Genomic DNA, 57,671 nt, shown 5'->3' with positions numbered 1-57,671 from the left:
GGATGCTCAAAAGGGAACGCCGCCGAAGCTGGAGAGCAAATCCCCGGACAGTGCGGAGATGAAAGATTTCCGCCACGGCTTTGACACGCTGATCGGTCAGATTGACGGCGCGCTTAAACTGGCGAACGAAGGTAAAGTCAAAGAGGCGAAAGCCGTTGCGGAAGACCTGAAAAAAACGCGCAACGAAAACCACAAGAAGTTCCGCTAATCTACTCTATCCGGCCTGCATAACCGTAGGCCGGATAAGACGCTGCGCCCCTGCATCCCATAAGTAAACGCTATCCCCATCACATTTTTTCATTTTTATCGTCCATTCATTGTTCGCATTTCCTTCCATTTTGCTGCTCACTCTTGCGATCTCAATCACATTCTTCCAGTGATTAATCGTGGTCCCGGCCCTTTTTGCGGCACAGATCACTATCGCTGCGCCCCTTTCCACTTCGAAGTGGAAAACAACTCGCTACAAACTTTTAACCCCCGCCGCTAAGTTACCCTCAGAGCCACTAGGGGGTAAGACGAGTGAATAACGGAGCTGTAATGAATGACATGGGGGAATCGGTGGAACTGGCCGACCGCATGCTGGCGCAGGTGTATGCCTTGCTGCGTGAACGCCACATTATTCCCAACGCTGTACAGGAACAGATGCTGACGTCGCATGTTCGCGCCATGGCGCACCGCTCGGTAACGGGTGAACCCTTACCAGAAGTCGATGCCAGCTTGTTTGATGAAATTTCTGCCGAATCAATGGCGCTTGCCCGTGACGTGGTCGCTGAGTTTGGCAATCTTCCTGAGGAAGAGGCCTGGCTGCTGTCGGTGCACTTCGAAGTCGCGAAAGACAACCTTTAAGGAGCAAAAGATGGAACAGATTACCGTAGTGATTGGCGATCGTCTGGGTAAAGGCCAGAAAGTGGCGGCAGGCGTTGAGAAAGCGGGCGGCCGTGCGGTTGTGGTGCCGGGCGTTGCGGCAGATATGAAGCTGGGTGACGTGATGAAAGCGGAAAACGCCACCTTTGGTATCTCGTTTTGCGGCAGTGGCGGCGCGGGTGCGATTACCGCACAGACCAAATACGGCTACAAGGCGAAATACGGCATGCGCTCGGTTGATGAAGGGGTCACTGCCATCAACGAAGGTTGCAACGTGCTGGGGTTCGGTTTTATGGACAAAGAAGAACTCGGTGAGCGCCTGGTACAGGCGTGGCAAAAGAAACACGGCGCTTAAGCATGAAAGAACAATTCACCACCACGGTGAGAGTCACTGGCAAGGGCGAGGCCAAAGCGCGCGCCTTTGCCGATGCTCTGAACCACGTTCAGGCTGCGGTGATGAAAGCGTCGCCGCATATCTTACTGCGTATTGAGCCACAGGATGTGCAGGTTGTTCAAGCGCGTGAATCGGTGCGCAAAGAGGCATTTTTATTCCTCTTTTTGCGCCGGGAAAGACGCACCTTCAGCGTGGAGCTGGACGTGACCGTCAACGTGACTGCCATCAATCTCGACAAGGTGGATTTCGTTACGCAACGCTGATTCTTTATTAAAAGGCATAATTATGTTCCTGATAATATTAATAAAATCGCTCATCATCGGCGGCCTGGTTGGCGTCGGTGTCGGCGCTGGGGCTGCACGCATGTTTCATGCGCCTACCACTCAAGGGATGGGCGCGTTTCGTACTCTGGGAGAACTGAATTCCTGCGAAGGGGATCCGGCTTCTCACTTCTCGTTCGGCCTGGGCTTCTTCTTTAACGCCTGGGCTTCCTCTGTTGCGGCGGGGGCGTTCACTCAGGACGTCGACCATCGCATCATCCCCAACTGGGGCGCTGCTGCGCTGATGGTTAAAAACCGCAACGTCGGTGAAACGCTGCACGATCCCAAGCGCATGGCGATTGCCTGCGGCGTTATCGGGATGATCGTCGTGACCTTCCTGAACCTCACGGCGTCATCCGTACCGGAAGCGTTGCAGGTTACAGCCGTCAAGGTGCTGGTGCCTGCGGCTAACCTGCTGGTTAACACCGTGATGCCGGTGATCTTCTGGCTGGCGGCGATCGATGCCGGTAAAAAATCAGGCTTTTGGGCCACCGTCTTTGGCGGCGCGGCGCAGCTGATTATGGGCAACGCCGTTCCGGGTCTGGTCCTTGGCATTCTGATCGGTAAAGGCGTGGAAGAGAGCGGCTGGAACCACGTCACTAAAGTGATGATGGTGGCTATCGTCGCGCTGTTTGTCCTGAGCGGCTTCTTCCGCGGCTTCGACATGAAGATGATCGAATCCTTCCATCTGACCGTGCCTAACTGGCTCGAACTTATCCACAACTCGCTCAGCGGTAAATAACGGAGGCCATCATGGAACAGAATAAAGGTTTTTGGTTCGCTGACTGGTCGTTCCCGATCTTCGTTGGCCTGCTCTCCTCTGGCGTATTTGCCGGAACGCACATGTACTACCTGTACGGTATTGGCGCATTTAACGAAGTCGCTTTTGTGGCGATGCTGAAGGCGGGAATGGACACCGGCTCCTACGGGGCGGTGGCGGCATTTGGTGCAAGCTTCCTGTTTGCCCGCATCATTGAAGGTTCGCTGGTGGGGATTCTGGATATTGGCGGGGCGATTCAGACCGGGGTCGGGTTAGGTGTTCCGGCGCTGCTGCTGGGCGCAGGTATTATCTTCCCGGTTGCCAACTTCGCAGCGTCGCTGGTTACCGGTCTGGTGATTGGTCTGGCGATTGGCTACATCATTATTCTGGCGCGTAAGTTCACCATCAATCAGAGCGACTCGACCTACGGCGCGGATGTCATGATGGGGGCCGGTAACGCCTCCGGCCGCTTCCTCGGACCATTGATTATCCTCAGCGCGATGACGGCGTCTATCCCTATCGGCATCGGTTCACTGGCGGGCGCGCTGCTGTTTTACCTGTGGCAGAAACCGATCACCGGCGGGGCGATCCTTGGGGCGATGATCCTCGGGTCCATCTTCCCGATTGCCATTAGCTAACTGTTGATTTGTAGGCCGGATGAGGCGGTTGCGCCGCCATCCGGCAAAGGAGAGAGCGATGTTTGATTTACTCCTGCGCCGTGCGCGCCTCGTTGACGATACGGTGAGCGATATTGCGCTCAAAGACGGCAAAATTGCGGCGTTGGGCGACGTTGATGGCCCGGCGCTGAAAACCATCAAACTGGGCGGCGAGTACTACGTCAGCGCAGGTTGGATTGATTCCCACGTTCACTGCTACCCGAAATCCCCGATTTATCACGACCAGCCGGACAGCGTCGGTATAGCTACCGGCGTTACCACGGTGGTGGATGCGGGTAGTACCGGGGCGGATGATATCGATGATTTTTATACCCTGACCCGGGAAGCGACCACCGAAGTGTATGCGCTGCTGAATATTTCCCGCGTTGGGCTTATCGCCCAGAACGAGCTGGCTAATATGGCCAACATTGACGCCGATGCGGTTCGACAGGCGGTGAAGCGCCATCCTGATTTTATCGTCGGCCTGAAGGCGCGCATGAGCAGCAGCGTGGTCGGTGAAAACGGCATTACGCCGCTGGAGCGCGCCAAAACGATGCAAGCGCAGAACGGTGACCTGCCGCTGATGGTGCACATCGGCAACAATCCGCCGAATCTGGATGAGATCGCCGAACGCCTGACCGCGGGCGACATCATTACCCACTGCTACAACGGTAAGCCGAATCGCATTCTGACGCCGCAAGGCGAGCTGCGAGCGTCAGTGACGCGGGCGATTTCACGCGGTGTGCGTCTGGACGTTGGGCATGGCACCGCCAGCCTGAGCTTTGCGGTGGCAAAACGCGCTATTGGTCTGGGCATTTTGCCGCACACCATCAGCTCCGATATTTATTGTCGCAACCGTATCAGCGGCCCGGTGTATTCCCTGGCGAATGTGATGTCGAAATTTCTCGCCATTGGGATGTCGCTACCGCAGGTCATTGAGTGCGTTACTGCCAATGCCGCCGATGGTCTGCGCCTGAAACAGAAAGGGCGACTGCAGGTTGGTCTGGATGCCGATTTAACCCTCTTTACGCTTAAGCGCCAGCCAACCGTGCTGGTAGATGCAGAAAACGACAGCCTGCAGGCTGAACAACTGCTGGTGCCGCTTGCCGCAATACGTGCGGGCAAGGGCTATATGACCGAACAAGGGAGCGCGGAACATGCCTTCGATTTTTGAGAAATACAATTTAAAACAGGTGATTAACACCTCAGGCCGCATGACGGCGCTCGGCGTTTCTACGCCACGACCAGAAGTGGTTCAGGCCGCAATGGCGGGGATGAATCAATATTTTGAGATGAAAGACCTGGTCAATAAGACCGGTGACTACATCGCGAAATTGCTGGAGGTGGAAGGGGCAACCGTCGTCTCCTGCGCTTCGGCCGGAATCGCCCTGTCAGTGGCTGGAGTGCTGGTTAAGGACAGCGACTGGCTGCTGGAGAACCTGCACGTCGCGCCGATCGAGAACAACGAAATCGTGCTGCCCAGAGGCCACAACGTCAACTTTGGCGCTCCGGTTGGCACCATGGTGGCGCTCGGCGGCGGCAAGCTCGTGGAAGCGGGTTATGCCAACGAATGTTCCGCCGCTCAGCTGGCGGCGGCCATTACGCCACGCACGGCGGCCATTCTGTATATCAAATCTCACCACTGCGTCCAGAAAAGTATGCTCAGCGTGGAACAGGCTGCGGTGGTGGCGCGTACGCATAATCTGCCGCTAATCGTGGATGCGGCGGCGGAAGAGGATTTGCAGTGCTACTACCGGGTTGGTGCGGATCTGGTGATTTATAGCGGTGCGAAGGCGATTGAAGGGCCAACCAGCGGCCTGGTGATTGGCAAAACCCAATACGTTGAGTGGGTGAAGCGCCAGACCGCGGGGATTGGTCGGGCGATGAAGGTGGGCAAAGAGGGGATTCTTGGCCTGACCTGCGCCATCGAACTGTATCTGAACGCGCAGAAAGAGAGCGGCGCGGAGATGGTCGAGAAAATGACGCCGTTCATTAATGCGTTAAACCAGCTTCACGGCGTAAGCGCCCGCGTGGTGTGGGACAGCGCAGGGCGCGACATCGCGCGCACGGAAATTAAGTTTGACGAAGCGGCAACCGGCATCGCCACAGGTGAACTGGTCGACGCGCTCAAGCAGGGAGAGTACGCGATTTACTTCCGTGGTTACAAAGCTAACGAAGGCATTATCGAAGCCGATGTGCGCAGCGTGGATCGCGCGCAACTGGAGATTGTGGCCCGTCGAATTAGTGAAGTGATTTCGCAGGAGAAAAAAGCATGAAACTGACCCCTAACTTTTATCGCGACCGCGTCTGCCTGAACGTGCTGGCGGGCTCCAAAGAAAATGCCCGGGATATTTACGCGGCGGCGGAAGGACACGTACTGGTCGGTGTGTTGTCAAAAAATTACCCGGATGTCGCAAGCGCGGTTGCGGATATGCGTGAATACGCAGCGCTTATCGACAATGCCCTCTCCGTGGGGCTGGGGGCGGGCGATCCAAACCAGTCGGCGATGGTCAGTGAAATCTCCCGTCAGGTGCAGCCACAGCATGTTAATCAGGTCTTTACCGGCGTGGCGACCAGTCGCGCGCTGCTGGGTCAGCAGGAGACGGTGGTCAACGGTCTGGTCTCGCCAACTGGCACACCGGGCAGGGTGAAAATCTCCACCGGTCCGCTGAGCAGCCAGACGCCGGACGGCATTGTGCCGGTAGAAACCGCGATTGCGTTGCTCAAAGACATGGGGGGGAGCTCGATTAAATACTTCCCAATGGGCGGCCTGAAGTGCCGTGAGGAATACATTGCAGTTGCCCAGGCCTGCGCCCGCCATGACTTCTGGCTGGAGCCAACTGGCGGTATCGATCTGGATAATTTCACTGAAATTTTGCAGATCGCCCTGGATGCCGGAGTGAGCAAAATCATTCCTCACATCTATAGTTCGATTATTGATAAGGTGAGTGGTAACACCCGACCGGACGACGTGCGCCAGCTGATGGCGATGACCCGGGCCTGCGTAGGCTAACTGACTGATGAGGAAACTGACGTGCGATTCCCCAACCAACGTTTAGCGCAGCTGTTTGGCATGCTGCAAAACGAAGCGCTTCCACAGGACGAGCTGGCGCAGCGGTTGTCGGTTTCCACACGCACCGTACGGGCGGATATCACTGCGCTAAACGCGCTGCTCACCCAGTACGGCGCGCAGTTTGTCCTCAGCCGGGGTAACGGTTATCAACTCAAAATTGACGACCCGGCACGTTATCATGCCCTGCAAACGCAGCGACCAGACGCGTTGCTGCGCATCCCTCGCACCAGCCAGGAGCGGGTGCACTGGCTGGTGGTTCGTTTTCTGACGTCGGCCTTTTCGCTGAAGCTGGAGGATTTGGCTGATGAATGGTTTATCAGCCGCGCGACGCTGCAAAACGATATGGCTGAGGTGCGCGAGCATCTGCAACGTTATCATCTGACGTTGGAAACGCGCCCCCGTCACGGTATGAAACTGTTTGGCAGCGAGATGGCGATCCGCGCCTGTTTGACCGATCTGCTATGGACGCTGGCACAGCAGGATCCACAGCACCCGCTAGTGACGCAAGAGGCACTAAATGCCGGGATCCCTGAACAGCTACAACCTGTTTTGCAGGATATTTTTGCCCGTTTTCACATTCGCCTGACCGATGAGGGTGAGCTGTTTTTGCGGTTGTACTGCGCGGTGGCGGTACGGCGGATTAGCGAAGGGTATCCCCTCCCGGAGTTTGCCGCAGAAGAAGCCGAGCAATCGGTGTGCCTGGCCACGCGGGAAATCGCAGCGGTATTGCACCGACTGGCGGATAAACCGCTTACCGTTTCCGAAGAGAACTGGCTGCAGGTGCATATCGCCGCCCGCCAGGTACAAGAGATCGCCCCCAGCGCCATCAATGCGGATGATGACGAAGCGCTGGTCAATTACATCCTGCGTTTTATCAACAGCCAGTACAACTACAACCTGTTGAATGACAAACAGTTACATGCTGATCTGCTGACGCATATTAAGACGATGATCACCCGGGTGCGTTACCAGATAATGATCCCCAATCCGCTACTGGAAAATATTAAACAGCACTACCCGATGGCGTGGGACATGACGCTGGCCGCCGTCTCGGGATGGGGAAAATATACGCCGTACACCATCAGTGAAAATGAGATTGGCTTCCTTGTGCTGCATATTGGCGTCGGGCTGGAGCGTAGTTACAACATCGGTTACCAGAGGCAGCCGAAAGTTCTGCTGGTATGCGATGCTGGAAATGCGATGGTGCGGATGATTGAGGCGGTGCTGGCGCGTAAGTATCCGCAGATAGAAATCGTCGATACCGTGACGCTACGCGACTACGAACAGCGGGAAAGCATCAGCGAAGATTTCGTCATCTCTACCGCGCGGATTGGTGAAAAAGATAAGCCTGTGGTGATGATTGCACCGTTCCCTACCGATTATCAACTGGAGCAAATGGGCAAACTGGTGCTGGTCGACAGAACCCGTCCGTGGATGTTGAACAAATTCTTCGATGCCGCCCATTTTCGTGTGATCGACGAGCCTATGGATCAACAAACGTTGTTCAACGTTTTATGTCGCCAGTTGCAGGATGAAGGCTTTGTCGATGCGGAGTTTCTTGATTCGGTGGTTGAACGTGAGGCCATCGTCAGCACCATGCTGGGTGACAGCATTGCCCTGCCGCACGCCCTCGGTCTGCTGGCAAAGAAAACGGTGGTCTACACCATCCTCGCCCCGCAGGGTATCGCCTGGGGGGATGAAACGGCGCATGTGATCTTCCTGCTCGCCATCAGCAAAAGCGAATACGAAGAAGCGATGGCGATCTACGATATTTTCGTCACCTTCCTGCGCGAGCGCGCGATGACGCGACTCTGCGCATGCCGGAATTTCAGCGAGTTCAAAACAGTTGCAATGGAGTGTGTGAGCCGTTTTTGAGGGGTGGAAAACAGAACCTCTACTGCTGGAAATTAACGCAAATGATGTACAACCTGATTACTGCTGCCGCGCCAGATTAGCGCCGGGTCTTTAAGATCCTGCACGTATTTGCCATCGACCAGCACGTTGATGAGATCGACAACCTGCATTTGCGCGGCATCGAGTTCATCGAGCTTGTAGCCGGTCCACACCCAGATGTCTTTTCCCGGACACTCAGCGCGAATGCGCTGCACCAGTTGCAGAATATCCGGCACGTTTTGTGGATGCAGCGGATCGCCGCCGGAGAGCGAGATCCCCTGACGGTGAATACGCGTGTCGTTCAGATCGGCAATGATCTTGTCTTCCATCTCTTTGCTAAACGGCTGGCCAGAGTTCAACCGCCAGGTGCTTTTGTTATAGCAACCGGGGCATTCATGCACGCATCCTGAAACAAACAGGGTACAGCGAGTGCCGGGACCGTTAACGATGTCGACAGGGTAATACTGATGGTAATTCATTTTCGCTTCTCATCCGTTTATCAATTCGCGCCATAGCTGCGTTCGTGCGCCCGAGTCACTTACTTATGTAAGCTCCCCGGGACTTACTCATTTGCTGCCTTGCTATGACGTGAATTGCGTTGCGGAAATAATGGCCCGAAAAGCGTCGCATCGCCGGGCAATAAAATCGTCTAAATTAACCGATCTGCCCGTTCCCTAAATGCTTAACGCGGCGCTTCACTTCTTCCTGCTTACCGGCGTTAAACGGACGTGCGTCCGGGCTGCCTAAGTAACCGCAGACGCGGCGGGTGACCGATACGCGCGCGGCGTCGTGGTTACCACATTTCGGGCAGGTAAAGCCTTTGCTGGTGCACTCAAACTCACCAGTAAAGCCGCACTCGTAGCATTCATCGATTGGCGTGTTGGTCCCGTAATAGGGCACGTGCTGATAGCTGTAATCCCAGACGTCTTCCAGCGCTTTCAGGTTGTGCTGAATATTCGGGTATTCGCCGTAGCAAATGAAGCCCCCGCTTGCCAGCGGCGGGTACGGCGCTTCGAAATCGATCTTGTCGTACGGGTTAACCTTCTTCTCCACATCGAGATGGAAGCTGTTGGTGTAGTAGCCTTTGTCGGTCACGCCCGGGACCACGCCAAATTCGGCGGTATCCAGACGGCAGAAACGGTCGCACAGGTTTTCACTTGGCGTGCTGTACAGGCTAAAGCCGTAGCCAGTTTCGTCTTTCCACTGATCGACCGCCTGACGCAGGCGTTCCACAATGGCGATACCTTTGGCGCGCAGCTGCTCGCTGTCATACACATGCTTGTCGCCAAACAGCGCATTGATGGTTTCGTGAATACCGATGTAGCCCAGAGAGATGGATGCACGACCATTTTTAAAGATTTCTGACACATCATCGTCCGCTTTCAGACGCACGCCGCAGGCCCCTTCCATATACAGAATTGGCGCCACGCGGGCCTTCACGCCTTCCAGGCGCGCAATGCGGGTCATCAGCGCTTTACGCGCCAGCACCAGACGATCGTCGAGAAGCTTCCAGAAGGTGGCTTCATCGCCATGCGCTTCCAGCGCGATACGCGGCAGGTTGAGGCTGATAACGCCGAGGTTGTTACGCCCGTCGTGAATCTGTTCGCCGTTCTCGTTTTCCCACACGCCGAGGAAGCTGCGACAGCCCATTGGCGTTTTGAACGAGCCGGTCACTTTGACCACCTGATCGTAGTTCAGGATGTCCGGATACATACGCTTGCTCGCGCACTCTAGTGCCAGCTGCTTGATGTCGTAGTTCGGATCGCCAAACTTGTGGTTCAGACCGTCACGAATCGCGAACACCAGTTTCGGGAACACTGCGGTTTTACGGTTTTTACCCAAGCCGGCAATACGGTTACGCAGAATGGACTGCTGGATCAAACGCGATTCCCAGCTGGTTCCCAAGCCAAAACCAAAGGTCACGAACGGCGTCTGACCGTTGGCGGTATGCAGGGTGTTCACTTCATACTCGAGAGACTGGAATGCGTCGTAGCACTCTTTCTCGGTACGGGAATGGGCATAACCGTCGGCGTCCGGGATCTGCCACTCTTCAGCGGTTTTACGATGTTTATTAAAGCTCTCGGTAACGAACGGCGCGAGAACTTCATCAATACGGTTAATGGTGGTGCCGCCATAAATATGGCTGGCGACCTGCGCGATAATTTGCGCGGTGACGGCGGTCGCGGTAGAGATGGATTTTGGCGGTTCAATCTCCGCGTTACCCATCTTAAAGCCCTGCGTCAGCATGCCTTTCAGGTCGATCAGCATGCAGTTAAACATTGGGAAGAACGGAGAGTAGTCGAGATCGTGATAGTGAATATCACCACGCTCGTGCGCCTGGACGACATCACGCGGCAGTAGGTGCTGACGCGCATAGTGTTTGGCAACGATACCGGCCAGCAGGTCGCGCTGGGTCGGGATCACTTTGCTGTCTTTGTTGGCATTTTCATTCAGCAGAGCAGAGTTGGTTTGCTCAACCAGACCACGAATTTCCTGGTTCAGACGGCCACGTTTTTCACGCTGGATATCACGGTCGTGGCGATATTCGATGTACGCACGGGCGAGTTGTTTGTACGGGCCAGACATTAGCTGGTTTTCTACCGCTGTCTGGATCTCGTTGATATCGACCTTGCTGCGCTCATTCATCTGGCTACTAACGACTTCTGCGACGGTGGCACAGTAATCTGCGTCATCGACTCCCGCTGCTTTAGCTGCACGCAGAATGGCTTCTTTGATGCGCTCTGATTTAAACGGCACTTTACAGCCATCTCGTTTCATCACATGCGGTGTCATGATCACTCCATATTTATAAGAACAGGTTATCCACAGAGGTTGGGGAAGCCATCAGGGCTTTATTCATCTCTATTGCCAATGACTTCCCGCAATCCTGACCCACTTTATCCACAATTCCACCGTGAAGCGGTGCACTGTAGTTGTAGCAATTGTAGTCGATTAATACAACATATTGGGTCGGCGTGCATTTTAAGTTCTATATGTAGTGATTTGCATCAAGGATGTTTACGATTTATTTGATGTAGCGCAAAGTAAAAATCGGAGCGTACAGATGACGGGCACTACAGCCGATTGTAAATTGTGGGCAGAAAATTCTGATTAATTATTCAACAAAAACAGAAAGGTAAGCTGAGCGTAGGCATCAAAGCCCGGCAGCGTTATGCGTACCGGGCCTGAACATAATTGCAAGCTATTTTTGCAACCACCAGACGGCTTCAAAAGGACGCAGCGTCATGTCTGCGGGTTGGCTGGCGACCTCGGCATAGTTGTGCATCAGCACCTGCCAGTTGCCGTCGGTCTGGGTCGGCTGCCAGCTCTGGAAGGTATCGCTCAGATTAGCAATGACCAGCAGCCGCTGTCCTTGCCATTCACGTTGATAGCACCACAGATGCGGGCTGTCCGGTAGCAGATCCTGATAGTCGCCCCAGGTGATAACCGGCTCTGCTTTACGCAATGCGATCAGCTTCTGATAGGTATAGAACACCGAGTCGGTATCGCGCAGCGCTGCCGCCACGTTGATATCCGCTGCGTTGTCGCACAGATTGATCCACGGTTCACCCTGGGTGAAGCCCGCGTGTTTGCTGGCATCCCACTGCATCGGCGTGCGGCTGTTATCGCGCGATTTACTGGCGAGGATCGCCAGCAGCTCTTGCGCATCGCGCCCCTGGCCGTTCAGGGCGGCAAACATGTTATGGCTTTCCACATCGCGATAATCGGTAATCTGGCGGAAGTGCGGATTGGTCATGCCGATCTCTTCACCCTGGTAGATGTAGGGCGTGCCCTGCATACCGTGCAGCACCATCGCCAGCATTTTTGCGGCCGGAACGCGGTATTTACCTTCATCGCCAAAACGCGACACGATGCGTGGCTGGTCGTGGTTACACCAGAACAGCGCGTTCCAGGACTGATTGTGCATGCCTTGCTGCCAGTGGCGGAACAGGGTTTTGAGCGCCACATAGTCGGGTTTGGCTAACGTCCACTTCTCACCGTTGGGGTAATCCACTTTCAGGTGGTGGAAGTTGAAGGTCATCGACAGTTCGCTGCCATCGAGTGCGGCGTACTGCTGGCAGTTTTCCAGCGTGGTGGAAGACATTTCGCCGACCGTCATCAGGCCGCGGGGCGTGAAGACGTCGCGATTCATTTCACGTAAAAATGCATGCGCGCGCGGGCCGTCGGTATAAAAACGCCGCCCATCGCCGTCGGGATCGCTCGGGAAGTCCTGATTTTTAGAGATAAGATTCACCACGTCGAGACGCAGCCCGTCCACGCCGCGATCGGCCCAGAACTCGCACACTTTTTTTAGCTCGGCGCGGACCGCCGGGTTCTCCCAGTTCAGGTCTGCCTGCTCCGGAGCAAAGAGGTGCAGATAGTACTGCTCGCTTTCGGCGTGCCAGCCCCAGGCGCTGCCGCCAAATTTGGAGCGCCAGTTATTCGGGAGACTGTCTGGCGTGCCGTCGCGCCAGAGGTAAAACTGACGATACGGGCTGTCTTTATCCAGCGCCTCGCGAAACCAGGGGTGCTGGGTTGAAGTGTGGTTAAACACCATATCGAGAATAATACGGATGCCGCGCGCTTTCGCCTGCGCCACCAGTTCGTCAAAGTCTGCAAGCGTTCCGTAGGCCGGATCGACAGACATGTAATCCGCGACGTCGTAGCCGTTATCAACCTGCGGCGAAATATAGAACGGCGTTAGCCAGATGGCATCAACCCCCAGCGTTTGCAGATAGCCGAGGCGCTGCGTCACGCCGCGTAAATCGCCGGTGCCGCTACCGGTGGTGTCCTGAAAACTCTTGGGGTAAACCTGATAGATGACGCCGTTTTGCCACCAGTGGGGAATATTCATGGTTGTTTCCTGGAAATACGATGGGGCGCAACTGCGCCCCGAAGAAAAGTTAGACAATTTGTAGTGTGCCCATACGGTGTTTACGCTGATAAACGAATGAGGTCAGTACCATGGGGATAACAATCGCAATGACCATTGCCATGCCAAATACCTGCCAGTAAGTCGGCTGGATGGAGAGGATGCCTGGCAAACCGCCGACGCCAATTCCGTTCGCCAGCACACCGTTCAGGCCGCACAGCAGTCCGGCGAGACCGGAACCGATCATCGCGCACAGCATCGGGAAGCGGTATTTCAGGTTGATCCCGTACATGGCCGGTTCAGTGACCCCGAGATAGGCGGAGATCGCGGCAGGAACGGAGATTTCACGTTCATTGTGTTTGCGACTGGAGATGATGATCCCGACTACCGCAGAGGCCTGAGCGATATTCGACAGTGCGATCAGCGGCCATACCGGCGTACCGCCCATGCTCTGAATCATCTGCATGTCGATAGCCAGCGTGGTCTGATGCACGCCGGTTATCACCAGCGGGGCATACAGGAAGCCGAACAGCGCCGCGCCAATCGGGGCAAAGCTGCCGGTCAGCAGGTGACGGACCGCAAACGCGACACCGTCGCCGATCATGCGGCCAAACGGACCAATAAAGGCGTGCGCGAGGAATACCGCGAGGATCAACGAGCACACCGGGACGATCACCAGATACAGATAATCCGGGACGATGCGTTTCATGCGTGTTTCAATAAACCCGAGCGCCAGACCGGCCAGCAGTGCCGGAATAACCTGTGCCTGATAGCCCACTTTCTCAATGCTGAACAGGCCGAAGTTCCACACTTCCGGTACCTGTTGACCGAGTAGATAGGCGTTCATTAGCTGCGGTGAAACCAGGGTCACGCCCAGCACAATACCGAGGATCGGCGTACCGCCCATTTTCTTCACTGCTGACCAGCAGATCCCGACCGGCAGATAGAAGAAGATCGCTTCGCCAATTAGCCACAGGAAGTCGTAAAGGGTTTTCAGCGAAGGGTGCATCTGCGCCAGCGTCTGCCCGTTGCTCATGGGCAGATCGCCAATCACATTACGGAAACCCAAGATCAAGCCGCCGCTAATCAGCGCTGGCAGCAGCGGGAAGAAGATCTCCGCAAAATGAGAAATCAGCTGTTCGTGCCATTTCATATTCTGCCGCGCGGCTTTTTTCGCCTGCTCTTTGTCGGCGCTGGCCTGGCCGGTTGTCGCCAGCAGCGCTTTGTAGTAATCGCCCACTTCGGTACCAATCACCACCTGAAACTGCCCGGCGTTGGTGAAGCAGCCTTTGACCATCGGCAATTGTTCGATCTCTTTTGGCCTGGCATTCGCAGGCTGATTCAGCACAAAACGCAGGCGAGTAATGCAGTGACTTACCGTGGCGATATTGTCGCGCCCGCCTACCAGCTCAATCAGCCGGTCGATGTCTGCTTGTTTAATTTTGCTCATTATTAAGCCCTATTGTTGACCTGCCGCCAGAGTATATCGTCGATGATTTTTTAAAAATGGGAACGTTCCCGAAACGTAGCGAAGATCACAAATTAACGCTCAGAAAGCGATCAGGAGAGGGTGGAAGGAATAACGATTTGTCGTAGTTCGCTACGGCCGTTGATCTGCTCGATCAGCTGCGAGGCCGCTTGTCGTCCGGCTTCGGCATATCCTGGATCGACGGTGATAATTTCCGGATGGAGGAATTTCATCAGCGGCGTACTGCCCACGCTCGCCAGCTGTAGATTCTCAATTCGCTGCTCTTGCAGATATTTGCTGACACCAAGGGCGAGGGTATCCGTCGCGCAGACTAAGGCAGTGGTTTCCGGGGTGATGACGTTGGCGGCCTGCTCATAACCCTGCTTCATGGCAAGACCCGGTAGCGCGGCTACAGGATGCAGTTTGTGTTTCTTACAGAACGCCAGGTAGGCTTCATGGCGGCGCTTACCGGTGGTCACGTCGCTATGGGGAACGCCAAGAAAGCTGATATGGCGATGCTCGCGATCGTATAAACGCTGCATCAGGGTGCGAATGGCGCCTTCATCGTCATAGCAGACGGAGGCAAAGCCTTTGGCATCTCTTGCCAGCAGCACCAGCGAATCCTGCCAGGAGGCGAGCATGGATTCACTTATGCCGGTAAAACCAAACAGCACCACGCCGTCAATATTGCGGCGTCTGAGCATGCCGAGATGCTCTTCAACCAGTTCGGGCGAGAACTGGCTTTCCATCATGATCGGGTCGTAACCCTGCTCATAAAAGGCGGGCAGCATGGTTTGCACGGCGAGATTTTCCGAAAGCGAGTCCAGACGCGTGACGATGATCGCCACCACCTTGTCACTTTGTCCGCGCATGGCGCGTGCGGAGCGGGAAGGGGAAAAACCGTGCTGATTCATCACCGCTTCAACGCGTTCGCGGGTGCGTTCGCTCACGCCGCTTTCATTGTTAAGCACACGGGAAACGGTTGATTTTCCCACACCGCTTAAGCGGGCGATGTCTTTAATTGTCAGCCGGTTTTGCATCCTGTTTTCCCGTGTTGCGTGTGAAGTTATGCCAAATAGAGAATAACTTTACTCAAGCGCAGCGCAATGGGCAAAGTCTGGTATACGTTTGGTTTAGTTTCCATGGTTTATCATACTGCCATAATTGCCACAAACCTTATGGTTTTCTGCGTATAATCCGCAGCGTAAATCATTCACTTACCGGAGGCTATATGGATCCCGATCCCACCCCTCTCCCGAGATGGAGAAACACCCCTTTCCGGTAAGCCTGTCTTTCACTGTCTTACCGGAGCAGTAAGACAGTGACGTTCTGACGTCCCTGTTGTGATTTTAATATTGCCATCAGGTAAGGCTTTGCCACGCCTGAAGGATTTACTGCGCCTGTTGAGACTGGCGCAGAGGGACTGCCTATGTTCAAAAATATTACTCGCCAGCTATTTGCCCGGCTAAACCGCCATTTACCACATCGTCTGGTGCATCGCGATCCGTTGCCTAATGCCCAGACCGTTGCCAGCACGCCGATCCCACCATCGCTGAGCGAACATTGTCTGAAAATGGCGCTGATGGACGAAGCCGCGCTGTGGAAAACGTTTGGCGCGCACCCGGAAGGATTAAACGCCGCAGAAGTGGAAAACGCTCGCGAATTACATGGTGAGAACCAACTGCCGGCGCAGAAGCCGTCGCCGTGGTGGGTGCATCTGTGGGTCTGCTACCGCAACCCGTTTAATATTTTGTTGACCATCCTCGGTGCGATTTCCTATGCCACCGAAGATCTGTTTGCCGCTGGCGTCATTGCTCTGATGGTCGTCATCTCTACGTTACTGAATTTTGTGCAGGAGGCGCGTTCCACCAAAGCGGCAGATGCGCTGAAAGCGATGGTCAGTAACACCGCTACGGTGCTGCGCGTTATCAACGAGAAAGGAGAGAACGGCTGGGTTGAACTGCCGATCGACCAGTTAGTTCCCGGCGATATCATTAAGCTGGCGGCAGGGGATATGATCCCGGCCGATCTGCGTGTGGTGCAGGCTCGTGACCTGTTCGTGGCCCAGGCTTCGCTGACCGGTGAATCGCTGCCGGTGGAGAAAGTCGCAACCAGCCGCGACCCGCAGCAAAGCAACCCGCTCGAATGCGATACCCTGTGCTTTATGGGCACCAACGTGGTGAGCGGCACGGCGCAGGCCATCGTGATTGAGACCGGAGCCAATACCTGGTTCGGGCAACTGGCGGGCCGCGTCAGCGAGCAGGAAAGCGAGCAGAATGCTTTCCAGAAAGGGATCAGCCGCGTCAGCATGCTGCTGATCCGTTTTATGCTGGTGATGGCGCCGATTGTGCTCATCATCAACGGCTATACCAAAGGCGACTGGTGGGAAGCGGCGCTGTTTGCCCTGTCTGTCGCGGTGGGGCTGACCCCGGAAATGTTGCCGATGATCGTCACCTCGACGCTGGCGCGCGGGGCGGTGAAGCTGTCAAAACAAAAGGTCATCGTCAAACACCTCGACGCCATTCAGAACTTTGGCGCGATGGATATCCTGTGTACCGATAAAACGGGCACCCTGACACAAGACAAAATTGTACTTGAGAATCATACAGATATATCTGGTAAACCCAGTGAGCACGTCCTGCATTCTGCGTGGTTGAACAGTCATTACCAGACCGGGCTGAAGACTCTGCTGGATACGGCAGTGCTGGAAGGCGTGGACGAAGAATCAGCCCGCCAGCTCTCTACCCGCTGGCAGAAAATTGATGAGATCCCGTTTGACTTCGAACGCCGCCGCATGTCGGTGGTGGTCGCTGAAGAAACCGATGTGCATCAGCTGGTGTGCAAAGGCGCGCTGCAGGAGATCCTCAGCGTCTGCACCCAGGTGCGCTACAGCGGTGAGGTTGTCCCGTTAGATGACAACATGCTGCGTCGGGTGAAGCGCGTCACGGATACGCTGAACCGCCAGGGGCTGCGCGTGGTGGCGGTGGCGACGAAGTACCTGCCAGCGCGTGAGGGCGATTACCAGCGTATTGATGAATCAGATCTGATCCTCGAAGGCTATATTGCGTTCCTCGATCCGCCGAAAGAGACCACCGCGCCAGCGCTCAAAGCGCTGAAAGCCAGCGGTATTACGGTGAAAATCCTGACTGGCGATAGCGAGCTGGTGGCGGCGAAAGTGTGTCATGAAGTGGGGCTGGATGCGGGCGATGTGGTTATCGGCAGCAGCATTGAAGGGTTAAGCGACGATGAGCTGGCAACGCTGGCCCAGCGCACCACGCTGTTTGCTCGTCTGACACCGATGCACAAAGAGCGCATTGTCACGCTGCTCAAGCGCGAAGGTCATGTGGTTGGCTTTATGGGGGATGGTATTAACGATGCCCCGGCGCTGCGCGCGGCGGACATTGGTATCTCCGTTGACGGCGCGGTTGATATTGCGCGTGAAGCGGCTGATATCATCCTGCTGGAAAAGAGTCTGATGGTGCTGGAAGAAGGGGTGATCGAAGGACGCCGTACTTTTTCTAACATGCTGAAGTATATCAAAATGACGGCCAGTTCTAACTTCGGTAATGTGTTTAGCGTGCTGGTGGCGAGCGCCTTCTTACCGTTCCTGCCGATGTTGCCGCTGCACTTACTGATTCAGAACCTGCTGTACGATGTATCCCAGGTGGCGATTCCATTTGATAACGTCGACGAAGAGCAGATCAAAAAGCCGCAGCGCTGGAATCCCAGCGAGTTGGGGCGCTTTATGATCTTCTTTGGACCGATCAGCTCGATCTTCGACATTCTGACATTTTGCCTGATGTGGTTCGTCTTCCATGCGAATACGCCAGAACATCAGACGTTGTTCCAGTCTGGCTGGTTCGTGGTAGGCCTGCTGTCGCAAACGCTGATTGTGCATATGATCCGTACCCGCCGCGTGCCGTTCATCCAAAGCCGCGCCGCATGGCCGCTGATGCTGATGACGCTGGTGGTCATGGTGGTAGGCATTGCATTACCGTTCTCGCCGCTGGCCAACTATCTGCAATTGCAGGCGCTGCCGCTGAGCTACTTCCCGTGGCTGATTGCGATTCTGGCGGGCTACATGACGTTAACCCAGCTCGTGAAAGGTTTTTATAGCCGCCGCTACGGCTGGCAGTAAGCACAAGATATCGGCTGCGTTGGCCCCTTAAAAAGCCAACGCAGCTGTAACCTGGCGCAGGAGGAGTATCGGAATCGCCCGATGATTCGTGCCGCAGAAAATTCATGCGTATTATTATTTCTGTTAAAAGATAATTAATTCGATAAATGTGAATGATAAGTGAATAAATTCACGTAGAATATTGTTTTTTAATATTCATATATTAAAAATTATAATTTATAAGATATGCCTTAGCACTCCCCCTCCATTCATTCCGTAAAATATCGAGAATTAAAAAATTTACATAAAAATCTATGATTGCAACATGTTGTATTTTATGTTTTTTTTAATGATTCCTTTATTCTTATTTTTATCAATTCCAATAAAAACAATGCGTTGAGATATATATTCATGGCGATGATTCGTTGTTATGAAATATGTCTTTGGATATACTCGCTTCTATATAAATTTATTTATATGGTGCCGCTGTTGCACAGGTTCGGAGAATCTGCGGCGGCATGTTTCGTCGCTATGTCGTTTTATCTATATCATTTCGCTCACATCAGAGAGAGTAACATTATGCAAAGGAAAGCTATTTCATTTTGTATTGCCCTGGCATTAAGCGGTAATACATTTGCCGCCGATCTTAACAACAACGAAGACAAAAAAAAGCAGTGTCCCGAAAATATCAGCAGCCTTTCTCAGGCTGAGCTGGCTAAACTGTCGCCGGAGTGCCAGAAAGCCACGGAAAGCTTTTTAGATCAGAACTGGGCGTGGGTGACGGGCGGTATCGCCGCGCTGGCGGCCACGGTGGGTATCGCGGCGAGCGGCGGAGGCGGCGGCGGCCATTCGTCCTCCGGGGTGCCTGTTGATCCGGTGGACCCTGTCGACCCTGTCGATCCAGTGGGCCCCGTTACACCTGATACCTCCACCTTCGTTTATGACAATGGCGTTACCCTTGACCGGGGCGCGAAAACCCTGACCTTTGCCTCTCTGGTGGTGAATGGCGTCACTTATACCAATACCACCTTCGCCATTACGAAGCAGGGCGACGGCTACCTGCTGACCGCACCGGACGGCAAAACCCTGACTGTGACCAGCCTGAACGTGGCGGGCAATGCGCTGGTGATGCAGGGAACGTACGGCAGTAACAACCTGTTCTGGTCGTACAACCGCGCAGGAGAGCTTACCCTTGCGGGGCCGGGCACCACGGTTATCAACGGTGACGGGCAGCAGAAAACAGTTGATGGCGGCTCTACCGCAGGCAGCCCGGGTGATACCGGGACGATTATCAACGGTGATGATAACGATGTTAATGTGAATGGCGATACCGGCGCTACTGGCGGCGGTACCGGCACCAACGTGGACGGCAACGGCAACACAGTTGATAACGGTGGCAACAACACCGCCGACGGTGCTGGCTCCACTGGTACCGATGTTAACGGCGACGGCAACACCATCAACAACACGGGTGATAACAGCGGCACCAATGGTGGTACCGGCACCGACGTGGACGGTAACGACAACACCATCAACAACGGCGGCAAAAACACTGCCGACGGTGAAGGCTCCACCGGTACCGACGTGACCGGAGACGGCAACGACATCAACAACACGGGTGATAACAGCGCCACCAACGGCGGCACCGGCACAGACGTGGACGGCAACGGCAACACAGTTGATAACGGCGGCAAAAACACTGCGGACGGCGAAGGCTCTACCGGTACCAAAACTGACGGCGACGGCAACACCATTAATAACGGCGGTGAGAGCAGTGCCACCAATGGTGGTACCGGCACGGACGTGAATGGTAACGGCAACACCATCGACAACAAGGGTAATAACACCGCCGATGGCGCAGGCTCTACCGGTACTGATGTAGACGGTAACGGCAACACCATCAATAACGGTGGCGACAACAGCGGCACCAATGGTGGTACGGGCACTGACGTGACCGGCGATGACAACACCATCAACAATAACGGCAAAAACACCGCGGACGGCGAAGGCTCTACCGGTACCAAAACTGACGGCGACGGCAACACCATCAATAACGGCGGTGAGAGCAGTGCCACCAATGGTGGTACCGGCACGGACGTGAATGGTAACGGCAACACCATCGACAACAAGGGTAACAACACCGCCGATGGCGCAGGCTCTACCGGTACTGATGTAGACGGTAACGGCAACACCATCAATAACGGTGGCGACAACGGCGGCACCAACGGCGGTACGGGCACCGACGTTACCGGCGATGACAACACCATCAACAATAACGGCAAAAACACCGCGGACGGTGAAGGCTCTACCGGCACCAAAACTGACGGCGACGGCAACACCATCAATAACGGCGGTGAGAGCAGTGCCACCAATGGTGGTACCGGCACTGATGTCACTGGTGACGGCAACACCATCGACAACAAGGGTAACAACACCGCCGATGGCGCAGGCTCTACCGGCACCAAAGCTGACGGTGACGGTAACAAAATCATTAACGAAGGTGACACCAGCGCAACCAATGGTGGTACCGGCACGGACGTTGACGGTAACAACAACACCATCGATAACAAGGGCAAAACCACTGCGGACGGCGCGGGCTCAACGGGTACCGATGTAACCGGCGACGGCAACAAAATCAATAACGAAGGTGATACCAGCGCCTCCAACGGCGCGACCGGCACGGACGTGGACGGTAACGGCAACACGATCGACAACAAAGGCAGTACCACCGCGGAGGGCGCAGGCTCTGCAGGTACTGATGTCGCGGGTAATAACAACACCATTAATAACAATGGTGCCAGCAAGGCTATTGATGGCGCGACGGGAACAAAAGTCAGCGGCGACGGCAACACCCTGAACAACGAAGGGGAAATGACGGTAGGCAGTACCGACAGTACCAAACCGAGCATCGGGGTGGATGTTGCCGGTAACAGCAACATCATTAACCAGAACGGTAAAATGGTGGTGGGTGATTTCTCCACGGGTCTGAATGTGACGGGTAAATCAAACACCATTAATCTGGTGTCTGACTCGATGAGCATCACCGGCCAGCAGGCGACCGGGGTCAACGTTTCCGGCGAAGCCAACACGGTGACGCTGACCGGTAATATGGTGGTGGATAAAGATCAGACCTCCCCGCTGGCAGCAGATAATTTCTTTACGCCATCAACCGGGCTTAAAGTCAGCGGCAGTGATAATACCGTGGTGCTGGACGGGCATTTGCAGGTGATTGTTGATACTGAAGTGGCCGGACATAAGTGGGGGGGCAACGCCGGAAGTCAGGAAAAAATTCAGGGTCTGGTGATGACTGGAGATAATAACCGGGTTGATTTGCTGAAGGGGGTAACGCTGACCGGGGAGAGCGACAAGTTAGCTGACGCCGCTGCCGGAGACGCGATAGCTAATCAACGAAAAGGCCCTGCCGAAGGTTCTTCCGGAACATCTGTGATTAGCGTTGATGGACATTCGTCTGTGTATATAAGCGGTGATTCCCGTATGGAGGGTGAATTCGGTACAGGATTCTCCCATCTGTTCCAGTTATCTAATGGCGCATATATGGAACTGACGGACGGGGCGACCTTTACGTCGAATGATGCCCTTATTGACTGGTACTCGATGGAAGATACAACAGGATTGGGGGGGTTAATTGCGGTGTCTTCGGGGGCCGCCTTTACCAACAAAGGGGAGATTACTGTTAGCGACAGTTCGCTGGTATATGTCGAGGGGGCAGGGTCCTCAGCCGTCAATGATAAGACAATAGAAGTTAACAGAACCAGCGCCGCACGCCCAGGAACCACCATTCCTCTTCGGGCAATGTATGCAATGAAGGGAGGCGTTGTCACTAACAATGGTCGTATTACCGGTAAAATCCTTAATCAGGATAGTATCTTTAGTATGTTCTCTATGACTATGGCAAGTGCGCCTTCGATAAATAACAGCGTCATATCTCAGAATATGATGGTGGCCAGTGGGGTGGGTTCTCGTGCTCTAAACAACGCCACAGGAGAAATTGAGGTATACGGGCGTGGGAGCGCAATGGCGGCCTATGACAACGCTAACCTGGATAACTTCGGGAAAATCACCACGGATGCTATGTGGAAAAGCGCCGATGATACAACCGAACTGGCGGCTAACGTTGCCTCTTCTTCCGCAAGGGATTTTAGCGTGGGTATGGCTGTGGGAACCGACACCTATAGTGGACCTAAAAACAACGCTACGGCAACTAACCACCAGGGCGCCACAATTACCATTAATAACGCTGGTGCTGGTATGGTGGCGTATGGCGCAACCAATCAGGTGATAAACCTGGGCACCATTAATCTCGAAAAAAACGAGTTCTATGATGCGACTAAACCACTGGTCGGCATGGCAGTGTATAAGAGCGGTGTTGCGTACAACGATGGCACCATCAATATTAATGCCGACAACGGTCAGGCGTTTTACAACGACGGCACAGGCACTATCCATAACAGCGGCACCATTAATCTGAACGGCGGCGCAATGTCGTCAGATGATACGCATATGGGTTCTGCGCCAACTGACAGCAATTCTGCCCCCGCTTCTGTTCAGCGTGTGAGTGGTTATGTGTTGGGTACCCGCGCCAGCGGCTCTGCCGGTACGTTTAATGCGGGTAATAACGCCCTGGCACTGGATTCTGTCAGCGTGGATACCGGCTTCACCGCAGGTACGGCTGCCACGACTCAGACCTTCGACAACGTCTTTACCGGGGCTGATGTGGAAGGCTTGGAAAACATCACCTCTGAAAGCGTGGTGTGGAGCGCGCAGGGTCAGAAAGACGCGAACGGCAACGTGGACGTCACCATGACCAAAAACGCCTACACCGACGTGGTGACCGACAGCAGCGTCAGCGGTGTTGCCGGCGCGCTGGATGCCTCCTACACCAACAACGAGCTGTTCAGCAGTCTGAACCTGAAGACCTCTGCCGACGTGACGAAGGCGATGAAGCAAATCAGCGGCAACAAGGCTGTGAACGTCTCCCGCGACGCCCGCAGACTCAGCAACCGCTTCGATATGCTGGCGGATGCTGCGCCGGAACTGGGTAACGGTCTGTCGTTTAACCTGGTGGCGAAAGGCGACCAGCGTGCCGAACTGGGTAAAGACACGCAGTACGACATGATGGCACTGCGTCAGAAACTGGGCTTTGGCGATAATCAGTCGTTGACCATGGAGTACGGTATTGCCCGTCTGGACGGTAAAGGTAATGTCTCTTCCGGCAGCGACGGTATCACCGGCGGTTACAGCCAGTTCCTGGGTCTGGAGCACGCCATGCCGCTCGGTGAGGAAGGTCTCTCCTGGAACAACGCCCTGCGTTACGACGTACATCAGCTCGACAGCAAACGCGGCATTAACTACGGTGATGTCAACAAACAGGCGCTGGCGGACAGCCGTCAGCAGTACCTGGAGCTGCGTACCGAGGGTCGTAAAACCTTCGCCGTCAGCGAAGGGCTGGATGTTGTGCCGTATGCCGGTCTGAAACTGCGTCACACCATGGAAGACGGTTATCAGGAGCGCGGTGCTGGCGACTTTAACCTGAACATGAACAGCAGCACGGAAACGGCGGTTGATTCAGTGGTGGGTATGAAGCTGAGCTATGCCGGTAAGGATGGCTGGGCAGCAACGGCGACGCTGGAAGGCGGCCCGAACCTGAGCTACGTCAGCACTGGCAAAAAAGCGTCCCTGCAGGGTGCGGCAGGTCAGAGCTTCAACGTTGACGACGGTCAGAAAGGTGGCAGCATCAACAGCATGGCACAGGTGGGTGTGAAGTATAACGCCGGTAACACCAGCGCCGGGGTGGACGCTTTCCACTGGAAAGAGGACAACATCAGCGACAAGGGCTTTATGCTGAATATTAAACACAATTTCTGATAACAGCCTGAGTGAGTAAAAACAGAACCGCCGGAGTGATTTCCGGCGGTTTTTTTTACGCTTAGCGACGAACGGCGATCGCTTCAATCTCGATTTTCACGTCTTTCGGCAGACGGGCAACTTCCACGCAAGAACGCGCCGGGAAAGTGGCGTTGTGCTCGGTGAAGAACGCTTCGTAGGTCGCGTTTACGGTTGCGAAATCGTTCAGGTCTTTAACGAAGACGGTAGTTTTTACGATGTCGCCCACTTTCAGGCCTGCTGCTTCAACGATAGCTTGTACGTTTTCCAGCGACTGACGCGCCTGAGCGGACACGTCTTCCGATACGGCACCGGTTTTCGGATCGACCGGGATCTGACCGGAAGTGATTACCATGCTACCCAGGTCAACGCCCTGAACGTATGGGCCGATTGCTGCTGGTGCATTTTCCGTCGCGATAGTCTTGCTCATGATTTCTCCTGAATTACAGCGGTAATAGAATGTTCCCGGCCATTATAGGGAGCCGGGAAATCATTACCAACACCAATTAGTTGGCCAGCACCACATAATGCGAAAACTCTTTTTCACAGTATTTGCATTTGAGTGCGATGTCGTCAGCGCGCTTTTTCACTGAAAAACTGGACGATACTGGTTCAGCATGGCTGATGCAGTTACTGTTCGGGCAAACCAGCACGTTATCGATACGTTCAGGCAAGCTCGGACGTGATTTACCCACCACGTCATAATCGTCAATGCGGTTTACCGTTGCCTGCGGAGCGTACAGGGAGAGCTGGTTTACCTGCTCGTCGGTCAGGAACGTATTTTCGATTTTAATCAGGTCTTTACGGCCCATCTCGCCAGACGGCAGGTTCAGCCCGATGGTGATACGCTGGTCGGTTTCAGTCAGTTTGAACAACGTCAGCAGCTTAAAACCAACCTGTGCGGGAATGTGGTCAATTACGGTGCCACGTTTGATGGCTTCAACCTGCAGTTTGTTATCGTGTGTCATCTCTTTTTCTCCCTTACAGTGCCAGTTCGCTATTCAGTACCAGTGCCAGTAACGCCTGGCGGGCGAAGATGCCGTTGCCAGCCTGCTGGAAATACCAGGCGTGCGGCGTCTTGTCGACGTCGGTGGTGATTTCATCGATGCGCGGCAGCGGATGCAGCACCTTCATGTTCGCTCTGGCACCGTTCAGATCGCTGGCACGCAGAACAAACTGTGCTTTCACATTGGCGTATTCGGACGGGTCCAGACGCTCTTTTTGTACGCGGGTCATGTAGAGGATATCGACCTCCGCCATTACCTCTTCGATAGTGCCATGCAGGCTCCAGGCGATACCTTTTTCATTCAGCATATCCAGAATGTATTGCGGCATGGCCAGCGCGTCCGGGGCGATGAAGTAGAAGCGGTTACCTTCGAACTTTGCCAGCGCCTGGGTCAGGGAGTGGACGGTGCGGCCATATTTCAGGTCACCCACCATGGCGATTTGCAGATTGTCCAGGCGACCCTGCGTTTCCTGAATGGTAAACAGATCCAGCAGCGTTTGGGTGGGATGCTGGTTGGAACCGTCGCCGGCGTTCAGTACCGGCACGTTACCGGAGAACTCTGTTGCCAGACGCGCGGCACCTTCCTGCGGATGACGCATCACGATGGCGTCGACATAGGTGCTAATGACGGAAATGGTGTCGGCCAGAGTTTCGCCTTTTTTGCCAAGCGACGTGTTGCTGCTGTCAGAGAAACCCACCACGCTGGCGCCCAGACGGTGCATGGAGGTTTCAAAAGATAAACGGGTGCGGGTTGACGCTTCAAAGAAGCAACTGGCGATGACCTTATGTTTTAACAGCTCTGGCTGCGGGTTAGCTTTTAATTTCGCCGCCGTCGCGAGGACCAGATTAAGGTCATCGCGGCTGAGGTCGTTTATGGAAATGATGTGTTTTTGATAGAGCGGGTTAGCCATGTTTATCTCCTGACGCCTGGGCAAAAAAAAAGCCCCTCAATTGAGGGGCTCGGAATGGGTGATCAACGGAAAGAAAAACGGCAGGCCAGCGTCCTTTTTCAGACGCGGTAAGACAAAATGTCGTACACACTGAACCATACATCCTCCCGGCAAATTGTCCGCGATTATACTCAGCTCCGTTATGGGATCAAGCGAAAAATGCACTATTTATTCATCGCAAACGGTTCTTATGAATTTTAATTCATTTTGAATAGATAATTAATCTGCTTGTGGACCAGGCCCGTTCGCTGTACCACCCGCGGCGCGACCCAGACAATACTGCTACCGGCAATGACGCCGAGAATTTCTGGCAACGCGTGATAATCGAGGATTCTGGCTACGGCGCGACCATAGCCAGCCGCCGTGTGGATGAGGATAAACTCGCTATTGTGTTCCACGCTGACCACCATTTCAGCAATCGATCGGGCAGCATCAGGCGCGGGTCGTGATTGCGGATTTACAGAATAAATTTTTTGCCCTTTTGTATTTCTTATTTTTATAGCACCGAGCAGTTTCAGCAGACGAGATACCGTTGACTGGCTAATCCCGGTGAAACCATGGTGTTGTAGATCGCGGCGAAGCGCTTCCTGAGACAGGTAGCTTTTTTCGCTTATCAGGCGCTGACAAATCGCCAACTGTTTCTGCTCTTTGGTCGAGTAATCATCGAATTCCTTCATAAAAACACCCTAAATTTATCATTTGTATCAATGCGATGGCGAAATTCACCACATTTGCAGTATCAATAACGGCTCAAACGGGCGGTTGTGCAGAAAAACGAGAGCGCGCTCAAAAAAGCCGTCGGGATCCGACGGCCAACAGGACTACAGCATCGCGCCGATACTCAGAACAACCATGTTCAGCACCGTCAGAATTAGCAGCAGTGGTGCGACCCATTTCAGGTAGCGCACATAAGGAACACGAGCGATGGCCAACCCACCCATCACAACCGCTGAGGTGGGGGTAATCAGATTCACAATGCCGGAAGCGGATTGATACGCGGTGACGACCAGATCCCTTTGCACATGGGCGAAGTCAGCCAGCGGGGCCATAATGGGCATCGTGAGCACCGCCAGGCCAGACGAGGAAGGGACCAGGAAGGAGAGCAAGACTTCCAGCCAGTAAGTCACATTGATGAAAATGGTGGTGGACAGACCGGAGACTAAATTTTCGGCGCTGTGCAAAATGGTGTGGGTGATCATGCCGTTGTCCATCACCACGACGATACCGCGCGCAATGCCGATAATCAGCGCCACGCCGAGCAGATCCCGTGCCCCGTCAATGAAGGTACTGGTGAATGCTTCTTCACTCATGCGGGCAATTACGCCGACGATAATCGCAGATGCCAGAAAAACCCCAGATATTTCAGCCATCCACCAGCCGAGCACCGCGACGCCATAAATCATCACTGCAAAGGCGGCGGCGAATATCAGCAGGATCCACTTACGCGTAGCCGTGAATTCAAGATTGGTATTGGCGCGACTACCGAGAAAATGGGCACGGTTTTCCTCCATTTTATCGGCCACGATGGAAAGCTCAGGATGGCTGCGAACTTTCCGTGCATAGCGCATGACCCATACCACACAGATTACATAGCCGACGACCAGCAGCAGAATGCGCATCAGCATTCCCTGGGTGAAGGGGATCCCGGCGGCGTTAGCGGCGATAACCGTTGCGAAAGGGTTGATTGTTGAACCGAGGGTGCCGATGCCTGCGCCAAGCAAAACGGTTGCAGCAGCAACCAGTGGATCAAAGCGCGCAGCCATCATGACCGGAACCAATAAGGTGTAGAAAGGAAGTGATTCTTCCGCCATGCCGTAAATCGTGCCTCCGGCGGCGAAAAGTCCCATCAGGATGGGGATCATCCACTCTTCTTTGCCGTTCAGCCTGACCGTCACGCGTTCGATTCCTGCGTCGATGGCGCCCGTTTTGTTTACCACGCCGAGAAACCCGCCAATAATCAGGACAAACAACGCCACATCAATCGCGCCTGCGGTGTAGGTTTCGTGGTTATAAAGCCCGTCAATCGGAGCCAGCAGTACAGCCGTTAAACCTTGTGGATGCGCCTCTGTTGGGGCATAGGTACCGGCAACCGGCACTTCTTTGCCCAGGGTGGCATTCATCGCCATCTGGTATTTCCCGGCAGGGACAATCCAGGTCATAACGGCGACGAGCGCAATGAGAATAAACAGGATGGTATACGCGCTGGGAAATTTGAATTTGCCCATGATGTTCTCCGGATAGCTTGGGCATATGCCGCCAGGCGACACATGCCCGCTGGGGTTAGTCGCCGAGTGTCGCTACCATGACCGCTTTAATGGTATGCATCCGGTTTTCTGCTTCGTCGAAGACGATGGAATGCGCTGACTCAAATACCTCCTCCGTGACTTCAAGCCCTTTCAGGCCGTAAGCCGCTTCGATTTCACGGCCCACTTTGGTGTGCTCGTTATGGAAGGCGGGCAGGCAGTGCATGAATTTCACATTGGGATTGCCGGTTGCATCGATGACCTGCTGGTTAATTTGATAAGGCGTCATCAGGCTGACGCGTTCTGCCCACGCTTCTTTGGGTTCCCCCATCGAAACCCAGACATCGGTGTAGAGAAAGTCCACGTCGTAAACGCCTTCCTCAACATCCTCTGTGAGCGTAATGCGCGCGCCCGTCACGCTGGCGATTTCACGGCATTCGGCAACCAGCGCCTCGTCCGGCCAGAAGGATTTCGGTGCGACCAGACGAATATCCATCCCCATTTTCGCCGCGCCGACCATCAGCGAATTGCCCATGTTATTGCGGGCGTCACCGAGGTAAGCGAAGCTCAGTTCGGGTAAGGTTTTACCCGGGGCGTGTTCCAGCATGGTCATCAGATCCGCGAGGATCTGCGTAGGGTGGAATTCATTCGTCAGCCCGTTCCAGACCGGCACACCAGCGAACTGCCCCAGTTCTTCCACGATCTCCTGGCCGTAGCCACGGTATTCAATACCGTCATACATGCGACCTAACACGCGGGCGGTATCTTTCATCGACTCTTTATGACCAATCTGCGAGCCGCTTGGGCCAAGGTAGGTCACCTGTGCGCCCTGATCGAAAGCGCCGACTTCAAAGGCGCAGCGGGTGCGAGTTGACGTTTTTTCGAAGATTAGCGCGATATTTTTACCGACCAGCGTTTGCCTTTCGCGCCCGGCTTTTTTCGCCGTTTTTAACTCGATAGCCAGATCGATCAGGTACTGGATTTCCGTTGGGGTGTAGTCCAGCAATTTGAGAAAATTGCGATTTTTCAGGTTAACAGTCATGAAAATATCCTTATGTAGGCTGGATAAGGCTTCGCTTTACCCAGCAAAAAAAGCCTTAAGCGTTAACATCAGTGGCTTCGCGCCGAATTAGCGTGCCTTTGTCACCGGCGAGAATGGCCGAACCGTCAGCCAACGAGCCGATGCCAGCAATCCCGTGACAGTGAGAGACAAATTCCGCGCAGGCGGTGACTTTGGGGCCCATTGAACCGGCGTCGAATTGCATTTCGCCGAGCCGTTCCGGCGTAACCTGGGCCAGCGGGCGCTGGGTAGGTTTGCCCCAGTCGAGATACACCGCATCGGCATCGGTCAGGATCAGCAGCGCATCGGCGTGGATTTGTTTGGCGAGCAGGGCGGCGGAGAGATCTTTGTCGATCACCGCTTCAATACCGTGGTAGCCATCGGCTTTTTCCACCACCGGTACGCCGCCACCGCCGTTGCAGATAACCAGATGATCGCGGGCGATCAGTGTGCGAATGGCGTCACTTTCCACGATACGTTTGGGTTGTGGAGAGGGCACAACACGGCGGAACGCTTTACCATCGGCTTTGAAAACCCAGCCTTTTTCCGCCTGTAATGCATGGGCCTGGGGTTCGTCATAAATCGGCCCGATATATTTGGTGGGATTACTGAAGGCCGGATCGTGGGCATCGACTTCAACCTGAGTCAGCAGGACACTAATTTCACGCTGTGGGAGCTGGTTTTTCAGGGCCTGTTGCAGCATATAGCCAATCATTCCCTGACTTTCTGCGCCGAGAATATCGAGCGGATAGGGGGTGACGTTGGCATAAGCACTGTTTTGTAACGCCAAAAGTCCAACCTGCGGGCCATTGCCGTGTACCAGAATTACGCGCCACTGCTGCGTGAGTTGAGCGAGAGTTCTTGCCGCCAGCTCAATATTCTTGCGTTGGATGTCGGCTTCCAGTGGTTCGCCACGTTTGAGTAGTGCATTGCCGCCCAGCGCCACAACCAGGGTAGGTTTGTTTTCCATAACGTCTCCTTAAATACCGTCGCGTTCCAGTGGGCAACTCATGCAGCGCGCACCGCCGCGCCCACGTCCCAGTTCGTCGCCAGGAATGGGTAAAACAGTGATGCCAGCTTTGTCGTATTTCTCGTTGGTCCAGATGTTGCGTTCATAGCCCACCACAACCCCGGGGCGCAGCGTCAGAACATTGTTCGCGTCATTCCACTGTTCGCGTTCAGCTTCGAAGGCGTCGCCACCGGTGGTGATCAGATTGATCTGGTCGAGGCCAAGTGCTTTTTCGAGGGCATGTACCAGCGTACTTTCCTGGGTGCGTTTCAGGCCGCCACGCCCGTCTGGTGTCAGGGTCCAGCACTGGACATCCGGGCGCACCACTTCCGGGTAGACGGAGAAGGTATCGATATCGATGTGGGTCATGACGGTATCAAGGTGCATACAGGAGCGATGTTTCGGCAGTTCGACTGCGATGACGCGTTCTGCCTGGCGATGCTTAAATAGCGACTGGGCAAGGAACTCAATGCCCTGCGGCGTGGTACGTTCCGACATACCGATGAGAACTGCGCCGCGACCAATGACCAGTACATCTCCACCTTCTAATGTGGCGTGGTCGTAATTAATATTTTCATCGCCGAAATATTTAATAAACTCACCATCGGCAAATTGTGGATGCCAACGGTAAATCGCCCGCAAGTTATTAGTTTCTCGTTGACGTGCAGTTTTTGCCATCGGATTAATGGATACGCCGTTATATATCCAGCATGAGGTGTCGCGGGTAAATAAGTGGTTTGGTAATGGCTTCATAATAAAGTCATTAATATCGTGAGTATCGACCACCATATTTTTGATTGAGGCAGGAATTTCTCCGTATGTCAGCCCACCGCTTAAATGTCGGGCGAGCTCCCGGTGCTGCATATCTGCAAGCCAGGCGCGAATATCCGTGGCGAAAGCGGGGCCAAGGCGATAATCAGAAATTTGTGTATCCAGTAGCCAGCTTTTGGCATCGGGGATGTCCAGAGTTTGTGTCAATAAATCAGTGAGTAACAGAACCTCAATTCCCTGTTGACGTAACGTGTTGGCGAAAATGTCATGCTCTTCTCCTGCACGTTCTACCGAAAGAACATCATCAAAAAGCAGTTCCTGGCAATTTGACGGCGTCAGCCTTTTTAGGCTGAGGTTAGGGCGATGTAGCATTACGCTACGTAATTGACCGATTTCAGACCCGACATAATGCTTTTCCATCATTATTCCTTTAATACAATTTTAAAAAATAAAGAGGAGGTGCCTGCAAATAATGTTTATTGCAGTCATGATTTTTCAGCTGATTTCAGAATCTATATTTAGATCTTATCTGATAGAGAAACGTGATTCATTTCACAGTCAGGTCGATGTTTGGCATTTGTTGTTTAATTTATGAGATGGCTCTGAGAATTTAAAAAATAAAAACATGAATAATTGAATTACTACGCAGGAAGATGTCTTGTTATTTAACTGTGTTAATTTTATGTACATATCTAAATATTTAATAAATTAAATAGCGCGTTGATTTTTATGTGTTTTTCTATATTTAATGAATTTTTATGCGAATCTATTATTTTATTATTTGTGCTGTAAGGTTTATTTCAAAATAAATATGGCGATGAAGAAAGATAACGAAGGAGACGTAAAATGTGATCGATGGCTGGTTTTTCTAACAAAGTTTTCTATAACAGTGAGTTAGTGAAGGAGTTGAAAAGTATGAGACGAAAGTTATGCAGAGTTTATGCATAACCTGTTGCTGGCTATTAGCAATTATTTAACATCATCAGCGATAAACATGCGTTGACGCAAAATATCGGCAAATAGCAGTGGTATGGCAGACCGTTTTTTCGTATAACAACTAAAATGAAACGATGTTTTAATTAAGGGGTTTGAAATGATTGTCGGCAATATTCACAACCTGGATGCCTGGCTGCCGGAAGAGCTGCGTCAGGCGATTGAGCACATTAAAGCGCACGTGACGGATGCGACGGAAAAGGGTAAACACGACATCGATGGCGAACGTCTGTTCTATCTGATTGCTGAAGATATGACGGAGCCGTTTGCGCAGCGCCGCGCCGAATATCACGCTCGCTATCTGGATATTCAGATCCTGCTCAAAGGTCAGGAAGGCATGACTTTCAGCACGCAGCCTGCGGGCGCACCGGAAACTGACTGGCTGGCGGATAAAGATATTGCCTTCCTGCCGGAAGGCGAACAGGAGAAAACGGTGGTGCTGAACGAAGGTGACTTCGTCGTCTTTTATCCGGGTGAAGTGCATAAACCGCTGTGCGCGGTCGGCGCTCCGGCGCTGGTACGCAAAGCCGTGGTGAAAATGCGGGTAGCATAAACCGGTTTGCCGGGTGCGACTTACCCGGCCTACGGAAGTACGATGGTAGGCCGGATAGGGTGCGTCAGCATCGCCATCCGGCAATTCAATCACGCAATGCTATGATTTGGAAAGCGTCGCGACCATCACCGCTTTGATGGTGTGCATTCGGTTTTCCGCCTGATCAAATACGATACTGGCGGGTGACTCAAAGACCTCGTCGGTCACTTCCATGCCGCCGTGCAGACCATATTCCTGCGCCATTTGTTTGCCAAGCGTGGTTTGATCGTCATGGAACGCGGGCAGGCAGTGCAGGAATTTCACCTGCGGATTGCCGGTCAACGCCATCATCGCGCTATTAACCTGGTACTTACGCAACTGCGCAATACGTTCGGCCCATTTCTCTTTCGCTTCGCCCATCGATACCCAGACGTCGGTATAGATGAAGTCCGCGCCTTTCACGCCCGTGGCGACATCTTCGGTTAGCGTTATATTGCCGCCGTTTTTCTGTGCCAGCGCTTTACACTCCGCAACGAGGCTTTCCTCCGGCCAGCAGGCCTGGGGCGCGACCAGACGCAGATCCAGTCCGGTTAACGCAGCGGCTTCCAGCATGGAATTGCCCATATTGTTGCGGGCATCGCCGGTGTAGACCAGCACCATCTCATTAAACGCTTTACCCGGCAGGTGTTCCTGCATCGTGAGTAAATCCGCCAGCAGTTGGGTAGGGTGAAATTCGTTGGTTAATCCGTTCCAAACCGGAACTCCGGCATATTCCGCCAGCGTCTCGACAATTTCCTGACCGTGGCCCCGATACTGAATACCGTCGTACATACGACCGAGTACGCGGGCGGTGTCTTTGATCGACTCTTTATGACCAATCTGGCTGCCGCTCGGCCCGAGATACGTCACGCGCGCGCCCTGATCGTATGCGGCAACTTCGAAAGAGCAACGGGTGCGGGTTGAGTCTTTTTCGAAGATGAGCGCGATGTTTTTACCGGTGAGTTTAGCGACCTCGGTACCGTTTTTCTTATCCGTTTTGAGCTGCGCGGCGAGCTGGAGCAGTGACGTGAGTTCAGCAGAGGTGAAATCAAGCAGTTTCAAAAAATGTTTCTGATAAAACGCAGACATAGTTCCCTCACATGGCTTAGGCCATTTATTGAATTAAAATTCAATTTATATGGATGTTTATTCATTTGCAACCTTGTTTAACAAATCTTTCCTGGAAAGGTGGAGGCAATGACAGCGGTATGTGACAATAAGAGTATCGGCAGGACATTATGAGGAATGAGCCATGGCAAACCCGGAACTACTGGAAGAACAGCGTGAAGAAACGCGCTTGATTATTGAAGAGTTACTCGAAGATGGCAGCGATCCAGACGCGCTGTACACCATCGAGCATCACCTTTCCGCGGACGACTTTGAGACCCTGGAAAAAGCGGCAGTAGAAGCCTTCAAGCTGGGTTATGAAGTGACCGAGCCGGAAGAGCTGGAGGTGGAAGAGGGCGACACGGTTATTTGCTGTGACATCCTGAGCGAATGTGCTCTGAATGCCGAGTTGATCGACGCTCAGGTTGAGCAACTGATGAACCTGGCTGAAAAATTTGATGTGGAATACGACGGTTGGGGCACCTATTTTGAAGACCCGAACGGCGAAGAAGGTGAAGACGGCGACGATGAAGACCTCGTCGACGAAGATGATGACGGCGTGCGTCACTAAGTCATCTGCTGACCTACGGTAGCATCTGCTGCCGTAGGCCAAGGATAACGTATGGATTACCTGCAAATACTCTCCCCGATCCACAACTTCCTGCACTGTAAAACGCCCCAGGCCTGGCTTGATAAAGCGCGAGCCCCGGCGAATCTCCCTCTGTTACTGACGGATCATCTCGTCTGCGAGCTAAAAGCGGCGCAAACGGCCATGCTGCTGGTGCGTAAGTATGTTGCAGATAAACAGGGATCGCAGGCGCTACTGGACTGGCTGAAACCCTATGAAGCGTATGCTTTCAGAGAAGGGGATGAACCGGATTTTATCGCGCTGAATAAACAGATAAGCAAAAGCGTAATGCCGCAAACTGACGACCCGTGGGGGCGCAAGCTGATCGACAGCATGGTTTTGCTGATCAAAGAAGAGCTGCACCACTTCTGGCAGGTGCGTGAGGCGATGATGAGCCGCAACATTCCCTACGTCAAAATTACCGCCAGCCGTTATGCCAAAGGCATGCTTAAAGAGGTGCGAACCCACGAGCCATTAACGCTAATCGACAAACTGATTTGCGGGGCTTACATTGAGGCGCGTTCTTGTGAACGGTTCGCCGCGCTGGCGCCGTATTTGGATGACGATTTACAGGCATTTTATCTTTCGCTGCTGCGATCCGAGGCGCGGCACTATCAGGACTATCTGGCGCTGGCACAGCAGGTTTCTGCCGACGATATCAGTAGTCGGGTGCGGTTCTTTGGCGAAGTAGAAGCCGCATTGATTACTTCTCCCGACGATGAATTCCGCTTCCACAGCGGCGTGCCAGCCTGACTCTCTTCTCTGACGCGCGGCGCTAATCGTCGCGCGGTTTTACCTTTCCTGTTTCCATTAGCAAAATCTGGTGGCTGGAAATCGCTCGCTGCTGCCGTAATAATCAAAACACACGAAGGGGAAATATATCCCCGCAACAGAGACTGTTTTGCATAAGGATGGTTAATGAACTGGGCACACGTATTGTTGGCGGGTTATATCGGGGCGGTGATTGCTATCGTCGTTGGCATGTTTCGCAAAAAAGGCTGGCTGGGAAAGATCTCCGGCGCGGTGGTTTTTGTGGTAGCGATTGTCGCGTGGAATCTGTTTGATGTGCACTACCTGATCCCGCGCGAAAGCCCTGATTATGGGCTGACGGACGCGCAGAAATTTGAAAATGCGATGCTGGCAATGCCTGTTTATCAGGTACTTAAAGAGCAAGAGCCCGCGTTATGGCAGAATATCCTCAACCAGGCAACGCAACTGAAAGAAGCTGGGAAAAGCGAGCAACAGATTATCGACGCTATTCAGCCGCAAATCCTGCAGGTACAGATGGCGCGTTTGCAGCAGGCACCCGATGCCAATGTGATTGAGTATATGAAAATTAACCTCGAGCAGATTGCTGCGGTGGCAAAAGTGGGCGATGACGAGTGTTTTCGCTTTCTGTTCCCGGCGGTGAAAGGCGGGATTAACCCGGTGCGTATTATTCCGCGGGAGCTGATGAATCGTCGTATGGCCAGCGACATGAGTATGATGCACGCGGCTTATGGCCCGAACAAACATACGGTTACGGCGCAAGAGAAACAGCTGGCGCTTCAGGATCTGCAATCCATCAGCCCGGGATTGGTACAGCGCTTTGGACCGGATATCCAGATTATGGCTGATCCGAGTAAAGGTGTGGGCAAAGAGAAAGTCGCTTGTGAAATGGTGCAGGATTTATGGTCACAGGTGCTGACGCTGCCAACCGCTCGCGCGGCTGGCGTCATTCGGCTGATGCTCTCCGCCGAAATGCAGTAACACAACCATTGCCCCTCCGGCTGAAGTCAGAGGGGTTTTAACATCCGCACTTCGCAATCCACGTGCCCGGTACAGCCCAGCGCTTCGCTGATATGCTCAAACCCTAAATGTTCATACAGGCGGATTGCCTCGGTCAGAAACGCCGTGGTCTCCAGATAGCACTGTTTGAAACCCTGCTCACGGGCATGTTCGAGGGCCATCAGCGCCAGCTTTTTCGCCAGCCCCTGACCGCGTGCGCTCGACAGGAAGTACATCTTTTGCAGTTCGCAAATGTCCGGTTCGCTACATCCTAACGGCGCAACGCCGCCGCCGCCCACGACTTCACCGTTTTGCTCAACCACCCAGTAGGCCGCGCCCGGCTGGCTGTAAACCTGGAATAGTTCATCCAGATTAGGGTCGGCAACGGTATAGCCCTTATCGGCAGTAAGCCCGTATTCAGCGGAAACTTTGCGGATCACCGCAGCGATAGCGGCATTATCTGCTGCGGTGATTCGGCGCAGCATAAGCGTGGTGGGTAGCACAACATTCATAATATGGCTCAATTCTAAAAATACACTTATATATTTATTTAATACCACTCTCTTCTGTCGGGTGCAAGACGTTCCTGAATCAGAAAAAATTAAAACACATTGGCTAATTAAAAATAGTATTGTAAACGAACCAGTAAATAAACACTGGTTTTTATTTTTTATCTTAATGGAATTTATATTAGGGATATTGTTCATGAATGATTTTGTTGGTGGTCGGGAAAATCAACGACACACATTTATTTTTATCGGTAAAGGATGGCAGTACTTTATTATTTGCATTGTCAATTTTTTGCTGTGTTGTATTACTCTGGGTATTTATACACCGTGGGCGATAGTGAAATGTCGGCGTTATATTTACGAGAATATGACTCTCAATGGCCAACCCTTTACCTATAAGGCGACAGGTGGCACGATATTCGTAAGCTTCTTGTCGATTATGGTGGTTTATGGTGCCAGCATGAGTTCTATTGCTAACGGCAGCCCTCTCGTTGGTTTTACTTTGATTGGTTTACTGGTAGCTGTCCTTCCATTAATGACCATAAAAAGCCTGCAGTATCAGGCGATGATGACGTCGCTTAACGGTGTGCGTTTTGGTTTTGACTGCTCACAATTACATGCATGGCTTTTTTTACTGGTTGTGCCAGTGGTGCTTGCTGTGGTGAACTGGGGAGTGATTTATCTTCTGATACTTGCCACCGACTGGATTGAGGGCAGTACTGGAATGCTTATCAGAATAGCATTTATCGCGTTGGTGGGAATTGTGGGCATGGGTATCACCTACGGTATTACCTATGCAAAATGGATGCAGTTAGTGGGTAATGGCGGTAATTTTGGTATTCACCGCTTTACTATTAACGTCAATATGAAAGCAAGCATAGTGGGGTGTATTAAAGCCGTGCTGGTACTGCTGCCATTTGTTGTTGTGATTGTCTGGCTAATTGCCCCTATTTTTCTGCAAATGGTGATGTTGGCTGTGTTAGGCGTGGCCGACGACGAATTTATCCGGGAGAATCAGAGCAGAATAATGGCGAGCTATTTTCTCTATTTCGCCGGAATTATTGTGGTTGGAAGCTATTTATACACCACGCTACGTAATCTGTTCATGAATAACCTGGCGCTGGCCGAGGGCAAAGTCCGCTTTCATTCTTCCGTCACTGCACATGGCCTGATCTGGCGTTTTGTACTGGTGTTGTTTATTTCAGGCATCACGTTTGGGCTAGCTTATCCGTGGATGAAAATGTGGCTGGTCAGTTGGCTGGCCAGTAACTCCCATGTACAAGGGGATTTGGATGCGCTGGAACTGACTGACCATACAGAGGCGTTGGAAACAGGTCCGGCGATGTGGGTATCACGTGGTGTGATGACCTACTTCCCGTTCATCTGATACAACAAGGCCGGAGCATGCTCCGGCCTTTAATACGTGTATAACGTAACGGCAATTACAGCGCGGCGATGACCGCCTGCTGCTCAATCAGCTTCGCTTTCGCTTCCGCATAACCGTCCAGCTTCTCACGCTCTTTGGCGATAACCGCTTCCGGTGCGCGAGCAACGAAACCTTCGTTGGAAAGTTTGCCTTCGATACGGGCAATCTCACCTTCGATTTTCGCCACTTCTTTCGCCAGACGCGCCAGCTCATCTTCTTTATTGATGAGGCCAGCCATCGGGATCAGCAGCTCGGCGCCGTCGATGATTTTGGTCACGGAGACCGGACCTTTGTCATCGGCTGGCAGCACGGTGATGCTTTCCAGACGCGCCAGGTTCAGCAGGAAGCTGCGGTTATCGTTCACACGGCGCATCGCATCAGCGCTGCAACCGCGCAGCAGCAGTTCGAGCGGTTTACCTGGGGCGATGTTCATTTCCGCACGGATGTTACGTACGGCAACGATCGCCTGCTTCAGCCATTCGGTATCAGCCAGTGCGGCTTCATCAACCTGTGCGGCGTTATATTCCGGGAACGGCTGCAGCATGATGGTGTCGGCGGTAATACCGGAAATCACCTTCACGCGCTGCCAGATGGTCTCGGTGATGAACGGGATGATCGGATGCGCCAGGCGCAGCAGACCTTCCAGAACGGTGACCAGCGTATTGCGGGTGCCGCGCAGTTCAGACTCGGAACCGCCGTTCATTACCGGCTTGGTCAGCTCCAGATACCAGTCGCAGAACTGGTTCCAGGTAAATTCGTACAGAATGCCCGCGGCGATGTCGAAGCGGAAGTTGTCCAGCGCTTCGCGGTACGCTTTGATGGTCTGGTTGAATTCAGCAAGGATCCAGCGATCCGCCAGCGACAGGGTCATTTCGCCGCCGTTGAAGCCGCAATCCTGGTCTTCGGTATTCATTAGCACAAAGCGGCTGGCGTTCCACAACTTGTTACAGAAGTTACGGTAACCTTCCAGACGCTTCATATCCCAGTTGATGTCGCGACCGGTAGAGGCCAGCGCCGCCAGGGTGAAGCGCAGTGCGTCGGTGCCGTGCGGCTCGATGCCGTCCGGGAACTGCTTCTCGGTACGCTTGGCAATCTTCTCGGCCAGCTGCGGCTGCATCATGTTGCCGGTACGTTTCTCCAGCAGTTCTGCCAGGGAGATACCGTCGACCATATCCAGCGGGTCAATGACGTTGCCCTTGGATTTGGACATCTTCTGGCCTTCGTCGTCGCGGATCAGACCGGTCATGTAGACGGTCTTAAACGGCACCTGCGGCTTGCCGTTTTCATCTTTGATGAAGTGCATGGTCATCATGATCATGCGGGCAATCCAGAAGAAGATGATGTCGAAACCGGAAACCATCACGCTGGTTGGGTGGAACTGACGCAGCGCGTCGGTGTTTTCCGGCCAGCCCAGGGTAGAGAAGGTCCACAGTGCGGAGGAGAACCAGGTATCGAGAACGTCTTCGTCCTGGCGAAGCTGAACGTCGGCACCGAGGTTGTTTTCCTGACGTACTTCGTCTTCGGTACGGCCAACGTAGACGTTGCCGTCGTTGTCATACCATGCCGGGATACGGTGACCCCACCACAGCTGACGGGAAATACACCAGTCCTGAATATCGCGCATCCAGGAGAAGTACATGTTTTCGTACTGCTTCGGTACGAACTGAATGTCGCCGTTCTCAACCGCTTCAACCGCCGGTTTCGCCAGCACGTCGGCACGGACGTACCACTGATCGGTCAGCATCGGTTCAATAACCACGCCGCCACGGTCGCCGTAAGGTACGGTCAGGTCGTGCGGTTTAATTTCTTCCAGCAGGCCCAGCGCATCAACAGCGGCAACCACCGCTTTACGCGCGGCAAAGCGCTCCAGCTTCTGGAACTCAGCCGGGATTTCATTGGAGTAAACGTCGGACTCTTCGCCTTTGGTGTCGTACACTTCCGCGGTTTCACGGATGTCGCCGTCAAAGGTCAGAATATTGATCATCGGCAGGCCGTGACGTTTCCCGACTTCGTAGTCGTTAAAGTCGTGCGCCGGGGTGATCTTCACGCAGCCGGTGCCTTTTTCCATATCAGCGTGTTCATCGCCGACAATGGGAATGCGGCGGTTAACCAGCGGCAGAACAACAAATTTGCCAATCAGATCTTTATAACGCGGATCTTCCGGGTTGACGGCCACGCCGGTATCGCCCAGTACGGTTTCCGGACGGGTGGTGGCGACGACCAGGTAATCTTTACCATCAGCGGTTTTCGCGCCGTCGGCCAGCGGATAGCGGATGTGCCACATTGAGCCTTTCGACTCGCGGTTTTCCACTTCCAGGTCGGAAATTGCGGTGCGCAGTTTCGGGTCCCAGTTCACCAGGCGCTTGCCACGGTAAATCAGGTCTTCTTTGTACAGGCGAACGAAGACTTCTTTCACGGCATTGGAAAGACCTTCGTCCATAGTGAAGCGCTCGCGCTCCCAGTCAACGGAGTTGCCGAGACGGCGCATCTGGCGGGTGATGGTGCCGCCGGATTCCGCTTTCCACTGCCAGATTTTGTCGATAAACGCTTCGCGACCGTAGTCGTGGCGGGTTTTACCTTCTTCAGCGGCAATCTTACGCTCAACCACCATCTGGGTTGCGATACCCGCGTGATCGGTACCGGCCTGCCACAGGGTGTTTTTACCCTGCATGCGCTGGTAGCGGATCATGGTATCCATGATGGTTTGCTGGAAAGCATGACCCATATGCAAACTGCCGGTGACGTTCGGCGGCGGGATCATGATGCAGAAGGACTCTTTGCTTTCATCGCCGTTAGGTTTGAAATAGCCCTGCTTTTCCCAGTGCTCGTAAAGCGGCTGTTCGATATCTTGTGGGTTGTATGTCTTTTCCATTATTTCCAGGTTGCCGTATTCAGGTTAAAACCAGCCACGCGGTAAGCTTTGTAGCGATCGCGTGCCGATTGTTTCAAAGAATCTTCGTAAGGAACGAAGTCTATCACTTCTGTGAAAGCGGTGGCAAAATCTGCAAAGCCAACGCGCAAACTGATAAGCAGGTCGCGCGGGCTGCTGTTGCGTTTCTCCGGCCAGGCAATCTCTACCGGTGCGCCGCCTCTGGGGCCTTCACCTGCCAGATTATGCGGAACAAAGCTTTCTGCCGGTCTTGCCCACAGGGCTTCATCCAGTCGAAGAGCCTGCTTTTCGTTTTCGCAGGCGATCAGCACGCGCTTGCCAGCACGCCAACGTTCTGCGGCAATTTCACACACCAACTGCTCGACGGCGCTTAAGCCATCGTGTTGCGTGTCATTGTCCAGAAGATAGAAAGTTGCGTTTCTCATATATGGGGCTTCTTCTGGTGAATTTAAATGCGTTGCCATGATGCACAACCGTAGGCCGGATGGCGTTGCGCTTATCCGGCCTACGGGTCTTATTGCTTGTGCTTACCGCCTTACTCTTCGCCGTTAAAACCGGCGCGATTGAGCAGGAACTGCGACAGCAGCGCCACCGGACGACCGGTTGCGCCTTTGGCTTTCCCTGAGCGCCATGCGGTACCGGCGATATCGAGGTGCGCCCAGTTGTACTTACGGGTAAAGCGTGACAGGAAGCAGCCCGCGGTAATGGCGCCGCCAGGACGTCCGCCGATGTTCGCCATATCCGCAAAGTTGGACTCTAGCTGCTCCTGGTATTCATCGCCCAGCGGCAAACGCCACGCGCGGTCGCCAGCCTGTTCGGACGCACCGATCAGCTCATGCGCCAGCGGGTTGTGGTTCGACATCAGTCCGGTGATGTGATGGCCCAGCGCAATCACGCACGCGCCGGTCAGGGTTGCGACGTCAATCACGGCTTCTGGCTCAAAGCGCTCGACGTAGGTTAATACGTCGCACAGGACCAGACGGCCTTCGGCATCGGTATTGAGAACTTCAACGGTCTGACCAGACATGGTGGTCAGCACGTCGCCTGGACGATACGCACGGCCACCCGGCATGTTTTCGCAGCCTGCCAGCACGCCGACGACATTGATTGGCAGCTGAAGCTCGGCCACCATGCGCATCACGCCATATACCGCTGCCGCGCCGCACATGTCGTATTTCATCTCATCCATGCCTTCGGCAGGTTTGATGGAGATACCGCCGGAGTCAAAGGTTAACCCTTTACCGACCAGCACGATCGGACGCGCGTCTTCGGATGGATTGCCTTTGTACTCGATGACCGACATCAGCGACTCATTCTGCGAGCCGTGACCGACGGCCAGATAAGAGTGCATGCCCAGCTCTTTCATCTGCTGCTCGCCGATCACGCGGGTTACAACATTTTTGCTGTAGCTGTCTGCCAGTTGGCGCGCCTGAGAGGCAAGGTAGGCGGCGTTACAGATGTTCGGCGGCATGTTGCCGAGATCTTTTGCCGCTTTAATGCCGGCGGCGATCGCCAGACCGTGCTGGATCGCACGCTCACCGCTGGTCAGTTCCCGGCGGGTCGGTACGTTGAAGACCATTTTACGCAGCGGACGACGCGGCTCGCTTTTGTTGGTCTTCAGTTGATCAAAGCTGTACAGCGTTTCCTGTGCCGTCTCAACGGCCTGACGCACTTTCCAGTAGTTATTGCGCCCTTTGACGTGCAGCTCAGTCAGGAAGCAGACGGCTTCCATTGAGCCAGTATCATTCAGCGTATTGATGGTTTTCTGAATGACCTGCTTGTACTGGCGCTCATCAAGCTCGCGCTCTTTGCCACAACCAATGAGGAGAATTCGCTCAGACAGAACGTTAGGAACATGGTGCAGCAACAGGGTTTGACCTGGTTTGCCTTCCAGTTCGCCACGACGCAGCAGTGCGCTGATGTACCCGTCGCTGATCTTGTCGAGCTGCTCTGCAATCGGAGAGAGACGGCGTGGTTCAAAGACACCCACGACGATGCACGCACTCCGCTGTTTCTCCGGGCTACCGCTTTTTACACTGAACTCCATGCACTACGCTCCTGAATCTTAAAGACAACGGCGGTGGCTACGGATAGAATTGCAAGCTTTCGTAACTCATACCCGCTGTTGCGGTGACTTCGTGTTAATCTTAACGTTATTACGGCATTGGCACGTCAGAACAATTTCTGAGAGGTGGATCCGTTGAGTATAATGATCTTAGCGACGATTTCGACGACTCAAGAGAATAAATGACGTTTAAGCCATGAAACAAGCTAAATTCCGGCAAAAGACGGGTTTTTACGGGCGTATTTAAAGTGATAATCATAAGATATCTGGTTCGGGAAACGCTCAAAAGCCAACTTGCGATCCTATTCATCCTGCTTTTGATCTTCTTTTGTCAAAAGTTAGTCAGGATCCTTGGTGCGGCGGTTGACGGTGATATCCCGGCGAATCTGGTGCTCTCGCTGCTGGGGCTGGGCGTGCCAGAAATGGCGCAACTTATCTTGCCATTAAGCCTGTTCCTCGGGCTGTTGATGACGCTGGGCAAACTGTATACCGAAAGTGAAATTACGGTCATGCACGCCTGCGGGCTGAGCAAGGCTGTCTTAGTGAAAGCGGCGATGGTGCTGGCGCTGTTTACCAGTATTATTGCGGCGGTCAACGTGATGTGGGCCGGACCGTGGTCCTCCAGACATCAGGACGAAGTCCTGGCGGAGGCGAAAGCGAACCCCGGTATGGCGGCGCTTGCTCAGGGGCAATTCCAGCAGGCGACTAACGGCGGCTCGGTGCTGTTTATCGAAAGCGTTGACGGCAGTAACTTCAACGATGTGTTCCTCGCGCAAATCCGCCCGAAAGGTAACGCCCGTCCTTCGGTGGTGGTAGCGGACTCCGGTCATCTTACCCAATTGCGCGATGGCTCCCAGGTCGTGACGCTGAACCAGGGGACGCGTTTTGAAGGGACCGCGCTGCTGCGCGATTTCCGCATTACCGACTTCCAGAATTATCAGGCGATTATCGGTCATCAGGCCGTGGCGCTGGATCCAAACGATACCGACCAGATGACCATGCGTACGCTATGGACGACCGACACCGATCGCGCCCGTGCGGAGCTGACCTGGCGTATCACGTTAGTATTCACCGTATTTATGATGGCGCTGATGGTTGTACCGCTGAGCGTGGTTAACCCGCGTCAGGGTCGCGTACTGTCCATGCTGCCAGCAATGCTGCTCTATTTGCTGTTCTTCCTGGTTCAGACATCGCTGAAGTCGAACGGCGGCAAAGGTAAGCTGGATCCGGTGTTCTGGATGTGGACGGTTAACCTGGCGTATCTGGCGCTGGCGATTGTGCTTAACCTCTGGGATACGGTGCCGATGCGCCGCTTACGTGCCCGTTTTATGCGTAAAGGAGCGGTATAATGCAGCCTTTTGGTGTACTTGACCGCTATATCGGTAAAACCATTTTCACCACCATCATGATGACGTTGTTCATGCTGGTGTCGCTCTCCGGGATCATCAAGTTTGTCGACCAGCTGAAAAAAGCCGGGCAGGGGAGCTACGATGCGATGGGCGCCGGGCTGTATACCCTGCTCAGCGCGCCGAAAGATATCCAGATCTTCTTCCCGATGGCGGCGCTGCTGGGTGCTTTGCTGGGGCTGGGCATGCTGGCGCAGCGCAGTGAACTGGTGGTCATGCAGGCTTCTGGCTTTACCCGTATGCAGGTGGCGTTATCGGTGATGAAAACCGCGATTCCGCTGGTGTTGCTGACGATGGCCATCGGCGAATGGGTGGCGCCGCAGGGCGAACAGATGGCGCGTAACTACCGCGCGCAGCAGATGTACGGCGGCTCGCTGCTCTCGACCCAGCAAGGTTTGTGGGCGAAAGATGGCGACAGCTTTGTCTACATTGAGCGGGTGAAAGGTGACGCCGAGTTAGGCGGAATTAGCATCTACTCCTTTAACGACAAGCGCCGTTTGCAGTCCGTCCGCTATGCCGCAAGCGCGACGTTTGACCCGGAGCAGAAGGTCTGGCGTTTGTCGCAGGTGGATGAATCCAACCTGACCGATCCGAAGCAAATCACCGGCTCGCAGACGGTGAGCGGCACCTGGAAAACCAACCTTACACCCGACAAGCTCGGCGTTGTGGCGTTGGATCCTGATGCGCTCTCGATTAGTGGTCTGCATAACTACGTGAAGTACCTGAAGTCGAGCGGCCAGGACGCCGGACGCTACCAGCTCAATATGTGGAGCAAAGTCTTCCAGCCGCTGTCTGTGGCGGTAATGATGCTGATGGCGCTGTCGTTTATCTTTGGTCCGCTGCGTAGCGTCCCGATGGGCGTGCGCGTGGTGACAGGGATTAGCTTCGGCTTTGTGTTCTATGTGCTGGACCAAATCTTTGGCCCGCTGACGCTGGTATACGGCATTCCGCCGATTATCGGCGCGTTGCTGCCAAGCGCCAGCTTCTTCCTGATAAGCCTGTGGCTGATGCTGCGTAAGTCCTGATATTCGCCCCTCCCGCTGTGCGGGAGGGGCGCCTTCCTGCTAGCGTTTTCTCCCGCCCATTAAACTCCCCAACATGCCGCGGATTATCTGATTGGTGACCTGCCGCGCTGCGCTTTTCGCCACGCTCTGTACCACGCCATCGCGCTTGCCGCCGCGCGGTCCGGTGCTGCCAAACAGAATATCCTTCAATCCACCGAGAATACCGCCGTCCACACCGATCGCTTTACCGTTGGCGGGAGGCGTATTTTGCTGCTCGGTGCTGGCCTGCACTCCATGCTGTAAACGCTCATAGGCGGACTCGCGGTCGACCTGTTCTTCATATTTACCGTACAGCGAGGAGTGATTAATCAGCCCGTTACGCTCGTCATCCGTCACCGGTCCCATCCGCGAGCACGGCGCAATCACCATTGCTCGTTCAACCACCGACGGGCTGCCTTTGGCGTCCAGAAACGACACCAGCGCCTCGCCGGTTCCCAGTTCCTGAATGGCTTTTTCGGTATCAAATGCCGGGTTGGCGCGCATGGTTTGCGCGGCGGTTTTCACCGCTTTCTGATCCTTCGGTGTAAACGCGCGCAGGGCGTGCTGCACGCGGTTCCCCAACTGACCGAGCACGTTGTCTGGAATATCTGACGGGTTTTGCGAGACGAACCACACGCCGACCCCTTTCGAGCGGATCAGGCGGATCACCTGTTCGATTTTATCCAGCAGCACCTGCGGGGCGTCGTTGAACAGCAGGTGAGCTTCATCGAAGAAGAACACCAGTTTTGGCTTCTCCAGATCGCCTGCTTCCGGCAGCTGTTCGTACAGTTCGGAGAGCATCCACAGCAGGCTGGCGGCGTACAGTTTGGGCATCTGGTAGAGCTTCTCTGCGCTGAGGATGTTGATCATCCCTTTGCCGCTGGCGTCAGTTCGCATCCAGTCTTTGATGTCCAGCATCGGTTCGCCAAAGAAGTGCGCCGCCCCCTGTTGCTCCAGCGACAGCAGTCCACGCTGAATTGCCCCGACCGAGGCGCTGCTGATATTGCCATACTGATTCTGGAAGGATTTGGCGTTATCGCCGATGTACTGGGTAATGGCTCGCAGGTCTTTGAAATCGAGCAGCAGCAGACCCTGGTCATCAGCAATGCGGAAGATAATATCCAGCACGCCGGACTGCACGTCGTTGAGGTTCAGCAAACGGGCCAGCAGCAGCGGGCCGAGGTCAGATACCGTGGCCCGCACGGGGTGACCTTTTTCGCCGAAGATATCCCACACCGTGACCGGATTAGCATGCGGTTGCCAGTCGGTAATGCCGATATTTTTCAGGCGGGCGAGCAGCTTTTCAGAGGCCTGCCCTTCCTCGGCCACGCCGGTTAAGTCGCCTTTCACATCGGCCATAAATACCGGTACGCCAATTTCAGACAGCGATTCGGCCAGCTTCTGTAGCGTGACGGTTTTACCGGTCCCGGTCGCGCCGGTAATCAGTCCGTGACGGTTGGCCATGCCTGGCAGTAAAAACAGTTCGGTGTCCGGCGTGCGGGCAATTAGCAGGGGTGTGCTCATTGAGATTTCCTCCATTTATCTTGCCTGGAGTATAGGCAATGTCCATCAAAGAGAGTATGCGATGGCCAGAGAAAATGACTTAAAGCGTATTGCCGTGATAAATCTGGTACCCCAAATCCACGGTGTTGTGGTTATGGTCGTTGTTCTTGATTTTGCTCAGCAACATCTGCGCTGCCATGCGGCCAATGTCAAAACGCGGGGTGATCACGCTGGCGAGGCTTGGGATCATCTGCCTGCCCATTTCCAGCCCGTGGAAACCGGCAATCGAGATCTGTTCCGGAACGGCCAGATCGCGCTCGCGGCACAGCAGCAGCGCGCCCATCGCAATATCGTCGTTGGTGCAAAAAACGCCGTCTAAATCCGGATGCGCGGCGAGCGCGTCCCGCATCATCTGGGTGCCGAGATGGATGGACGAAATAGAACGCGGATTGACGCGCAGCGGCACCAGACCCCGGCGCGTCATGGCATCGCAATAGCCGCGATAGCGCTGTTCATCGCGGACGTCGTCTTTCGAACCGAGATAGAGGATTTTGCGCCGCTGGCGTTTATCCAGCATGGTGCTGACCATATCAAATGCCGCCTGACGGTTATCGAAGCCTACTTCCATGTCCAGACGATCGCCCTGAATATCCATCAGCTCCACCACCGGAATGTTGGCTGAACGCAGAAACTTAACCGTGCGCAGGGTGTGGTATTTCTCGGACAGGATAATGCCGTCGATATTGTATGACAGCAGATTGATCACCGACTCTTCCTCGGATTCCCGGTCGTAATTGTAGTTGGCGATCAGCGTCTGATAGTTATGGTCCGAGGTGACCGACTCAATGCCGGCCAGAATGTCAGCGAACAGCTGGTTTTGAAACGAGGGGATCAGCACGCCAAGCGTATAGCTTTGCGCATTCAGCAGCATCGCGGGCGCGCGGTTGGGGATGTAATTAATCTCCTCCATAATCTGCGCGATGCGTTCACCGGTTTCCTTTGCGACCTTTTTTGGCGAGCGAATGTAGCGGCTCACCGTCATTTTGGTCACGCCCGCCAGCGTGGCGATGTCTTGCAAAGAAATTCTGTGGTTCCTCATTTTCTCTCCAGTGCCGGGGAGCGCGGATCTGTGCTCCCCGGTGATGACTGTCTTAATGCAGAATGGCGTTCAGCGCCAGAACCCCCAGCAGCCCCATAATGGAAATCAGCGTCTCCATTACCGTCCAGGTACGCAACGTTTCCCCGACGCTGAGATTAAAATAGCCTTTAAACAGCCAGAATCCCGGATCGTTAACGTGGGAGGCAATCACGCTGCCCGCGCCGGTAGCCAGCACCATCAGCGCCGGGTCGGCATGAGTGACGTTGATAATCGGCAGCACCACGCCTGCGGTGGTGATCGCCGCCACGGTGGCTGAACCGAGCGCGATACGCAGCAAGGCGGCGACCGTCCAGCACATCAGCAACGGAGAAAGCGACGTGCCGGTCATCAGGTGCGAGATATATTGCCCCACGCCGCTGTCGACCAGAACCTGCTTAAACGCGCCGCCCCCGGCGATGATAAACACAATCATCGCAATCGCACCGATAGAGTCGCCAATGATATCCATAATTTGCTCGATCGTACGTCCGTTACGCCGACCAAGGGTAAAAATGGCGAGCACGATAGCGATAAACAACGCGACCGCAGGGTTACCGATAAACTCAAAGAACACCCGTACGCTGTTGGTTTTCGGCAGCGTGATTTCGCACACTGCGGCGACCGCCATCAGTATGACCGGGATTACTGCGGCAAAGATACTGTTCCAGAACGACGGCATCTCTTCTTCGGTGAACAGATGCGGGTTGAATAACCCTTCCGGCGGCGCTTTCTCAAAGCGGGTCAGCAGCTTAGAAAACAGCGGCCCGGCAACAATCACCGTCGGGATAGTAATAATAAAGCCGTACAGCAGGGTGGTGCCGAGATTAGCCTCGAAAATGGTGGCAATCGCGGTCGGCCCCGGATGCGGCGGCAGAAAACAGTGGGTCACGGACAGCGCAGCTACCATCGGGACGCCAACATACAGCAGCGGCAGGCCGGAAGAGGCCACCACCGTAAACACCAGCGGCAGCAGCAGAACAAAGCCGACTTCGAAAAACATCGCCAGACCCACCACCAGACCGGTGATCACCAGCGCCCACTGCACGCGTTTCTTACCAAACGTGCCAATCAGCGTGGTGGCGATGCGCTGAGCCGCGCCGGTATCGGAAATCAGCTTACCGAGCATTGCACCGAAGCCAAGGATCATCGCCAGACCGCCGAGCGTCCCGCCGATCCCATTTTGTATTGAGTGCAAAACGGCCTGGGCATCCATCCCTTCGGCAAAACCGACGACCGCCGCCACCAGGACCAGAGCAATAAAGCCGTTAACTTTAAAACCAATCATCAGGACCAGGAGCAGCGCGACGCCTGCCGCAATTATTATTAATGGCATAATCGTTTCTCTTATATCCCCGTCATACTTCAAGTTGCAGGTGTGTTGGCTACGCTCACTCACCCGAATCACTTACTCAAGTTAGCTCATCGGGTTCATTCACTTGCCGCCGTCCTGCAACTCGAATTATTTAGGGGTGGCCAAAAATGCAGCGCCTGGGCGCTGCGTGATGTTGCGTTGTGTTGTATCAGACGGCGACCAGCATGCCGCCATCGACAAACAACAGGTGCCCGTTAACAAAATCGGATGCTTTGGAAGAGAGGAAGACCGCTGCGCCAATCAGCTCCTGCGGATCGCCCCAGCGCGCGGCTGGCGTACGTTTGCACAGCCAGGCGGTGAAGGCTTCATCCTCGACCAGCGCTTTGGTCATCTCGGTTTTGAAGTAGCCCGGTGCGATACCGTTGACCTGGATATTGTGGCGCGCCAGCTCAACGCACATACCGCGGGTGAGCATTTTCACCGCGCCTTTCGAGGCGGCATACGGCGTGATGGTGTCGCGGCCCAGTTCGCTCTGCATGGAGCAGATGTTGATGACCTTCCCGGCCTGACGTTCCACCATCCGACGCGTTACTGCCTGCGAGACCAGGAACACCGCCGTCTGGTTAACGGCAATCACATCGTTCCATTCCTGCTCCGGGAACTCGGTAAACGGATGGCGGCGCTGAATACCGGCGTTATTCACCAGCACATCGATTGGGCCAATGTCTTTTTCGATATGGTCGATGGCGGCATCAATGTCCTGTTTCTGCGTAACATTGAAGGGCGCGGCAACGGCGCGGATCCCTTCCTGTTGCAGTTTGGCGACGGCAGCCTCCGCGCGCTCCGGCGTAATATCATTGACGATAATCTGCGCGCCATATTTACCCAGCCCGGTCGCCAGTAAATAACCAATACCCTGGGCCGAACCGGTGATCAGAATATTTTTGCCATCCAGTGAAAAAAGATCGTTCATTATGTTCTTCCTTATTTTGTTTCAGCAAAAACGAGCTGGACTTTCGCTGCCTGGGTTTTATCCCCGGCAAAGATCAGCGCCTGTTCAAGCTCGGTAAACGGATATTCGGCGCTGAGTAATGGCAGCGGATCGATAACGTTATTCGCCAGCCACGACACCGCAGTGTTGAACTCGGTGGTAAAGCGGAACGAGCCTTTGAGCGCGATCTCTTTGCCGATCAGCATCATCATCGGGAAGTCCGGCACCGCACCGCCCATGCCGACCTGCACCATCACGCCTTTCGCGCGGGTGACTTCCAGGCAGGTGGTGATTGAGGACGGATGACCAGAGACTTCGAAGCTGATGTCGAAGTAGCCTTTTTCTTTTTTCCACTCATCGAGCGAGTCCTGCTGCGGGTTAATCAGCGTGTCAGCACCCATCTGCTGGGCCAGCGACAGCGAGCGCGGGCTGATATCAGCACAGACAATTTCTGCTGCGCCGAGCGTTTTCACCGCGCTGACGATCAGGCAGCCGATAGGCCCCACGCCGGAGATAAACACGCGCTTGCCCTGCAGGTCTCCTGCTTCATGCGCGGCGTGGATCGCGACTGCCAGCGGTTCGGCAAAGGCCATGACTTTTTCATCGGCGTGCTGGGGGTAGGGGATGCACTGCGCGGTATCGACGGTTTTAAATCGGGTAAAGCCGCCGTCAACGTGGGGAAAATACATGGCGCTGCCAAAAAAGCGCATTTCCGTGCACTGGTTTTCTTCGTGCTGCAGACAGTATTTACAGTGGCCACAGGGCTTCGACGGATTAATAGCCACCGACTGACCTTCATGTAATTCTTTTGAGTCGCTGTGCACCACTTTACCAATAACTTCATGGCCTAAAATCATCGGTGCTTTAACGGTAAAATTACCGACTTTTCCTTCCTGATAATAATGTAAGTCGGAACCACAAATTCCGCCGCGGGTAATTTTTACCAGCGTTCCTTTATTATTCCATTCAATATTTTGGTCGGTAATGGCAACAGTTTTCTTACCCGCGACAACGCAGGATTGGGTTTTGACTTGCATAAATGCCTCACTGGTCAGGTAGTAACCTCGGCAGCATTTAAACGGTTTTGATTGTTATTATTTGTGATAAAGATCACGCTGGAAAATTGTTACACTACAATGTTACGCATAACGTGATGCGCCTTGTAAATCTGCTCAGCCACGCCGAAAAAAGGTGAATTCTGCAATGTGGAAGGCGTAGTATCGCGCCATGGAATATGAATCTGGAGTTTTTCAATGGCCGGGGAAAGTTATATTTTGATGGGCGTTTCGGGTAGCGGTAAATCTTTAATTGGCAGCAAAATTGCTGCGCTATTATCGGCTAAATTCATTGATGGTGACGATCTCCATCCGGCCAAAAATATTGATAAAATGTCTGAAGGTATTCCATTAACCGATGAAGACCGACTACCGTGGCTAGCGCGATTAAATGACGCTTCATACAGTTTATATAAAAAGAATGAGACCGGGTTTATTGTCTGCTCGTCATTAAAAAAACAGTATCGCGATATATTGCGGCAGGGCAGTCCGAATGTGCATTTTTTGTGGCTGGACGGCGATTACGAGACCATTCTGGCGCGCATGCAGCGTCGGGCAGGGCATTTTATGCCGGTGGGATTACTAAAAAGCCAGTTCGATGCGCTGGAGTGCCCGCAGGAGGACGAACGTGATATTGCCCGCATCGACGTGAACCATGACATTGAGCATGTGACGGAACAGTGCCGCCAGGCGGTGCTCGCGTTTCGTAACGGGCAATAAGCCCAGCCCCTTGCGGGACTGAGCCTTGCATCAGAAGTCGGCTTTCAGCACCACGCGGTAGCGGGCTTTGCCGTCACGCACGTGCTGGATAGCGTCGTTAATTCGCGACATCGGGTACAGTTCGGTGGTGGGCGACACCTTGCTACGCCCGGCAAACTTCATCAGCTTGCGCAGTTCGAACGGCGTACCGGTTGCTGAACCGGAGATGCTGCGATCGCCGGCAATTAAGGTGAACGCTGGCACCGGCAGCGGCTTCAGCACCGCGCCGACGGTATGGAAGTTACCGCCGTAGGCCAGTGCTTCAAAATAAGGCTGCCAGTCGAGATCGACGTTAACCGTGTTAATAATGAGATCGAACTGGCCCGCCAGCGCTTTTAGCGCATCCGGATCGCGGCTGTTAACCACCTTATCCGCCCCCATCGCCAGCACTTCCTGCTCTTTCGCCGGATTGGAGCTGAACGCGGTCACTTCGCACCCCATCGCGTGTAACAGCTTAATGGCGATATGCCCCAGGCCGCCGATGCCGATCACCCCAACGCGGCTGGTGGCGGTGATATGGTGCATCAGCAGCGGTTTGAACACCGTGATACCACCGCACAGCAAGGGACCCGCCGCCGCCAGATCGATGCTTTCCGGCAGCGGGATCACCCATTGCCAGTCGGCCCGCAGCTTCTCGGCAAAGCCACCGCGATTGAGAATAGTGGGAACGGAACCTTCCAGGCAGTTAATCTGATTGCCGCTGATACAGGCGTCGCAATGCCCGCAGCTGCGCGCCGTCCAGCCAATGCCGACTCGCTGACCAACCTTCAGACCTTTATCTTGCGCCGCGCTGCCGAGCGCCGCCACGCGACCAATCACCTCATGCCCGGCAACCAGTGGATACTGAGAGAACCCCCATTCGTTGTCGATCATCGACAAATCGGAATGGCAGATACCGCAGTAATCGACCTGGACTTCGACATCTTCCGGCTTAAGCTCGCCCGCATCATATTCATAGAGTTCGAGTTCGCTGCCCGCCGCTTTTGCGGCGTAGCTTTTTATCATCGACATCGTGTTTCCCTCAGTGTGGTGTTGAACTGGAAGTGTAGAGCATGGGGAAACGGGACGCTTCGCAGAAGGGGGGATTAATAAGGGGGCAAACTGTGACGATGGTTACAGGTGAGAAAGGGAATGCTGAAATTTTCAACACTTAGCGAGTCAGGCACACGCTGGTGCTTGCATGGTGGCGCATGACAGGTATAATCCACAACGTTTTCCGCATCCCTTCCGTGCCGGAGTGGCGAAATCGGTAGACGCAGTTGATTCAAAATCAACCGTAGAAATACGTGCCGGTTCGAGTCCGGCCTTCGGCACCAAAAGTATGTAAATAGACCTCAACTGAGGTCTTTTTTTATGCCTGAAATCCGCGCCATATAAGGCTTTCCGCGATTTTCCCTTCAGATGAAGTCAACCTGGGTCAACCCACATCAAGTCGCTTGTGAGTATATAACTGAGTATATATGCTGATTCGATAATGTTTGTATACTCACGGCGGTACATGGAAGGAGAACCATCATGGCTCTGACTGATACTAAAGTCCGTTCGGCAAAACCTGAAGATAATGCAAACCCACTATCTGATGGTGATGGCCTGTTTTTACTGGTGCATGCGAATGGCTCCAAATATTGGCGATTTCGTTTTCGCTTTGGTGGCAAACAGCATGTGATGGCGTTTGGCGTTTATCCCGAAGTTTCACTTGCGGATGCCAGGAAGAAAAGGGAGGAGGCCAGGAAGCTGGTAGCTGCTGGTATCGATCCACGCGAACATAAACGTGCAGTGAAAGAAGAACAGGCGAAAGAGATTATTACTTTCGAGAAGGTTGCCCGAGATTGGCTCGCGACCAACCAGAAATGGTCGGAAGACCACGCTGAGCGTGTGAAAAAGAGTCTGGAGGATAATGTTTTTCCGGCGATTGGGACGCGCAATATTGCTGAATTGAGCACCCGCGATTTGTTACTTCCCATTAAGGCCGTAGAGACGTCTGGACGTCTTGAAGTGGCTTCCCGTCTCCAACAACGTACTACGGCCATCATGCGTTATGCAGTACAAAGCGGTTTAATTGATTACAATCCGGCTCAGGAGATGGCAGGAGCGGTTGCTTCTGGCAATCGAAAGCATCGTCCTGCGCTGGCCTTAAAGCGTATTCCAGAACTGCTTCAGAAAATAGATGGCTATACCGGAAGACCATTAACCCGTTGGGCAACCGAACTCACCCTGCTTATCTTTATTCGTTCCAGTGAACTGCGTTTTGCACGCTGGTCGGAGATAGATTTTGAAACCTCGATGTGGACGATCCCTCCTGAGAGAGAACCCATACCTGGCGTTAAGCATTCTCATCGCGGCTCAAAGATGCATACACCGCATCTGGTGCCTTTGTCTAAGCAGGCGCAGGAGATCCTGAAACAGATAAAGCAGTTCTGTGGCAAGCATGAACTGATTTTCATTGGCGATCACGATCCACGTAAACCCATGAGTGAAAACACGGTGAACAGTGCATTGCGGGTGATGGGCTATGACACCAAGGTTGAGGTTTGTGGTCACGGCTTCCGCACGATGGCCTGTAGCTCATTGATTGAGTCAGGGCTATGGTCGAAGGATGCGGTAGAACGGCAGATGAGCCATATGGAACGTAACTCAGTGCGGGCAGCGTATATCCATAAGGCGGAGTTTATCGACGAACGCAAACTGATGCTGCAATGGTGGGCGGATTTCCTAGATGCGAACCGGGAGAAAGGGATTACGCCGTTTGACTATGCGAAGATCAACCAAGGGAATGGTGAGTGAAATATTTGTCAGGGCGTATTTAAATTAAAATTGACTGACCAGCCCCTAAATAGCTGCGCGGAATAGTAGATCACTGAAAGGGAACTCAGCCCGGATTGTGCGATCTGATCAATCGCCAAACCAACCAAAACCACCAACCGGACTGAGCGATGCCGATCATAGCACCAATACCCCGTGGCGAACGACGCCTGATGCAGAAAGCTATTCATAAAACGCGCGATAAAAATCATGCCCGCAGACTCACGGCCATGCTGATGCTTCATCGGGGTGAACGGGTCAGCGATGTTGCCAGAACTCTCTGTTGTGCCCGTTCATCCGTTGGTCGCTGGATTAACTGGTTTACGCACTCAGGTATTGAAGGCCTGAAATCCTTACCCGCAGGGCGCTCCCGACGCTGGCCTTTTGAACATATCTGCACCCTGTTACGTGAGCTGATAAAGCATTCTCCCGGCGATTTTGGTTATCAACGTTCACGCTGGAGCACCGAATTACTGGCAATAAAAATCAATGAGATAACCGGTTGCCAGTTACATGCAGGAACCGTTCGCCGCTGGTTGCCATCTGCGGGGCTTGTATGGCGCAGGGCCGCGCCAACTCTGCGTATCCGTGACCCACATAAAGATGAAAAGATGGCGGTAATCCACAAAGCGCTGGATGAATGCAGCGCAGAGCATCCGGTATTTTATGAAGATGAAGTGGATATCCACCTTAATCCTAAAATCGGTGCGGACTGGCAGTTGCGCGGACAGCAGAAACGGGTAGTGACGCCGGGGCAGAACGAAAAATACTATCTGGCCGGCGCACTGCACAGTGGCACGGGTAAAGTCAGCTACGTGGGCGGCAACAGCAAAAGTTCAGCGCTGTTTATCGCTCTGCTGAAGCACCTGAAAGCCACTTACCGGCGGGCGAAAACAATCACGCTGATCGTTGATAACTACATTATCCATAAAAGCCGCGAAACACAGCGCTGGTTGAAAGCAAATCCCAAGTTCAGGGTAATTTACCAGCCGGTTTACTCGCCGTGGGTGAATCATGTGGAACGGCTATGGCAGGCACTTCATGACACGATAACCCGTAATCATCAGTGCCGCTCAATGTGGCAGTTACTGAAAAAGGTCCGCCATTTTATGGAAACCGCCAGCCCATTCCCCGGAGGAAAACATGGTCAGGCAAAAGTGTAGCGGTATTAGGCGCAGCTATTTAGTGGAGCTGGTCAGTGGTTTATTCCGGGAACATTATTTGAATAACATCCACTCATAATAGATTTGGATGTGGTGCATTTATATCAATGAACGCCCAATGCTTTATACACAGCATCCACCGGATCTGCATAGAAACTGATTTGGAATTTGGAGAAAATTTCAGCAGGCACAGTTGGGATATCAGAAGCTGATGCCATCGGCAGCAGCACACGTTTGCCCCCACTATCCATTGCCAGTTGCAAACTACCAGCCAGATCTTCGACCGGATTCACCACACCACCAAGTGTCATATCTCCGAGCACGACCATCTGTTCTTGCACTGGCTTGCCCATCAAAATGGAACAGAAGGCTACCAAGGCGGCAAGGCTGGTTTTGGTACTAGGGCCTGAGTTATGTAACTCAACGGCATGTAGATGGTATTCATGCTCGGAAAATTTGGCGGTAGCACTGATGCGATTTAGGTTGCCTTTGAAATAATCAAAACCTATACGGATTGCTTCTTTTGCTGGTGTATTGGAGCCTAGGCCAGATGTCGTGTGTTTACCATTACCGGGGGTCATCTGAGTCTCGAAGCGATACAGGCCCAGTTGGCCTGTGACACCCTTGGTAACCATGTGCACAACTCCCGGTTTACTCAGACCTTCGGGGATCAACTGGCTCCCGCCTTGCTCAGGTACATTGACGAAAAACTCTTCCAGAGTTTCGTTGTCGAGATAGCTGAAATGAACATCGAAAAACTCCATGCCGCCTAGTTTTTTCAACTGCTCTTTGATTCTACGACGTAACTCTAATGCGTAGGTGAGACAAGGACGTACCTCCTCTTTACCAAACACACCATGAGGATACAGTAATTTGAGCAAACCTGAGACCGTGCGGCGTACTGCGATTACATCGCGTTGGTTGAGGTTGTTCCCGAGTTTAAAGAAGCGGTCGATAGCATCAGAGAAACTACGCTTGCGCATTTCTCGCATATATTCGGCCAGATAGTCGGTGATCAGACCGTAGTTATTGGTAAAAAATTCAGGCCGCATCTTAGGGATATCCCAGCCTGGGATATAGGCATGGAAACGGTCAAAGAAGGCTGTATCGATCATCGCTTCCGGGAAAGGTGCCAGCAGGTGACTGGTTTTGACTAACGTTTCTACGCTTTGGTTTATGTTG

Annotated in this window: 50 protein-coding genes and 1 tRNA gene (2 of these 51 only partly in view); 25 read left to right on the top strand and 26 right to left on the bottom strand. The window is 53.8% G+C overall.

Going from position 1 to position 57,671, the window contains the following annotated elements; genetic code table 11:
- From cybC to HV350_RS21720, 10 genes are all read left to right on the top strand, one after another.
- On the top strand, positions 1-208 hold the 3' portion of the coding sequence (gene cybC / locus HV350_RS21765; protein WP_016155540.1) for a cytochrome b562. The gene continues 179 nt to the left of window position 1, outside the view; 208 of the gene's 387 nt are visible here — the last part of the coding sequence; its start codon lies off the left edge, out of view; its stop codon occupies positions 206-208.
- Between the two features lie 329 nt (positions 209-537).
- Positions 538-846, top strand: coding sequence for a PRD domain-containing protein (locus HV350_RS21760; protein WP_016151467.1), 309 nt, complete (start codon positions 538-540; stop codon positions 844-846).
- A 10-nt stretch (positions 847-856) separates the two neighbouring features.
- Entirely contained in the window at positions 857-1,219 is a 363-nt protein-coding gene (locus HV350_RS21755; protein ID WP_003830384.1) for an SFCGS family glycine-rich protein, read from the top strand.
- A gap of 2 nt (positions 1,220-1,221) precedes the next feature.
- On the top strand, positions 1,222-1,521 hold the full coding sequence (locus HV350_RS21750) for a DUF4312 family protein (RefSeq protein ID WP_016151468.1): 300 nt from the start codon (positions 1,222-1,224) through the stop codon (positions 1,519-1,521).
- A gap of 22 nt (positions 1,522-1,543) precedes the next feature.
- Positions 1,544-2,320, top strand: a complete 777-nt coding sequence (locus HV350_RS21745; protein ID WP_005134210.1) for a DUF4311 domain-containing protein — start codon at positions 1,544-1,546, stop codon at positions 2,318-2,320.
- Between the two features lie 11 nt (positions 2,321-2,331).
- A complete protein-coding gene (locus HV350_RS21740) occupies positions 2,332-2,976 on the top strand; it encodes a DUF4310 family protein (RefSeq protein ID WP_003830379.1) in 645 nt (214 codons plus the stop codon).
- 58 nt (positions 2,977-3,034) lie between these two features.
- Positions 3,035-4,168 carry an amidohydrolase/deacetylase family metallohydrolase gene (locus HV350_RS21735; RefSeq protein WP_181629305.1) on the top strand — a complete coding sequence of 378 codons (1,134 nt, stop codon included), beginning with the start codon at positions 3,035-3,037 and terminating at the stop codon, positions 4,166-4,168.
- Entirely contained in the window at positions 4,152-5,270 is a 1,119-nt protein-coding gene (locus HV350_RS21730; protein ID WP_181629304.1) for a DgaE family pyridoxal phosphate-dependent ammonia lyase, read from the top strand. Before HV350_RS21735 ends, HV350_RS21730 begins: the two co-directional genes overlap by 17 nt.
- Positions 5,267-6,007: a KDGP aldolase family protein gene (locus HV350_RS21725; protein WP_016151471.1), complete on the top strand. Its 741-nt coding sequence runs from the start codon at positions 5,267-5,269 to the stop codon at positions 6,005-6,007. Before HV350_RS21730 ends, HV350_RS21725 begins: the two co-directional genes overlap by 4 nt.
- A 21-nt stretch (positions 6,008-6,028) precedes the next feature.
- Positions 6,029-7,942: a PRD domain-containing protein gene (locus tag HV350_RS21720; protein WP_181629302.1), complete on the top strand. Its 1,914-nt coding sequence runs from the start codon at positions 6,029-6,031 to the stop codon at positions 7,940-7,942.
- A 32-nt stretch (positions 7,943-7,974) separates the two neighbouring features.
- Here HV350_RS21720 and nrdG read toward each other — a convergent pair whose 3' ends face one another.
- The 5 genes from nrdG to treR form a co-directional block, all read right to left on the bottom strand.
- Positions 7,975-8,439: an anaerobic ribonucleoside-triphosphate reductase-activating protein gene (nrdG, locus tag HV350_RS21715; RefSeq protein ID WP_016151476.1), complete on the bottom strand. Its 465-nt coding sequence runs from the start codon at positions 8,437-8,439 to the stop codon at positions 7,975-7,977.
- Between the two features lie 175 nt (positions 8,440-8,614).
- Positions 8,615-10,753, bottom strand: a complete 2,139-nt coding sequence (gene nrdD, locus HV350_RS21710; protein ID WP_016151477.1) for an anaerobic ribonucleoside-triphosphate reductase — start codon at positions 10,751-10,753, stop codon at positions 8,615-8,617.
- Positions 10,754-11,162: 409 nt separating this feature from the next.
- The gene (gene treC / locus HV350_RS21705; protein WP_181629301.1) at positions 11,163-12,815 is read right to left on the bottom strand and encodes an alpha,alpha-phosphotrehalase; all 1,653 of its coding nucleotides are present in this window, start codon (positions 12,813-12,815) and stop codon (positions 11,163-11,165) included.
- Between the two features lie 49 nt (positions 12,816-12,864).
- Positions 12,865-14,283 carry a PTS trehalose transporter subunit IIBC gene (treB, locus tag HV350_RS21700; RefSeq protein WP_016155564.1) on the bottom strand — a complete coding sequence of 473 codons (1,419 nt, stop codon included), beginning with the start codon at positions 14,281-14,283 and terminating at the stop codon, positions 12,865-12,867.
- A 110-nt stretch (positions 14,284-14,393) separates the two neighbouring features.
- Positions 14,394-15,341: a trehalose operon repressor TreR gene (treR, locus tag HV350_RS21695; protein ID WP_016155565.1), complete on the bottom strand. Its 948-nt coding sequence runs from the start codon at positions 15,339-15,341 to the stop codon at positions 14,394-14,396.
- A 389-nt stretch (positions 15,342-15,730) separates the two neighbouring features.
- On the opposite strand from treR, the gene mgtA reads away from it, so the two are divergent.
- Together mgtA and HV350_RS21685 are read left to right on the top strand one after the other, a co-directional pair.
- Positions 15,731-18,439: a magnesium-translocating P-type ATPase gene (gene mgtA, locus HV350_RS21690; protein ID WP_181629299.1), complete on the top strand. Its 2,709-nt coding sequence runs from the start codon at positions 15,731-15,733 to the stop codon at positions 18,437-18,439.
- A 558-nt stretch (positions 18,440-18,997) separates the two neighbouring features.
- Positions 18,998-24,304, top strand: coding sequence for a hypothetical protein (locus HV350_RS21685; RefSeq protein WP_181629298.1), 5,307 nt, complete (start codon positions 18,998-19,000; stop codon positions 24,302-24,304).
- 61 nt (positions 24,305-24,365) lie between these two features.
- Here HV350_RS21685 and ridA read toward each other — a convergent pair whose 3' ends face one another.
- The 4 genes from ridA to pyrL all read right to left on the bottom strand — a co-directional run bounded on the left by ridA (position 24,366) and on the right by pyrL (position 26,377).
- Positions 24,366-24,752 carry a 2-iminobutanoate/2-iminopropanoate deaminase gene (gene ridA / locus HV350_RS21680; protein ID WP_016151491.1) on the bottom strand — a complete coding sequence of 129 codons (387 nt, stop codon included), beginning with the start codon at positions 24,750-24,752 and terminating at the stop codon, positions 24,366-24,368.
- Positions 24,753-24,828: 76 nt separating this feature from the next.
- Positions 24,829-25,290, bottom strand: coding sequence for an aspartate carbamoyltransferase regulatory subunit (gene pyrI / locus HV350_RS21675; RefSeq protein ID WP_016151492.1), 462 nt, complete (start codon positions 25,288-25,290; stop codon positions 24,829-24,831).
- Between the two features lie 13 nt (positions 25,291-25,303).
- A complete protein-coding gene (gene pyrB, locus HV350_RS21670) occupies positions 25,304-26,239 on the bottom strand; it encodes an aspartate carbamoyltransferase (protein ID WP_016151493.1) in 936 nt (311 codons plus the stop codon).
- Between the two features lie 36 nt (positions 26,240-26,275).
- Positions 26,276-26,377, bottom strand: a complete 102-nt coding sequence (pyrL, locus tag HV350_RS21660) for a pyr operon leader peptide (protein ID WP_003025819.1) — start codon at positions 26,375-26,377, stop codon at positions 26,276-26,278.
- On the opposite strand from pyrL, the gene HV350_RS21655 reads away from it, so the two are divergent.
- Positions 26,357-26,479, top strand: coding sequence for a hypothetical protein (locus tag HV350_RS21655; RefSeq protein ID WP_085951096.1), 123 nt, complete (start codon positions 26,357-26,359; stop codon positions 26,477-26,479). The genes pyrL and HV350_RS21655 overlap by 21 nt on opposite strands.
- Here HV350_RS21655 and HV350_RS21650 read toward each other — a convergent pair.
- The 5 genes from HV350_RS21650 to arcA form a co-directional block, all read right to left on the bottom strand.
- Positions 26,476-26,955 (bottom strand): arginine repressor, encoded by a 480-nt coding sequence (locus HV350_RS21650; protein ID WP_003839609.1) that lies wholly within the window; start codon positions 26,953-26,955, stop codon positions 26,476-26,478. The two genes, HV350_RS21655 and HV350_RS21650, sit on opposite strands and share 4 nt — an antisense overlap.
- Positions 26,956-27,099: 144 nt before the next feature.
- The gene (locus HV350_RS21645) at positions 27,100-28,503 is read right to left on the bottom strand and encodes a YfcC family protein (protein WP_047499900.1); all 1,404 of its coding nucleotides are present in this window, start codon (positions 28,501-28,503) and stop codon (positions 27,100-27,102) included.
- 55 nt (positions 28,504-28,558) lie between these two features.
- A complete protein-coding gene (argF, locus tag HV350_RS21640) occupies positions 28,559-29,563 on the bottom strand; it encodes an ornithine carbamoyltransferase (protein ID WP_016155572.1) in 1,005 nt (334 codons plus the stop codon).
- A gap of 55 nt (positions 29,564-29,618) precedes the next feature.
- A complete protein-coding gene (gene arcC / locus HV350_RS21635) occupies positions 29,619-30,551 on the bottom strand; it encodes a carbamate kinase (RefSeq protein ID WP_016151496.1) in 933 nt (310 codons plus the stop codon).
- Positions 30,552-30,560: 9 nt separating this feature from the next.
- Positions 30,561-31,781 (bottom strand): arginine deiminase, encoded by a 1,221-nt coding sequence (gene arcA / locus HV350_RS21630; RefSeq protein ID WP_019078252.1) that lies wholly within the window; start codon positions 31,779-31,781, stop codon positions 30,561-30,563.
- A 673-nt stretch (positions 31,782-32,454) separates the two neighbouring features.
- On the opposite strand from arcA, the gene HV350_RS21625 reads away from it, so the two are divergent.
- Positions 32,455-32,907, top strand: a complete 453-nt coding sequence (locus tag HV350_RS21625; RefSeq protein ID WP_016151499.1) for a YhcH/YjgK/YiaL family protein — start codon at positions 32,455-32,457, stop codon at positions 32,905-32,907.
- Between the two features lie 99 nt (positions 32,908-33,006).
- Here HV350_RS21625 and argF (HV350_RS21620) read toward each other — a convergent pair whose 3' ends face one another.
- Positions 33,007-34,014 carry an ornithine carbamoyltransferase gene (gene argF, locus HV350_RS21620; protein ID WP_016155574.1) on the bottom strand — a complete coding sequence of 336 codons (1,008 nt, stop codon included), beginning with the start codon at positions 34,012-34,014 and terminating at the stop codon, positions 33,007-33,009.
- Between the two features lie 163 nt (positions 34,015-34,177).
- On the opposite strand from argF (HV350_RS21620), the gene rraB reads away from it, so the two are divergent.
- The 3 genes from rraB (at position 34,178) to HV350_RS21605 (ending at position 36,409) form a co-directional block, all read left to right on the top strand.
- Entirely contained in the window at positions 34,178-34,603 is a 426-nt protein-coding gene (gene rraB, locus HV350_RS21615) for a ribonuclease E inhibitor RraB (protein WP_016151501.1), read from the top strand.
- Positions 34,604-34,654: 51 nt separating this feature from the next.
- A complete protein-coding gene (gene miaE / locus HV350_RS21610) occupies positions 34,655-35,413 on the top strand; it encodes a tRNA isopentenyl-2-thiomethyl-A-37 hydroxylase MiaE (RefSeq protein ID WP_019078254.1) in 759 nt (252 codons plus the stop codon).
- 165 nt (positions 35,414-35,578) lie between these two features.
- Positions 35,579-36,409: a topoisomerase II gene (locus tag HV350_RS21605; RefSeq protein WP_109017739.1), complete on the top strand. Its 831-nt coding sequence runs from the start codon at positions 35,579-35,581 to the stop codon at positions 36,407-36,409.
- Positions 36,410-36,435: 26 nt separating this feature from the next.
- Here HV350_RS21605 and HV350_RS21600 read toward each other — a convergent pair whose 3' ends face one another.
- On the bottom strand, positions 36,436-36,939 hold the full coding sequence (locus HV350_RS21600) for a GNAT family N-acetyltransferase (protein ID WP_181629296.1): 504 nt from the start codon (positions 36,937-36,939) through the stop codon (positions 36,436-36,438).
- A gap of 193 nt (positions 36,940-37,132) precedes the next feature.
- On the opposite strand from HV350_RS21600, the gene HV350_RS21595 reads away from it, so the two are divergent.
- Positions 37,133-38,323 carry a DUF898 family protein gene (locus tag HV350_RS21595; protein WP_181629294.1) on the top strand — a complete coding sequence of 397 codons (1,191 nt, stop codon included), beginning with the start codon at positions 37,133-37,135 and terminating at the stop codon, positions 38,321-38,323.
- Positions 38,324-38,378: 55 nt separating this feature from the next.
- On the opposite strand, the gene HV350_RS21590 is transcribed toward HV350_RS21595, so the two are convergent.
- From HV350_RS21590 to pepA, 3 genes are all read right to left on the bottom strand, one after another.
- Positions 38,379-41,234 carry a valine--tRNA ligase gene (locus HV350_RS21590; RefSeq protein ID WP_016151504.1) on the bottom strand — a complete coding sequence of 952 codons (2,856 nt, stop codon included), beginning with the start codon at positions 41,232-41,234 and terminating at the stop codon, positions 38,379-38,381.
- Positions 41,234-41,677 (bottom strand): DNA polymerase III subunit chi, encoded by a 444-nt coding sequence (gene holC, locus HV350_RS21585; RefSeq protein WP_016151505.1) that lies wholly within the window; start codon positions 41,675-41,677, stop codon positions 41,234-41,236. Before holC ends, HV350_RS21590 begins: the two co-directional genes overlap by 1 nt.
- Before the next feature lie 110 nt (positions 41,678-41,787).
- Entirely contained in the window at positions 41,788-43,299 is a 1,512-nt protein-coding gene (gene pepA / locus HV350_RS21580) for a leucyl aminopeptidase (protein ID WP_003025870.1), read from the bottom strand.
- 153 nt (positions 43,300-43,452) lie between these two features.
- Here pepA and HV350_RS26550 point away from each other — a divergent pair, with 153 nt between their 5' ends.
- The 3 genes from HV350_RS26550 to lptG all read left to right on the top strand — a co-directional run bounded on the left by HV350_RS26550 (position 43,453) and on the right by lptG (position 45,748).
- Complete coding sequence (locus HV350_RS26550; RefSeq protein WP_212723231.1) at positions 43,453-43,503, top strand: hypothetical protein; 51 nt, start codon at positions 43,453-43,455, stop codon at positions 43,501-43,503.
- Positions 43,504-43,565: 62 nt separating this feature from the next.
- Complete coding sequence (lptF, locus tag HV350_RS21575; protein WP_016151506.1) at positions 43,566-44,666, top strand: LPS export ABC transporter permease LptF; 1,101 nt, start codon at positions 43,566-43,568, stop codon at positions 44,664-44,666.
- Positions 44,666-45,748, top strand: coding sequence for an LPS export ABC transporter permease LptG (lptG, locus tag HV350_RS21570; protein ID WP_008786067.1), 1,083 nt, complete (start codon positions 44,666-44,668; stop codon positions 45,746-45,748). The genes lptF and lptG overlap by 1 nt, the downstream gene beginning before the upstream one ends.
- A gap of 39 nt (positions 45,749-45,787) precedes the next feature.
- On the opposite strand, the gene HV350_RS21565 is transcribed toward lptG, so the two are convergent.
- From HV350_RS21565 to idnD, 5 genes are all read right to left on the bottom strand, one after another.
- On the bottom strand, positions 45,788-47,290 hold the full coding sequence (locus HV350_RS21565; RefSeq protein ID WP_181629293.1) for a helicase HerA-like C-terminal domain-containing protein: 1,503 nt from the start codon (positions 47,288-47,290) through the stop codon (positions 45,788-45,790).
- 79 nt (positions 47,291-47,369) lie between these two features.
- Positions 47,370-48,368 carry a LacI family DNA-binding transcriptional regulator gene (locus tag HV350_RS21560; RefSeq protein ID WP_047358548.1) on the bottom strand — a complete coding sequence of 333 codons (999 nt, stop codon included), beginning with the start codon at positions 48,366-48,368 and terminating at the stop codon, positions 47,370-47,372.
- A gap of 52 nt (positions 48,369-48,420) precedes the next feature.
- A complete protein-coding gene (gene idnT, locus HV350_RS21555) occupies positions 48,421-49,740 on the bottom strand; it encodes a gnt-II system L-idonate transporter (RefSeq protein WP_016155581.1) in 1,320 nt (439 codons plus the stop codon).
- A 187-nt stretch (positions 49,741-49,927) separates the two neighbouring features.
- Complete coding sequence (gene idnO / locus HV350_RS21550; RefSeq protein ID WP_181629291.1) at positions 49,928-50,692, bottom strand: gluconate 5-dehydrogenase; 765 nt, start codon at positions 50,690-50,692, stop codon at positions 49,928-49,930.
- Between the two features lie 11 nt (positions 50,693-50,703).
- Positions 50,704-51,747 carry an L-idonate 5-dehydrogenase gene (idnD, locus tag HV350_RS21545; RefSeq protein WP_181629289.1) on the bottom strand — a complete coding sequence of 348 codons (1,044 nt, stop codon included), beginning with the start codon at positions 51,745-51,747 and terminating at the stop codon, positions 50,704-50,706.
- A 216-nt stretch (positions 51,748-51,963) separates the two neighbouring features.
- Here idnD and idnK point away from each other — a divergent pair, with 216 nt between their 5' ends.
- Positions 51,964-52,485 (top strand): gluconokinase, encoded by a 522-nt coding sequence (gene idnK / locus HV350_RS21540; RefSeq protein WP_137367032.1) that lies wholly within the window; start codon positions 51,964-51,966, stop codon positions 52,483-52,485.
- A 30-nt stretch (positions 52,486-52,515) separates the two neighbouring features.
- Here the strand turns inward: idnK and HV350_RS21535 are convergent, their stop codons facing one another.
- Complete coding sequence (locus HV350_RS21535) at positions 52,516-53,535, bottom strand: NAD(P)-dependent alcohol dehydrogenase (RefSeq protein WP_103283431.1); 1,020 nt, start codon at positions 53,533-53,535, stop codon at positions 52,516-52,518.
- Positions 53,536-53,755: 220 nt separating this feature from the next.
- Between HV350_RS21535 and HV350_RS21530 the strand changes: the two genes are divergently transcribed.
- The 3 genes from HV350_RS21530 to HV350_RS21520 all read left to right on the top strand — a co-directional run bounded on the left by HV350_RS21530 (position 53,756) and on the right by HV350_RS21520 (position 56,489).
- Positions 53,756-53,840, top strand: a tRNA-Leu gene (locus tag HV350_RS21530).
- A gap of 199 nt (positions 53,841-54,039) precedes the next feature.
- Entirely contained in the window at positions 54,040-55,308 is a 1,269-nt protein-coding gene (locus HV350_RS21525; RefSeq protein ID WP_094760997.1) for an integrase arm-type DNA-binding domain-containing protein, read from the top strand.
- A 149-nt stretch (positions 55,309-55,457) separates the two neighbouring features.
- Positions 55,458-56,489, top strand: coding sequence for an IS630-like element ISEc33 family transposase (locus HV350_RS21520; protein ID WP_046092923.1), 1,032 nt, complete (start codon positions 55,458-55,460; stop codon positions 56,487-56,489).
- A gap of 104 nt (positions 56,490-56,593) precedes the next feature.
- Here HV350_RS21520 and brxL read toward each other — a convergent pair whose 3' ends face one another.
- Positions 56,594-57,671, bottom strand: the 3' portion of a protein-coding gene (gene brxL, locus HV350_RS21515) for a protease Lon-related BREX system protein BrxL (protein ID WP_171862425.1). The gene runs 983 nt beyond the window's last position; only the last 1,078 of its 2,061 coding nucleotides appear in the window; the start codon falls outside the window, past its right edge; the stop codon is at positions 56,594-56,596.

This window comes from Citrobacter sp. RHBSTW-01013, from assembly GCF_013781985.1.
Classification (GTDB): Bacteria; Pseudomonadota; Gammaproteobacteria; order Enterobacterales; family Enterobacteriaceae; genus Citrobacter; species Citrobacter braakii.
This window is presented reverse-complemented; position numbering and strand designations above follow the sequence as displayed.

Excerpts from the sequence above, each read along its gene's own strand:
- HV350_RS21760 (WP_016151467.1), top strand. The coding sequence starts at position 538 with ATGAATGACATGGGGGAATCGGTGGAACTGGCCGACCGCATGCTGGCG.
- HV350_RS21590 (WP_016151504.1), bottom strand. The coding sequence starts at position 41,234 with ATGGAAAAGACATACAACCCACAAGATATCGAACAGCCGCTTTACGAG.
- HV350_RS21650 (WP_003839609.1), bottom strand. The coding sequence starts at position 26,955 with ATGAAGGAATTCGATGATTACTCGACCAAAGAGCAGAAACAGTTGGCG.
- HV350_RS21600 (WP_181629296.1), bottom strand. The coding sequence starts at position 36,939 with ATGAATGTTGTGCTACCCACCACGCTTATGCTGCGCCGAATCACCGCA.
- argF (WP_016155574.1), bottom strand. The coding sequence starts at position 34,014 with ATGTCTGCGTTTTATCAGAAACATTTTTTGAAACTGCTTGATTTCACC.
- HV350_RS21565 (WP_181629293.1), bottom strand. The coding sequence starts at position 47,290 with ATGAGCACACCCCTGCTAATTGCCCGCACGCCGGACACCGAACTGTTT.
- HV350_RS21520 (WP_046092923.1), top strand. The coding sequence starts at position 55,458 with ATGCCGATCATAGCACCAATACCCCGTGGCGAACGACGCCTGATGCAG.
- HV350_RS21655 (WP_085951096.1), top strand. The coding sequence starts at position 26,357 with ATGTCGTACACACTGAACCATACATCCTCCCGGCAAATTGTCCGCGAT.
- HV350_RS21625 (WP_016151499.1), top strand. The coding sequence starts at position 32,455 with ATGATTGTCGGCAATATTCACAACCTGGATGCCTGGCTGCCGGAAGAG.
- HV350_RS21560 (WP_047358548.1), bottom strand. The coding sequence starts at position 48,368 with ATGAGGAACCACAGAATTTCTTTGCAAGACATCGCCACGCTGGCGGGC.
- HV350_RS21735 (WP_181629305.1), top strand. The coding sequence starts at position 3,035 with ATGTTTGATTTACTCCTGCGCCGTGCGCGCCTCGTTGACGATACGGTG.
- idnO (WP_181629291.1), bottom strand. The coding sequence starts at position 50,692 with ATGAACGATCTTTTTTCACTGGATGGCAAAAATATTCTGATCACCGGT.
- HV350_RS21745 (WP_005134210.1), top strand. The coding sequence starts at position 1,544 with ATGTTCCTGATAATATTAATAAAATCGCTCATCATCGGCGGCCTGGTT.
- holC (WP_016151505.1), bottom strand. The coding sequence starts at position 41,677 with ATGAGAAACGCAACTTTCTATCTTCTGGACAATGACACGCAACACGAT.
- idnK (WP_137367032.1), top strand. The coding sequence starts at position 51,964 with ATGGCCGGGGAAAGTTATATTTTGATGGGCGTTTCGGGTAGCGGTAAA.
- miaE (WP_019078254.1), top strand. The coding sequence starts at position 34,655 with ATGGATTACCTGCAAATACTCTCCCCGATCCACAACTTCCTGCACTGT.
- HV350_RS21645 (WP_047499900.1), bottom strand. The coding sequence starts at position 28,503 with ATGGGCAAATTCAAATTTCCCAGCGCGTATACCATCCTGTTTATTCTC.
- rraB (WP_016151501.1), top strand. The coding sequence starts at position 34,178 with ATGGCAAACCCGGAACTACTGGAAGAACAGCGTGAAGAAACGCGCTTG.
- nrdD (WP_016151477.1), bottom strand. The coding sequence starts at position 10,753 with ATGACACCGCATGTGATGAAACGAGATGGCTGTAAAGTGCCGTTTAAA.
- HV350_RS21725 (WP_016151471.1), top strand. The coding sequence starts at position 5,267 with ATGAAACTGACCCCTAACTTTTATCGCGACCGCGTCTGCCTGAACGTG.
- arcA (WP_019078252.1), bottom strand. The coding sequence starts at position 31,781 with ATGGAAAAGCATTATGTCGGGTCTGAAATCGGTCAATTACGTAGCGTA.
- HV350_RS21605 (WP_109017739.1), top strand. The coding sequence starts at position 35,579 with ATGAACTGGGCACACGTATTGTTGGCGGGTTATATCGGGGCGGTGATT.
- HV350_RS21595 (WP_181629294.1), top strand. The coding sequence starts at position 37,133 with ATGAATGATTTTGTTGGTGGTCGGGAAAATCAACGACACACATTTATT.
- treR (WP_016155565.1), bottom strand. The coding sequence starts at position 15,341 with ATGCAAAACCGGCTGACAATTAAAGACATCGCCCGCTTAAGCGGTGTG.
- HV350_RS21750 (WP_016151468.1), top strand. The coding sequence starts at position 1,222 with ATGAAAGAACAATTCACCACCACGGTGAGAGTCACTGGCAAGGGCGAG.
- HV350_RS21740 (WP_003830379.1), top strand. The coding sequence starts at position 2,332 with ATGGAACAGAATAAAGGTTTTTGGTTCGCTGACTGGTCGTTCCCGATC.
- pepA (WP_003025870.1), bottom strand. The coding sequence starts at position 43,299 with ATGGAGTTCAGTGTAAAAAGCGGTAGCCCGGAGAAACAGCGGAGTGCG.
- idnT (WP_016155581.1), bottom strand. The coding sequence starts at position 49,740 with ATGCCATTAATAATAATTGCGGCAGGCGTCGCGCTGCTCCTGGTCCTG.
- treB (WP_016155564.1), bottom strand. The coding sequence starts at position 14,283 with ATGAGCAAAATTAAACAAGCAGACATCGACCGGCTGATTGAGCTGGTA.
- ridA (WP_016151491.1), bottom strand. The coding sequence starts at position 24,752 with ATGAGCAAGACTATCGCGACGGAAAATGCACCAGCAGCAATCGGCCCA.
- argF (WP_016155572.1), bottom strand. The coding sequence starts at position 29,563 with ATGACTGTTAACCTGAAAAATCGCAATTTTCTCAAATTGCTGGACTAC.
- pyrB (WP_016151493.1), bottom strand. The coding sequence starts at position 26,239 with ATGGCTAACCCGCTCTATCAAAAACACATCATTTCCATAAACGACCTC.
- HV350_RS21730 (WP_181629304.1), top strand. The coding sequence starts at position 4,152 with ATGCCTTCGATTTTTGAGAAATACAATTTAAAACAGGTGATTAACACC.
- HV350_RS21685 (WP_181629298.1), top strand. The coding sequence starts at position 18,998 with ATGCAAAGGAAAGCTATTTCATTTTGTATTGCCCTGGCATTAAGCGGT.
- pyrI (WP_016151492.1), bottom strand. The coding sequence starts at position 25,290 with ATGACACACGATAACAAACTGCAGGTTGAAGCCATCAAACGTGGCACC.
- HV350_RS21535 (WP_103283431.1), bottom strand. The coding sequence starts at position 53,535 with ATGTCGATGATAAAAAGCTACGCCGCAAAAGCGGCGGGCAGCGAACTC.
- HV350_RS21525 (WP_094760997.1), top strand. The coding sequence starts at position 54,040 with ATGGCTCTGACTGATACTAAAGTCCGTTCGGCAAAACCTGAAGATAAT.
- treC (WP_181629301.1), bottom strand. The coding sequence starts at position 12,815 with ATGAATATTCCCCACTGGTGGCAAAACGGCGTCATCTATCAGGTTTAC.
- mgtA (WP_181629299.1), top strand. The coding sequence starts at position 15,731 with ATGTTCAAAAATATTACTCGCCAGCTATTTGCCCGGCTAAACCGCCAT.
- nrdG (WP_016151476.1), bottom strand. The coding sequence starts at position 8,439 with ATGAATTACCATCAGTATTACCCTGTCGACATCGTTAACGGTCCCGGC.
- arcC (WP_016151496.1), bottom strand. The coding sequence starts at position 30,551 with ATGGAAAACAAACCTACCCTGGTTGTGGCGCTGGGCGGCAATGCACTA.
- lptG (WP_008786067.1), top strand. The coding sequence starts at position 44,666 with ATGCAGCCTTTTGGTGTACTTGACCGCTATATCGGTAAAACCATTTTC.
- pyrL (WP_003025819.1), bottom strand. The coding sequence starts at position 26,377 with ATGGTTCAGTGTGTACGACATTTTGTCTTACCGCGTCTGAAAAAGGAC.
- idnD (WP_181629289.1), bottom strand. The coding sequence starts at position 51,747 with ATGCAAGTCAAAACCCAATCCTGCGTTGTCGCGGGTAAGAAAACTGTT.
- HV350_RS21755 (WP_003830384.1), top strand. The coding sequence starts at position 857 with ATGGAACAGATTACCGTAGTGATTGGCGATCGTCTGGGTAAAGGCCAG.